Below are 57,671 nucleotides of genomic sequence, written 5' to 3'. Positions count from 1 at the left end.
GGTATATCTCTATACTTATGGCGGTCGCACCGTCGATATGTGGTGGAATCAGTGTCGCGGCAAGCTCGAAGGAACTAAAAATCTGACCGTATACAATCTGCCGCCGGAAGCCAGCTCGGCCATTGCCAGGCAAACGCAGCGTAATATGCGTTTGAATTGCACTATTCAGGAGCGGCAGATTTGGCTGTCCGATGGGAATGAATCGGCACTGGTTGAACTGATAACTCTGAAAAGCCTTCCACCGGCTTGAAAGTGGCGAGGGAGCCGGCATGCCACCTGCATCGCTACATCGGTGGAATAATCATACCGCCCCGCGCCCTGCCTCGTTTATCCTGAATTCCGGTCTATTGATCTCCGCCGTCCTGCATCGGAATTCTGAATCATTCTTTGGGTTTTCCGGGCTCGCCTATAAATAGCGACTTTAATCCGAGATAGCGTTCTGGCTCCTTCGGAACCGGTCTCGGAGCAAGCTTGTCAAGTTCGGCTTCCAATTCAGCGATTCGCTGCTCCAACGCTATCTTGTCCTGTTCCAGGCGCGAAACTTGAAGACGAAGGCGCGAACTTGTCCACCGGCTCTTTATCATGCTCGGCGATGATAGGAGTCCCGCAATGAGCACCCCAAGACCCATTGCGAGCAGCAGCACCAGGGCTAGAGAGCCATCAAAACTCCAAAAGGCTAAGGCTACCGTCACCGGCACATTATTCTGCAGGGCAAATCCCACAACGCCGATGGCGAGGGCGATACCAACTATTAAAAGCAGGTGCATGATCGGTTCCGCTAGTTGATTGCCATCATTTGCAAGATTCCCACGCCAACCGGCTCAAATGATGTCAGATGGGGAAAGAGCACTCGCTGAAATATATTCATCCTATCTTCAAATTTTCTCCAGGAGCGCCAAGTGCCAATTTACGATATCCTGTGCGAGGGTGTGCATCCTCATCGACAAGCAATTATAGGAAGCGATCCGGTCTTTAGAAAACAGAAAAAAACTTCCAGGGTATGACGCCTACTGATTGCAGAACCTCTCGTGAAGTGAGAATAGCAAGAATATGGCAGCGCTTCCAGCTATGACATACTCCTCAGGCGATTAAACTGGAAAACCTTCGATCATTGCGGGTTTCGCATCTTGTTAAAAAACTTCGATGAGGAGGAATCATGGATGGATGGTGGCAACAAGTTGTCGATACGGTAATATCAGAATTCTCCGACCTACCAAATATTACGGAAGTTACCCGTATTACCTTGCGTTTGCTGATGGCAGCAACGCTCGGTGGTATGCTGGGATTCGAGCGGGAGCAAAGAGGCAAGGCGGCTGGAATGCGAACACACATGCTCGTTGCGCTCGGCGCCGCGCTCTTCGTGCTCATTCCTCAACAAGCGGGGATATCGGATGCGGACCTGACGCGCATAATCCAGGGCGTGGTTGTCGGCGTGGGGTTTCTCGGGGCAGGAACGATTCTTAAAAGCACTAACGAAGAAACGATCAAAGGGCTCACGACAGCGGCAGGTTTATGGTTGACTGCGGCGATAGGTATCGCTGCCGGGCTTGGGCGAGAAGCTTCCGCCGTACTGAGCACTGTCCTGGCCTTGATTATATTTTATCTAATGCCCAAATTTTCCGGTGGATCAGATCGCACTTAACCGAGATATTTTTACTGTTTTGGTCCTTCAGGGGCCGCCCCCTCCGATCTGCTTGCTTGAGAGGCATTTTTTTCGTTTTCTTCCAGCACATGAAAAAATAGCTCATCCTGCTTGATCATACCCAGCTCGCTACGGGCACGCTCTTCAATGGCATCGGAGCCCTGTTTGAGATCGCGCACCTCCGCGTCGAGCGTCGCGTTGCGAACTTTCAACTTCTGGTTGATTTCGTGTTGCGTCATGACTTGCTGATCGAATTCCCATACCTTGAGCCAACTCCCCTTGCCCAGCCATAGCGGATACTGCAGCAGGGCAATCAAGGCAGCGAGTATAAGACTCAGCACTTTCACGTGGATATCTCTATCGATCACTATTCACACGAGCAATCTCTGCTTGCCTGGCCACCTGCCCTTCCGCTTTCGTCGCAGCTCGGCTCCTCAAACCCTTCCGCCATTCCGCTCATTGCAAGGAGTTGGCGGATCAGTTGACAAACGGTTGGGCGCGGAACAGTGAAAATCTATCGAACGCCACTATCTCAACTGATAGTAGGCGCCTCGTCCGGGGTAGCTTGCGGCATCACCCAGATCCTCCTCGATGCGCAGCAGCTGATTGTACTTGGCCAGGCGATCAGAGCGGGATAGCGAACCAGCCTTGATTTGCAACGCATTGGTCGCCACGGCAATATCAGCGATGGTGGTATCTTCCGTTTCACCTGATCGATGCGAAATTACCGCGGTATAGCCGGCACGCTTCGCGGTTTCGATGGCGAAAAAGGTTTCGGTAAGCGTACCGATTTGATTGACCTTGATCAATATGGAATTGGCGATACCTTGCGCAATGCCTTCTTTCAAGATGCTGGCATTGGTCGCGAAGATATCGTCACCGACCAGTTGCACCGATTTTCCGAGCTTGCTGGTGAGCAGTTTCCAGCCATCCCAGTCGTGTTCGCTCATCCCGTCCTCAATGCTGATGATCGGATACTTATCTACCCAGGTGGCGAGATAATCAGCAAATTGTGCGGAACTCAGGCTCAAACCATCCGACGCCAAGTGGTATTTGCCGTCACGAAAGAATTCCGAGCTCGCACAATCCAGCCCAATAGCGACATCCGGGCCCGGCAAGTAACCCGCCTGCTCGATCGCCTGCACGATCAATTGGAGTGCCGCTTCATTATTAGGCAGGCTGGGGGCAAATCCACCCTCGTCACCCACGGCGGTATGCATGCCCCGGCCATCCAGCAGGTCTTTTAAGGTATGAAAGATTTCGGCACCGTAGCGCAGGGCTTCACGAAAGCTCTGCGCCCCCAGTGGGATAATCACGAATTCCTGCATGTCAATCTTGTTATTGGCATGCGCCCCGCCATTAATGACGTTCATCATGGGCACCGGCATCGACATTGGCGCCGCGCCGCCCAGATAGCGATATAACGGTAGTCCGGATTCCTCCGCCGCGGCTTTTGCCACCGCCAGCGACACCGCGAGAATTGCATTGGCCCCAAGCCTTGATTTGTTATCGCTGCCGTCGAGATCAATCAAAGTCCGATCAATAAAACTCTGCTCCATCGCGTCAAGCCCCATGATGGCCTCCGCAATCTCGGTATTGACGTTCTCCACCGCTTTCAATACGCCCTTTCCGGAATAGCGTTGCGCGTCTCCATCGCGTAATTCGACCACCTCCCTGGTGCCAACGGATGCGCCGGAAGGCACCGCCGCCCGCCCCAGCACTCCGGATTCGAGCAATACATCCGCTTCCACGGTCGGGTTGCCACGCGAATCAAGAATTTCACGGGCGATAACATCTACAATTGCACTCATACTATTTTTCCCTGAATCATTATTTGTCAATCTTCTTATCAATTCTCAGTAAGGTGAGTGGGAGTGAGGCGCAACCAATCGGCGCGCCTATTTCACACCTCACCGGCTACTGTCGCTTGCTTCACCACTTCCGGCTCAAATCTTGAGGCATAGGATCGACTCCAGCGTAATCGCGAAACGTGGCATGCGGTCGATCGGCAGCGCCGTGTGGTGGTGGCGGATTATGCCATGCCTTACCCGCCCTGCATAAGTGCTAAACCGGGAATGATTCATAGGCAAATTTATAAATTTTGTTAAGAAACTGTTTAGCGAAAACGGTTCGGCGCTCAGGCGATATTTTGCAGCTTGCCCGTGGCGACCGCTTCGGATGCAAGACGCTTTGCCGCAAAATCGATGGATGCTTCGATAAACGCGGTGAACAGCGGATGCCCCGTTTTGGGCGTGGAGGTAAATTCGGGATGAAACTGGCATGCAACAAACCAAGGATGCTCGGCTTCAGGCAACTCGACCATCTCACATAAAGCTTCCCCAGCTGAAACTGCGCTCACGCGTAGTCCCGCTTGTTCCAGCCGGGGAATATATTCATTGTTGACTTCATAACGATGGCGATGCCGCTCGATAATTTTTTCCGCCCCATAGATTTTCCGGACAAGCGAGACATCTTTCAGCAAGCATTCCTGCCCTCCGAGGCGCATGCTGCCGCCGAGATCCGACTGGGTATTCCGGACTTCCAGCTGACCTTCGCGCGTACGCCATTCCGTGGTCAAGGCAATTACGGGATAGGGTGTATCAGGATTAAATTCGGTGCTGTGCGCGCCTTCCATGCCAGCCTTGTCGCGGGCGTATTCAATCACCGCGAGCTGCATGCCAAGGCAGATGCCGAGATAAGGTAGACGATTCTCGCGTGCATAGCGGATAGCCATGATCTTGCCTTCCACCCCGCGCTTACCGAATCCGCCAGGAACGAGTATCGCATCCATCGCGGCAAGGCAATCAGTTCCCCGTTTCTCAATATTTTCCGAATCCGTGTAATGGATTTTGATTCTGCTGCGGGTATGAATTCCGGCATGGATCAACGCTTCCGACAGAGATTTATAGGATTCCGTCAGATCCACATATTTTCCCACCAGCGCGATTTCTATCGTGCGCTCAGGGTGTTCCAATGCATACACAAGATTCTTCCACGCGCTCAGATCCGCCGGTTTGGCAAGAAGATTCAGCTTGTGGCAAACGATTTCATCCAGCATCTGCTCATGCAGCAACGCGGGAATTTTGTAAATGCTGTCCACATCCACCGCCAGGATCACCGCCTCTTCCCGCACATTGGTGAACAACGCAATTTTCCGGCGCTCGTCCGCCGGTAATTCACGGTCTGCGCGGCACAGCACCACATCCGGCTGGATGCCGATCTCGCGCAATTCCTTTACCGAATGCTGGGTGGGTTTGGTCTTCAGCTCGCCGGCGGATGCGATGTACGGCAGCAACGTGAGGTGGATGAAACAGGTATCCTCCCGCGGAAGTTGCACCGCCATCTGCCGAATGGCTTCCAGGAACGGCAGCGACTCAATGTCCCCAACCGTTCCGCCGATCTCGACGATTGCCAACTGTGCGTCCCCGGCCCCGGCCTTGATATGCAGCTTGATTTCGTCGGTGATATGCGGAATGACCTGCACCGTACCACCCAGATAGTCGCCGCGCCGTTCCTTTTTGATCACGCTCTCGTAAATCTGTCCGGTGGTGAAATTGTTGCGCCTGCTCATCCTGCCGCTGATGAAGCGCTCATAATGCCCCAGGTCGAGATCGGTCTCCGCTCCGTCCTCGGTGACAAACACTTCGCCATGCTGGAAAGGGCTCATAGTGCCGGGATCAACGTTGATATAGGGATCTAGCTTCAGCAGGGTAACCTTGATGCCCCGAGTCTCGAGGATTGCCGCAAGGGAAGCGCCGGCGATGCCCTTCCCCAGAGAAGATACTACGCCACCAGTCACAAATACATACTTTGTCATGGCTGCTTATGATACGCGAAAAGGCCTGTCCGAACAAATTGACCGGAATAGGAATGCGGTTTTCCGGAAACAATGCGGTTTTTCCAGAAACATCCTGGCGACGTTCGCTGCCTCCTAAATTCATCCTTATACTCGCCCTTTATTACAAAGAGTACAACAAGGATTCGTTACTCGGGGGCGCCCGAAATCACGAAAAAAATCCCTTCCTCAAAACAGGGTGGGCTGCGAGGTCAGTTGTGAATATCAACCTCTGTTCCGGCGCTCACCAGGTCGAACAATTCCAGCAAATCATCGTTACGCATGCGGATGCAGCCGATGGAACCTAGTTTACCCATTTCCACGCTATCCGGGCTGCCATGGATATAGATATACCGGCGCATGGTATCTACCGCACCAAGCCGGTTAAAGCCCGGCTCACAGCCGGAGAGCCATAGAATACGCGTGAGAATCCAGTCACGGCCCGGAAAGCTTGCGCCCAGCTCCGGCGTGTAAATTTCACCTGTGGGCCGGCGCCTCACGAATACCGTGTTGGCTGGCTGGCCGGCGCCGATTTTGGCGCGAATGATGTGCCTCCCCAAGGGCGTGCAGAAGCTGCCGTTCACCTGCCCTACTCCATTTTTGGCCGAGGAAATACGGTACTGTCTGATGACATTCTCGTTATCATCATACAAATCCAGCTTTTGAGAAGGAATATTAATTACGGCCCGCATCAGCGCCCTGCTCCGTTATCGATCTTGCGGCGTTCCGCAAAAAACTGCTTCAATCTTCTGCTCCCTTCTTCCGCCAGAACGTTTCCGGTCACCTGCATGTGGTGATTAAGCCGAATCTCCTGCGGCAGATCGATCACGCTCCCGCACGCGCCGGTTTTTGGGTCCGGCGCACCGAAAACCAGCCGCGCGACACGCGCATGAAAAATTGCTCCGACGCACATCGCGCACGGCTCCAGCGTGACATAAAGCGTGCAGTCCGCCAGCCGGTAATTACGCAGATGCTGTGCCGCATCCCGCAATGCCATGACTTCCGCATGGGCGGTGGGATCTGCCGCCGAGATGGGGCAATTGTAACCCCGTCCGATGATCGCTCCATTCTTTACCACTACGGCGCCAACCGGCACCTCGCCTGCTGCTTGCGCCTGCTCCGCGAGTTCAAGCGCCGAACGCATGAAGTCAATATCTCCGCTGTTCATAGCGGCTTTATATGGCAGCGACAAGAAAATAAGCGCTCAAATTACAATCCATGTAACAGGATAAAGGTATCGTGTTTCTTGCTATTTAGAATAATGTAGTCTAAGAAAAACAGTAGAAGGTGCTTTATACCACCTAGCGGTAATTCGTGCGAAGCGCATAAGAGATGTAATTGTTGTCCTTAATTCAGTCATGGGAAACAGCCGTGATAACCGGATATACCACTTACGAACAGAATGAATGGCCCAGACTGCCGCCACTGGAAGAGTGGCAGCAAACCTGCGACACACTCCATATGTGGGCACAAGTGGTCGGGAAAATCCGGTTGACGCTTTCCCCGGACATCAATCACAGTTGGGGTTCTACGCTCTACGTGACCACGCGCGGCCTCACTACTTCCCCTATTCCCTACGGGATGCTTACGTTTGCCATCGACTTTGATTTTATCGCCCACACGCTTAATATCACCACCTCGCGTGGCACTAGCTGTTCATTCGCTCTGGAGCCCATGCCGGTTTCGGGGTTCTACCGCAAGATTATGCAAGCACTCCGCGAGCTCGGCATCGAAATCAGGATTTTCGCCCGGCCGGTTGAGGTGGAAGTGGCAATACCATTCGAAAAAGACGATCAGCATGCAAGCTACGATGCTGATGCGGCTTTCCGTTTTTGGCACGCGCTCGTACAGGCTGATCGTGTCTTCAAGGAGTTTCGCGCCCATTTTATCGGCAAGGTAAGCCCAGTGCACTTCTTCTGGGGGGCGTTTGATCTGGCCGTCACCCGGTTTTCGGGACGAACCGCGCCGAAGCATCCCGGCGGGGCTCCTAATGTCGCTCCGCGGATAATGGAAGAAGCGTATTCGCATGAGGTATCGAGTGCCGGTTTCTGGCCGGGGGCGGGTTTGGGCGAGGCGGCCTTCTATTCCTATGCTTATCCCAGTCCTACGGGTTTCGATAAATACCCGGTTCAGCCAGAGGCTGCGTATTTCCACGCCGGCTTGGGTGAGTTCATCCTTCCCTACGAAGCCGTACGAATAGCCGATAATCCGCCGCACACGCTGCTCCAGTTTCTCCAGTCTACTTATGAGGCTGCCGCTACACTGGCGACTTGGGACAGACCCGCACTGGAACAAAAAATCCCAGGTGTGACAGTGCCACAGCCCATCTGATTGGCTCGGCGAGAAATGAAGCGCAGGAATGTCATCCGATTCCAAACTGGCAGTTCGACAAAGTCATTACGAAAGGAGCACAAATATGACAATTAAATCCGTACCAGACGGTTATCACGTCGTCACGCCATACCTGATGATCAAGGGAGCGGCCGAAGCCATTGAATTCTATAAGCGGGCGTTTGGCGCGACGGAACTATTCAAGATGATTACCCCTGGCGACAGGATCGGACACGCCGAAATTAAAATCGGCGATTCCCGCATTATGCTGACCGATGATTGCGGCACGGAAGGTACATTCCGTAACCCCCAATCATCGGGCGGTTCATCAGTTGGCATGCATGTGTATGTGGAGAACGTTGACGCCCTGTTTGCCCAGGCCATTGAAGCGGGTGCAAAGGCTGTCAGGCCGGTGCAGGATCAGTTTTACGGTGACCGGACAGGCACACTGGAAGATCCTTTCGGACATATCTGGTTCCTCGCTACGCACAAGGAAGATCTTTCGCCGGATGAAATCAAGCAGCGTGCCGAGGCGATGTTTAAGCAGGGCGGCGCCGACACCTAGCGCTTTCGGCTCCTCGCCAAACAGCTGCAACGAGCAAGCAGCCTGCTGATCGGGCGTTGGATTTGCTCGTGAAGCGGCGCGAAATAGCGATAACTTCCTCTCTTCACCTCCATGGCTGGATGCTGTTGCCAAGCATGACGTCCCGCCTTACCGCCTCAATACGCTATAATGCCGGTCTTTTCGGCCTCGACAAATACCCATGCTGCAAGGATGCAATCTTGAATGCGTGCGCGGCGACCGCAGATTATTCCGTGACGTTAATTTTTCCCTTGAAGCAGGCGGATTGATGCAGGTTCAGGGCCCCAATGGCAGTGGTAAAACCAGTCTTCTGCGGATGCTGTGCGGGTTGGCAGCGCCCGCTCATGGAGAAATTCTTTGGAACGGTGCTGAAATTCGTTCGCTTGGCGGGGACTATTACGCCGTAATGACTTATCTCGGCCATTTAGGTGGCGTGAAGGACGATTTGACCGCGATCGAGAACCTGCGTATTTCCAGTGCGCTGGGAGGTATTGAAATTGACGAAAACAAGGCGCATGAGGCCTTGCAGCACATGGGGTTGGGAGGACGCGAGCTATTGCCGGCCAAGGTATTGTCGCAAGGGCAGCGGCGTAGAGTGACATTGGCGCGCCTATTGGTATGCGGTACCGTATTATGGATATTGGATGAACCATTGACGGCTCTGGACACCGCCGCCGTGAAGCTGGTACAAGGCTTGATGGAACGGCACCTGGAACATGGCGGCATGATAGTGATGACAACCCATCAGGAGATCGAGATAACCGCCATCGCAACCCAGCGGTTGCAACTCGCCTGATATGTTTTTCTGGATAATCCGGCGCGACCTCCTGCTCGCGATGCGACGGCGGGCAGATGTCTTGACGACGCTGTTTTTTTTCATCATCGTGGTGAGCCTTTTCCCCCTCGGCGTGGGACCGGAGATGAACATGCTGCGAACCATGGCGCCGGGCGTGGTGTGGGTGGCCGCACTGCTGGCTGCGATGTTGTCGCTCGGCCGCATGTTTGCCAGCGACCATCTGGATGGCACGCTGGAACAGATGCTTCTCTCGCCTCAGTCGCTACCCCTGCTGGTATTGGGCAAGGCGCTGGCTCACTGGCTGGTAACAGGCGTGCCGCTGGTGCTGATGGCCCCCGTGCTGGGCATCCAGTATGACTTGCCGGTCGATGCATTGCTGGTGCTGACCATCTCGTTGCTGCTGGGTACACCTGTTTTAAGCCTGATTGGCGCCATCGGTGCAGCGCTCACGCTGGGATTGCGGGGCGGCGGAGTACTGGTTTCGTTGCTGGTTCTGCCGTTGTATATCCCGGTATTGATTTTTGGCGCGGGTGCGGTAGAAGCTAGCGCAGCCGGTTTGGGCGCTGGCGCGCATATGTCGCTGCTGGGCGCTTTTCTGCTCGCATCGCTGGTGCTGGCACCCTGGACGACGGCAATATCGTTACGAATTTCGATGGAGTGATTTCTGCGGAATAAAGAAAGCGATTCTGAATTTAAGGTTTTTAGTTTAAAATCGGGAGTTACTCACTTACAGTGTAAAACCCGAGATACAGGATTCATTATTTTTTAACATGGCCATTAACTGGTTCAAATATTCTTCCCCGGCAAGCTTTTATTTTCTTGCCGGTAAAATGATCCCGCTGTTTTCCATTGCCGCAATTGTATTGTGTGCGGTGGGGCTTTATATCGGATTCTTTGTAGCACCCACCGATTTTCAGCAGGGTGAAGCCTACCGCATTATTTTTATCCATGTTCCAGCTGCCTGGATGTCCATGTTCCTTTACGTGGTAATGGCGATGTGGTCCGGCATTGGCCTTGCATTCAATACGCGCCTTTCTTCCATGATAGCCACGGCCATTGCGCCGACAGGAGCAATGTTCACGTTTCTTGCCTTATGGACCGGCGCGCTGTGGGGCAAACCCATGTGGGGTACGTGGTGGGTATGGGATGCGCGCCTCACCTCCGAACTGATCCTGCTGTTCCTCTATATCGGCTTCATGTCGCTGCAGGCGGCAATAGATGACCCCCGCCGGGCCGACAAAGCCGGCGCAATGATCGCCCTGGTGGGCGTGGTGAACATACCGATCATCTATTTCTCGGTAAAATGGTGGAATACCCTGCATCAGGGAGCTTCCGTCAGCCTTACGCAATCGCCCAAGATGGCCACGACCATGCTGACCGGTATGCTGATTATGTCGCTTGCATGCTGGATGTATGCCATCGCCGTGGTGTTGATACGGACGCGGGCCATTATTCTGGAACGCGAACGCCATACGGCGTGGGTAGGAGAGCTGCAGGGGGCAACGCCGTGAACTGGGCCGGTTTGGCCGACTTTCTTGACATGGGCGGATACGGATTTTACGTTTGGGGGTCCTACCTGGTGGCGTTTATCTGCGTAGCCGGAGAGATTATTCTCGTTTTTAACCGAAAGCGAACTTTGCTCAGACATTTAAGTCTGATTCATCAGTCAACTAAACAAGAGAAGGGAAATGAAACCACGTCATAAAAAACTGGCGATCATCGCTTCGAGCGTGACTGCGTTAGGCGTTGCTTCCATACTGGTGTTGAATGCATTCCAGAGCAATCTGGTATTTTTCTTCAGCCCCAGCCAGGTTGCAGCCAATGAAGCTCCCGTAGGCAAGAGCTTCCGTATCGGCGGCCTGGTGGAAGAAGGCAGCGTCAAGCGACAGAGTGATGGCGTGACGGTGAATTTTGTTGTAACCGATACCGCAAAAGTTATCCCTGTGGTATATACAGGCATTCTTCCCGACCTGTTCAAGGAGGGCAAGGGCGTGGTGGCCCAGGGAAAACTGGCGAATGATGGCATTTTCCGCGCAGACGAGGTGCTTGCCAAGCACGATGAAAATTACATGCCTCCGGAAGCGGCAAGCGCTCTGGAACAAGCGGATAAGGCGCGGCAAACAGTATTGGTACAATAGCGCAGAGCCTTGGCGGAGTCAGGAAAACCTCCTCTAAACTCAACTGTGGCTTCCCGGCCATATTTTAATCCATAACCCTAGCCCCTTAAATCATGATCCCAGAACTCGGTAATTTCGCTCTCATCCTCGCGTTGCTGCTGGCACTTATACAAGGCACATTGCCCATTATCGGCGCAGCCCGCGGCATCTCCTCATGGACGGCGCTGGCCCGGCCGGTGGTTCAAGGGCAATTTGTATTTATTGCCATTGCGTTCTTTTGCCTTGCCTATTCATTCATCAATAATGATTTCTCGGTAATAAACGTCGCCCAAAACTCCAATTCAAGATTACCGGTGGAATATCGTTTTGCGGCAACCTGGGGATCGCACGAGGGATCGCTGCTATTATGGGTATTGATGCTGGCGTCGTGGTCGGTCGCCGTCAGCGTATTCAGCCGCCGCTTGCCGGATGATATGGTAGCGCGCGTGTTGGGCGTGATGGGACTGGTAAGCGTAGGTTTCCTGCTGTTCATGCTGTTTACCTCCAACCCCTTCGACCGCATGCTGCCAGGGGCGATGGAGGGAAGCGATCTTAATCCCCTGCTGCAAGATCCCGGCATGGTATTTCATCCGCCCATGCTTTATATGGGTTATGTAGGATTTTCGGTGGCGTTTGCTTTCGCCATCGCCGCACTCCTCAGCGGGCAGTTGGATGCGACTTGGGCGCGCTGGTCGCGCCCATGGACCACTATCGCATGGTCGTTCCTTACGATCGGCATCATGCTTGGCAGCTGGTGGGCGTATTATGAGCTGGGCTGGGGCGGCTGGTGGTTCTGGGATCCGGTGGAGAACGCGTCCTTCATGCCATGGCTGGTGGGAACCGCGCTGGTTCACTCACTGGCGGTAACCGAAAAACGCGGCAGCTTCAAAAGCTGGACCGTATTGCTGGCAATTTGTGCCTTCTCATTAAGTTTGCTGGGCACATTCCTCGTTCGTTCCGGCGTGCTGACATCCGTGCACGCTTTCGCCACCGACCCCAAGCGGGGCATATTTATCCTGGCATTCCTGGTCGTCGTCATCGGCGCTTCGTTACTGCTGTTTGCATGGCGGGCACCCAAGATTGGATTGGGCGGCAAGTTTGAACTGCTGTCGAGAGAATCGTTGTTGCTTGGCAATAATTTATTGATGATGGTAGCGGCCGGCAGCGTCCTGCTGGGCACCCTTTACCCGCTGATCATCGATGCGCTTGACCTTGGTAAATTATCGGTTGGCCCGCCCTACTTCGAAGCTGTATTCGTGCCATTGATGACGCCGGCAATTTTTCTGATAGGGGTAGGCCCGCTTGCACGCTGGAAACAGGCTAGCCTGCCAGACCTGGTGGTGCGTTTGCGCTGGGCCTTCGCCGTGAGCGTGGTAACCGCGCTGGTCATGCCGTTCCTCATGGGCGAGTGGAAACCGTTTGTCAGCTTTGGCTTGCTGCTGGCTTTCTGGGTCATTGCCAGCATGGCCGTCAACCTGCGGCATCGGCTGCTGAGCAGTGGCAAGAAGGGGCTGTTCGCGAAACTTTCCTCGCAATCGCGCAGCTATTACGGCATGCATCTTGCGCATCTGGGTATAGCGGTATTCATTATTGGCGTAACGCTGGTAGGTGGTTACGAAACCGAAAAAGACGTACGCATGGAAGTCGGCAATACAGTCGAAGTGGGCGGCTATACATTCCGTTTCAATGGCGTGAAAAAAGCACCGGGGCCGAACTATATGGCCGATATTGGCGAGCTGGAGGTGCTACGTAACGGCGAGAAAATCCGTACCATGGAGCCTGAAAAACGAACTTACACCGCTTCCGGCATGGCCATGACCGAAGCCGCGATAGACACGGGCGTGCTTCGCGACCTCTATGTTGCCTTGGGTGAACCACTGGAAAACGGAGCATGGGTGGTAAGGGTTTATCACAAACCCTTTGTGGACTGGATCTGGTTTGGATGCATATTGATGGCGGTGGGAGGTTTTCTGGCTGTATCCGATCGGCGTTATCGCCTGGCCGTACGCGAAAAACGCCAGGCTGTCGATGACAAGAGAATCAGGGGCACGACGGTTGCAGGCGCGGTCTCCGTACCGTCCGTACCTCCATTGATTGCCCGGAGTAAAAAGGCGTGACCCGTTTTCTGCTGCCGCTGGTAGCGTTCCTTGTGCTTGTTGCTTTTCTGCTGATTGGCCTTAATCTCAATCCGCGCGAGGTTCCATCGCCATTAATTGGAAAACCGGCTCCTGATTTCCAGTTGCAGCAATTGCACGAAACAGAAAAAACACTTACGTCAAAGGATAATCTGGGCAAGGTATGGCTGCTGAATGTGTGGGCTTCATGGTGCGTTTCCTGCCGCGAAGAACATCCGTTGCTGGTCGAATTAGCGAGATCCGGCATCGTTCCGGTCTACGGCCTCAACTATAAGGACGAGCGGGACCTGGCGTTGCAATGGCTGAAACAATTCGGCGACCCTTACACCGTCAGCATCAGGGATCCGGAAGGTAGAACAGGCATAGACTATGGCGTCTACGGCGTGCCGGAAACTTATGTCATCGATAAGAATGGTGTGATCCGGTACAAACAAATCGGCCCTGTAACGGTGGAAGCGCTGGAAACAAAAATTCTTCCGCTGGTGAGGGAACTGCAAGGATGAGTCTGTCGTCTTTATTCGGATCGTCAATCTCCCGCTATCGCCAAAAGCGCTCCGGTTTACAGAAAGGTTCTTTCGGCATAAAAAGATTTACCCTCTTGCTCATGTTGATGCTTGTGCTGCCTTCAAGCTGGGCCAGAGAAGCCGCACCGGTCGCCGAGGACCCGGAGATCGAGAGGCGCATGATTGAGCTATCTGAAGATTTGCGTTGCCTCGTGTGCCAGAACGAATCACTGGCGGGTTCCCGGGCGGACTTTGCCAACGATCTGCGACGCGAAATCCGCGAGCAGATGAAAGACAACAAAAGCGACAAGGAGATTGTCGATTTTCTGGTAGCACGTTATGGCGAGTTTGTGCTCTATCGCCCGCCGGTTAAACCCACAACCATGTTATTGTGGTTCGGTCCGTTCATTTTTCTTGCCGCAGGGGCGGTATTCCTGATTTTCTACCTCAAGCGCCGCCGCCGTAGACAGATCGAAGAACCGGCGCTATCCGAGAAGCAACGCCAGCAGGCCGAAGCCTTGCTAAAGGAAGGCAAGGGTAACAACGCATGACGTCATTTTGGGTTGTTGTCGGCATTTTTATTGTCGGCGCTCTGCTGTTTGTCCTTCCGACGTTGCTGAGAAAAAAGGATCATCAAGCTGGTGTTGCGCGTGACACGACCAACGTCAATATTTATCGCGATCAGTTAGCCGAACTTGACGCCGATTTGCACAGCGATATTCTAACGCATGAGCAATATGAACAAAGCAAGCGGGAACTGCAGCAACGAATGCTGGAAGATATTCCCGAGGGGGAGTCTATGACAGGCACTTTGGCGGCTGGGGGCAACCGCAATGTTGTAACCATAGCGCTCGTGGCGCTGGCGCTGCCGCTTCTGGCGGTTTCGCTTTATCTCTGGCTGGGCAATACACGGGCGCTGGCACCGCAGCCGGCTGTCGAACAGATGCCGATGTCCGGCATGCCGGACGAGGGGGGGCATCAGAATTTCTCGTCGGTACTGGACAATCTCACCGCGCGTCTCAGGGATCAGCCGGACGACGTGGAAGGCTGGATCATGCTTGGGAGAACCTATGCCATCATGCAGCGCTTCAATGAAGCGAAGGAAGCGTACGAGAAGGTACTTGCTTTAGTGCCGGAAAACGCGGAATTACTAACCGATTATGCTGACATTGTGGCGATGACGAATAATGGCAGCCTGATGGGGAAACCCCTGGAATTGATCAATAAGGCGTTGCGTCTCGATCCTAAAAATCCCAAGGCGCTGGCATTGGCGGGCACAGCCGAGTTTGAACAGAACAGGTTCACCCAGGCGGCAGCGTACTGGGAGCAGTTGCTGGCGCTTATTCCGGCAGAGTCCGAGTTGGGACGATCCGTCAGCAGCAGCATTGCCGAAGCGAAATCGCTGGCTTCAGGAAAAGGCAGCACGTTGGCAAGGACGCAGGATCAGGCGCCAAGCGGCCAGAATCCTCCGCCCACCGGGAATAAACCGGAATCAGTGGCGGCTGCAGGGGCTGCTGCGGCATCGGGCGACGGCACACTTTCCGGAAAAGTGACGTTAAGCCCTGCCCTGGCTGGCAAAGCGTCCCCCAATGATAGCTTGTATGTTTTTGCTCGCGCCAAAACGGGTCCTAAAGCTCCGCTCGCGACTCTGCGCCTGCAGGTTAAGGACTTACCGGCAACTTTCTCGCTGAACGACTCCATGGCCAGGTCGGGGATACAGCTATCCAATTTTTCAAATGAAGTGGTGGTCGGTGCCAGAATCTCCAAATCGGGATCTCCCATGCCACAAAGCGGCGACCTGCAGGGCCTCAGTGAACCAACCAGGGTGGGCAGCAAGGGCATTAACGTCGTCATTGATCAGCAACTACCCTAGCAGCCTGTCGGACTTAAAGGAAACCGGCTGCAAAAGCGCTTGGCCGGTCCATATTTCGCGCTTTTTCGGCCAATAGAGTAGCTATTGGCCTTCAAAATCGCCAGAATCTGTCCTCTCCCGATCATTTTTTCGCTTCGATTCTTCAAGCCGGCAGGCTGCTAGCAAAAATGTAGGGCGCCAATAAGCGAAGCGCATTGCGCCGCATAGGCCCCTCAATACCGTGACGATTGTTATTATGCTTAATCGTTACACTTTGCTCGTGAAACAAATATCTTTTTGCCTGCTGTGAGCGTTTAATGACCCGCTGCCCCCCAGCTTAACGGTCATCTCATGCGCGCAATTCGCTTTGCTTATTGACGCCCTACCCCTATATGGACCATCAAAAACGACGAGATTGTCATCAGGCAAGGCGTGGGGAGGCGCATAGTTATTCTATGCAACGACGAGCAGCGGCATGGCGGCTATCTTGTCGTTTTTAATCAGCGTAGCTGGTGATTTACCCAAATAGCAGCGGTAAACAACAGCACCGCGCCCGCTTGGTGAGATGCCGCCAGCGGCAGAGGGACGACCAGCAGCAATGTGGCGATCCCCAGACCTATCTGCACGGCCAGCATGAGCAACAGCAGGCTGCACGCAAGATGCGCCGAGCCGGGAAGAGGCAGGTCCCTGGATTTAACCCAGAAAATCGGAACCAGGATTGCCAGCGTCCAGGCAATCATGCGGTGATCGAATTGCACCGTCGCCATATTATCGAAAAAATTGCGATACCATGGTTCCAGCATGAATATTTCCGGCGGGATGAAGTGACCGTTCATCAACGGAAAAGTATTGTAAGCCAGGCCTGCCCGAATGCCCGCCACAAAACCGCCCGATAAAATCATGACGAATATCAGGGCGGTAAGAGCAATGGAAAAACGGTGCAGGCTTCGTAATCTGCTGTTCCCGTGCGATATGCCGCCAGGGAAAAGTAAACCCAGCGCCACCCACAGCATTGCGCCATAAATCACGATGGCAAGTCCTAAATGGGCTGTAAGCCGATACTGGCTAACGTGAGGGTTATCCACCAGCCCGCTTTTTACCATGTACCATCCCATGGCACCCTGCAAGCCACCCAGCACGAAAATTCCCGCCAGTTTCAGGCCCAGCGGCCGGTTGATTTCTTTTCTAACAATAAAATATAAAAACGGAATAAAAAAAGCCAATCCAATGACACGCCCCAGCAGCCGGTGAAAATACTCCCACCAGAAAATGGCTTTGAATTCCTCCAGGCTCATGCCCAGGTTAATTTTTTTGTATTGCGGCGTCTGGTGGTATTTTTCGAAAACTTCTTCCCAATCACTTTGACTGAGCGGCGGAATGGTGCCGATAATGGGTTGCCATTCGACGATGGAAAGCCCGGAATTGGTAAGCCGCGTGACGCCGCCCACAACCACTATGGCAAACACCAGGGCGCAGCAAACCAGCAACCAGACAGCAATTGATCTTTGCATGATAAAAATAGGCGGTTATAAACAAAAATTAACGATATACGATAAACCTATACGATTGGGCCGGCGAGAAATACCATGAAATCCGTTATTCCGGCTTGACCCGGAATCCAGATCAAACCAGCAAGGCCATGTTGTGAACCCGCTGCCTGCCAGTTCCGGCGGTATGAACGGTACTGCTTGCTACACCCAGATAATCCATTCGGGTAGGCCGCAGAGCCGCCTATAGATTATCTGGGTTTATTTCACGCGCATCAGACGTTGCTTGTCGCGCATCCATTCTTTCTGCTTCTCGGATTCGCGTTTGTCATGCTGCTTCTTACCTTTGGCCAAACCGATTTCGAGCTTGATTTTTCCTGCCTTGTAGTGCATATCCAGCGGCACCAAGGTGTAGCCGGCGCGCTCCGACTTACCAATGAGCCGTTTAATTTCATCGGAATGTAACAGCAACTTGCGCGTGCGGACCGGATCTGGATTGATATGGGTGGATGCCGCCAGCAAGGGACTGATATGGCAGCCGATGAGAAACAGTTCACCATTTCGGATGATGACGTAAGCTTCTTTTATCTGTACCCGCCCAGCGCGAATCGCTTTGACCTCCCAACCTTCGAAAACCACGCCGGTTTCGTATCTCTCTTCGATGAAATAATCGTGAAAGGCTTTCTTATTCTGAACGATACTCATGTAAGGGAAGAAAAAAGGTGAGTTCCATGGCGGTTTCGTGTATTTTAACAGCTTTAACCTGAATCCGCCCCGTGGCGAACCCATTGGAAAGACGAAGATCGAGTGATGACAGAAGTCCTTTTGGATCATTGCATTAAACTGAAAAATGAGCGGTCAGCTGCTGGATTAAGATTCAAATGCTGTCTCTGCGGATCAGGCAATTTATCTCATGGCTGAAATAGAAAAATCAGTACTGGTTGGCTATTCCGCGAAACAGATGTTCGCCCTCGTGGATGCGGTCGAAGATTATCCCGAATTTCTGCCATGGTGTGGTGGTTCATCAGTGAGCCCACAGGACGCATCCGTCACTCATGCGACTATCATGATCGACTATCATCACATCAAACACAGTTTCACTACCGAAAATACCCGGCGGCCGCCGGAATTGATTGAAATAACATTGCTGGACGGCCCGTTTCAGAATCTCGATGGTCACTGGCGTTTTATTCCCCTCGCGGAAGACGCCTGCAAGATAGAGTTTCGTTTGCACTACACGTTCTCCCACATATTTCTGGAAAAACTGGTCGGTCCGGTATTTTTCATTATCGCCAACAGCTTTGTGGAAGCATTCATCAAACGTGCGGAAGAAGTTTATGGGCATTCATGAACGGACAATCGAGATCGAAGTCGTCTATGCACTGCCGGACAATCAGATGGTGCTGCCATTAAGCTTGCCGGAGGGAACAACAGCGCAGCAAGCTGTAGAGGCTTGCGGAATCCTCAGCACCTTTCCGGAAATTGATCTTTCACGAAATAAGCTGGGCATATTCGGTAGACTGGTTAAACCTGGCACGATCCTGCGCAGTCGTGATCGCGTGGAAATTTACCGGCCTTTAACTGTCGACCCTAAAGAGAGTCGTAGAAGACGGGCAAAAGAATCGGGCGGGATGAAGAAAAATGAAAATCCAGCAATCTGCCGGACTTGAAGAATCAAAGCGAGAAAACAAATAATATCTGGATGATTATTGCGTGAGCCGCGATCCTGTCCCATGACGTGCTGGTCGTACGGCCATTTTCCGTTTTCCGCAATCCCTGGGTTTCGCTATAATACCGCTTTGTGAGGATCAACACATGGGACTGGTGGAAAAAGCTCTGACTTTCGACGACGTTTTGCTACTTCCCGCACACTCCGTCGTTTTGCCGCGCAATGTTAATTTAACTACTCGGCTAACTCGCACAATCTCCCTTAATATCCCGCTGGTTTCCGCCGCCATGGATACCGTTACCGACGCACGGCTTGCCATTGCCATTGCTCAGGAAGGAGGCATCGGCATCATCCACAAGAATATGCCGGTCGAGTCTCAGGCGGCGCATGTCGCCAAGGTCAAACGGTTTGAAAGCGGCGTAGTAAAGGAGCCCATCACCATTCCCCCAAGCATGACGGTGCGGGAAGTGCTTAATCTCATCCACAAATACAAGATATCGGGTTTGCCGGTGGTGGAAGGTTCAAAAGTCGTGGGCATCGTCACCAACCGGGACCTACGCTTCGAAACCAATCTTGATCAACCGATCGAAAATATCATGACGCTGAAAGAGCGGCTCGTGACCGTCAACGAAGGCACCACGCGTGAAGAAGCGATGGCGCTGTTGCATAAACACCGGCTGGAAAGAGTACTGGTAGTGAACAGCGATTTCGAGTTACGCGGATTAATCACAGTGAAAGATATTATCAAGACGTCAGAGCATCCGAATGCGTGCAAGGATGATCTGGGGCGTTTACGCGTCGGCGCAGCGATAGGCGTCGGGGATGGCAGTGAGGAACGCGCGGAAGCGTTGGCCGAAGCGGGCGTGGATGTGATCGTTGTGGATACCGCCCACGGCCATTCGCAGAGTGTGCTGGACCGGGTGCAATGGGTAAAGAAGCGCTTTCCCGAAATCCAGGTGATTGGCGGCAATATTGCCACCGCTGCCGCCGCCAGGGCGCTGGTAGACCAGGGAGCTGATGGCGTAAAGGTCGGCATCGGCCCCGGTTCAATTTGCACCACGCGCATTGTCGCCGGCGTAGGTGTGCCGCAGATTACCGCAATCAGGAATGTGTCTGACGCATTGAATAAAACCGGCGTGCCCCTGATTGCCGATGGTGGCATCCGCTATTCGGGAGATATCGCCAAAGCAATCGCTGCGGGAGCCAACTCGGTAATGTTGGGTGGACTTTTTGCAGGCACGGAGGAATCACCTGGAGAAATCGAGCTTTTCCAGGGACGTTCCTACAAAACCTATCGTGGCATGGGATCGCTTTCCGCAATGCAGCAAGGTTCGAGCGACCGTTATTTCCAGCAGGCCGAGCAAGACGCCGAGAAACTGGTGCCGGAAGGCGTGGAAGGCCGGGTTCCTTTCAAGGGTAGCGTTATCGCCGTCATCCATCAGCTGATGGGGGGGGTACGCTCAGGCATGGGTTATCTCGGCTGCGAAACAATCGAGGAGATGCACGCCAAGGCCGAGTTCATCGAAATCACCTCCGCCGGCGTTCGCGAATCCCATGTTCATAATGTGCAGATCACCAAGGAGGCGCCAAACTATCACCTGGAATAGGCGGCGCAAGGATTTGTTATTATCAAGTATCAATCTCCGACACTGCCGCTTCACTTCTGAATCCGGCAGTTGATTGCTCATTATTCAGTAAAGGCTTTGACTTCTACAACTTCTGATTCCCTGATCTTTATGTTTTTTGGTGAGATCGCTACAGGCCGGATTTAGGATCATGCATCAAAAAATACTCATCCTCGACTTTGGTTCCCAATATACACAGCTGATCGCCCGCCGAGTCAGGGAAACGAACGTTTATTGCGAGGTTCATCCATATGACATGAGCCCGCAATTAATTAAAGAACTTGCGCCGGAAGGCATCATTCTTTCCGGCGGCCCCGCTTCTGTTGCAGAAGACGAAACCCCGCGCGCCCCGCAGATTGTGTTCGAGCTGGGTGTTCCCGTACTGGGTATCTGCTACGGCATGCAGGCCATGGCCGCCCAACTGGGTGGCGGGGTTGAAATTTCCAAAGTGCGTGAATTCGGCTATGCCGAAGTGCAGGCGGAAGGCCAGACCGTGCTGCTTCGGGATATTCACGACCGCACCGGTGCGGAAGGTCAACAGGTTCTGGATGTATGGATGAGCCATGGCGACAAGGTCACCAGGCTCCCCCCCGGTTTCAAAGTCATGACAAGCAATGCCGCCACACCTAACGCTGCCATAGCCGATGAGACGCGCAAATTCTATGGCATGCAATTCCACCCGGAGGTCACCCACACCCTGCAGGGCAAGGCCATTATCGCGCGGTTCGTACATGAAATTTGCGGCACAGGCCATGACTGGAACATGCCCGATTACATGGAGGAAGCGATCGGCAGGATTCGTTCGGAAGTGGGAGCAGATGAAGTTATCCTCGGTCTGTCCGGTGGCGTTGATTCATCGGTAGCGGCAGCGCTCATTCATCGCGCCATCGGAAAACAACTCACTTGCGTATTCGTGGACAACGGCCTGTTGCGCCTAAACGAGGCGAAGCAGGTAATGGAAACCTTTACCAGAAATCTGGGAGTAAAAGTCATCCATGTCGATGCCAGCGGGGAGTTTCTCAAGCACCTGCACGGTGTCGCCGACCCCGAACAAAAGCGCCGTATTATCGGGCGGGAATTTGTCGAAGTATTTCAGCATGAAGCCATCAAGATCTCTAATGCCCGTTGGCTTGCGCAAGGAACGATTTACCCGGACGTGATTGAATCCGCCGGCGGTAAAGCGAAAAATGCCCATACCATCAAATCGCACCATAATGTCGGGGGTTTACCGGATACGCTACATTTGAAATTGCTGGAGCCTCTGCGTGAATTATTCAAGGATGAAGTGCGTGAGCTTGGGTTGGCGCTGGGCTTGCCGCACGACATGGTATTTCGTCATCCTTTTCCGGGTCCCGGTCTGGGGGTGCGCATTCTTGGCGAAGTGAAGCATGAATATGCCGAATTGCTGCGGCGCGCCGACGCGATTTTTATTGAAGAATTACGCATTTCCGGCTGGTATGAAAAGACCTCGCAAGCCTTTGCCGTCTTCCTGCCGGTAAAATCAGTGGGAGTAATGGGAGACGGGCGCACCTACGACTATGTGATAGCATTAAGGGCGGTCCAAACAGAAGACTTTATGACTGCGCACTGGGTGGAGCTCCCGTATACGCTGCTGGCAAAGGTCTCCAATCGGATCGTTAACGAAATACGCGGCATCAATCGGGTGGTCTACGATATCTCGGGCAAGCCACCGGCGACCATCGAGTGGGAATGAACTTTATCACTGCCAGGTTTTCAGAAGTACCGAGAATAGCCATTAGATATTGAATTCGGTGTTTATGCGATCAACCTCTTGCACCGCTTTTTTATGCATGGTCTAACCCAAAAACCATTCTACGTTTTGATGAAGATAATTCTTGCCACGTCCGCCGCTCTTCTGCCAATACTGTTTCTCGGTAAGCCAGTACTGGCCGAAGGGGGAAAACCATCCGGGAACGAGAAAGCCCCGACCGTAAATTCAGCTGCACAAATCGTCGAGCACTACAATACCGACATTCAGGTTAAAGTAAAAAACGACGGTGAACAGATCACTGTGGACGCCACGTTTACCGTTCCGGTTCTGCCCCAGCAGGCGTGGGCAGTATTGACGGACTTCGATAACATACCCAACTTTATTTCCAGCATCCAGTCCAGTAAAGTTATCGACCGGTCAGGGAATAGCGTCCACGTGGCACAAAATGGGATAGAAAAATATGGATTTCTTACTATTTCACTTGAATCAGTAAGAAAAGTTAATCTATCTCCTTTTAAGAAAATTCAGGAGTATATGATCAGCGGCAGCATGCGCAAAATGGAAGAGACGACGCAATTGCTGCCGGAGGGCAACCACACACGCATTATCTACCATGCGGATATCGTCCCTGGTGCATGGATCATCAGACTTGCAGGATCGGCTTTCATCGAGAGCGAAGCGCGCAAGCAATTTCAGGAAATAGTAAATGAGATAATCAGAAGGAAGCGGCTGATAATTACCAGCGGATGATAAACTGCTCAACTCAGTGAAGGGGCTCTTTGATTCAGAGGTTGATACGATTACCCAGGGTAAGAGAACCCGTGATGGGGAACATCGGTGGTCGCAAAGTTACTGATGTTCCCCGTTTTTCATAATGCCGATAGATGGAGAGCAGTAATCCCCAAGCAGTCACAATGGCTTGCGTCCGCTTATGATTCTCAGCAGGACAACCACGATGGCGATCACCAGAAGAATGTGTATAAAGCCCCCCATGGTATATGAGCTCACCAGTCCAAGCAGCCACAGGATGACCAAAACAACAGCGATAGTGTAGAGCATGATATTTACCTTTTATGGTTATCGGCGATCAAAGCCGCCAACATTAACTTGCCACGGCCACCACTTAAACGCGCTCCTTGTGCCATGTAATTTTAAAATTCGGACAGCCTGCAATCGTTGCAGCCGCACATCCTAGGCCTCCCTCGTTTTCCACGCGGCACATCTTTCGCCGCGAAGCGCTTTAGCTGCTTCAATTCGCTCTCTTGGCATTCGCCCTTGCAGCGGCTTCCGCAGCTTTTGCTTCTTCCAGACAAATATCTTTTGCATTACCTGCCTGATCGTCACACCTTTCTTTAGCCACCGCGTAGTCAGCCTCCGCTTTTGCAGCGCGCGCCTTGTAGCGGTTTTCCTTTGAGGGTTCATACTTGGCTTCAAGCTCGGCCTTTGCGACTTCCTCCCTGCCCTTCACTTCAGCCAGGCAAATATCCTTTGCATTTTCAGCAAGCGAATCGCAGCGCTCCTTTTCCGCCTTGTGTTCACGTTCTATGCGGTCCTTCTCAGCTTCATACACATCCTTCGGCATATGCTGGCCTGCCATCGTCCCGGAACTGAAGGCAAAGCCAGCCGCGAACACGATGACACTGAATTTGCCCATGGTTTCCCTCGATCTTTTGCGCTTGTGTATGCTTATCGTATTGACCGGCGATATTTCGCGGCATGTCGCATCTGCAACATGCCGCTCCGCTTTAAACCGGAGGATACACATCCTTCTGGTTTCTTTCCCAATCGGAAATTTGCTCCTCCGCCTCTTCCTTGCTGATTCCATACGACTCCTGAATTTTCCCTGAGAGCTGGTCGCGTTTGCCCGCAATCGTATCAAGATGATCGTCAGTCAGCTGTCCCCATTGCTCCTTGACTTTACCTTTGAATTGTTTCCAGTTACCTTCCACTTGATCCCAGTTCATTTTTTTACTCCTCGGGTTATGATTAATTGATCGAATACCAGCAACTGTGTTTTACTTCTTGATGCTCATTTCGTTGATGACATTCTTTACACCCTCGACTCCTCGCGCCACGTCGGCCGCCCGGTCAATCTGAGTCTGGTTCTCCACAAAGCCGCTGAGCTGAACTTCGCCATCGCGTGTCACTACACTGATATCAGTGCTCTTGATGCTCCCCTCGGCGAGCAACGCGGCTTTGACCTTGGTGGTGATGATTCCGTCATCGATTTTTTCACCTGCGGAGGTGGTGGCAGCCTTTAACGTCATATTATTAATGACATTTTTAACACCATCGACCCCTCTCGCAACCGCCGTCGCGCGATCTATCTGAATTTGGTTGTCCACGAAGCCACTAAGTTGGACTTCACCCTTGTTTGTCTCGACTTTGATATCCAGACCCTTGACAACATCATCCGCGAGCAATGCGGATTTCACTTTGGTGGTAATGGCGCTATCATCAATCGTTGTACCCACCGTCGTTTCAGCCTCGGGTTTGGGCGCTCCGGGTGTAGCCGCCTTCTCCTCGGTTTTTCCGCAAGCTGCAATGGAGAGCGCGCTGATGAGCGTTACGGTCAAAACAAGTAATTTATTGTGCATATTCATGCTGTTTTTCTCCATGTAGAAGTGAAATAAAATCCGCCGTGGTTCGCCCCAGAGCTGGGCTCACGCTCTGCTCGGTACCAGTATCCACAGTTATGATAATCTTCCTTTTTCCGGTAACTGTTCAGTGCGCTGGCGTACATAATTAGAAAAAAGGTGGTACCGTTGAATTGCCTGGCTGCGGCCCGATGCAGGCCATAGGACGCCAGTTCCGGACGTTTGAGCAGCTCCGTGGAACGCTTTGTTGGCTAAATGGGAATAAAAGGCTCGCAGGCCGTAGCTTGGTCTGCGAGCTACCGAAACGCGGACGCCTTGATTAGAATTTGCAGGGCATGGAATTTACGAAAGCACTTTGGATTTGCGGCGTTTCGCACCCCTTCTATCAGCCCGCGCTGAGAGTATCGGGCCTATTTAAGCACGAGTTGCGCCTGAATCTGGTCGAAAACTCCGCCATTGGAAAAATGCACCTTCCGCGCTTCCTTCCAACCGCCAAAGACCCCGTCAATAGTGAAGAGATCGAGGGGTGGAAACTGCATTGCATATTTCACCGCAATCTTCTCATCACGCGGGCGATAATAATGTTTGCCCGCGATATCCTGCGCTTTCGTGGTGTAGAGGTAATCGAGATAAGCGTTAGCGACCTCGCTCGCACCGCCCTGATCGGTTGCATTGTCAACCACGCTGACTGTGGGCTCGGCCAGGATTGACAGGGACGGGGTAACTATCTCAAACTTATCCCCATCCGGTCCTCTGACAACCAGGTGGGCCTCGTTTTCCCACGTCAACAGTACATCGCCGATGCCACGCTCGATGAAGGTCGTCATCGCGCTGCGGGTCTCGGAATCCAGCACCTTGACGTTGGCAAACAATTTCTTGACGAATTCGAGTGCGCTCGCTTGACTGCCCCCGGGTTGATTGAGCGCATAGCCCCATGCCGCCAGATAATTCCAACGGGCGTTATCTGAAGTCTTTGGATTGGGGGTGATCAATTCGACACCGGGCCGTGCGAGGTCATGCCAATCTCTCACCTTCTTCGGGTTACCTTTGCGTACCAGAAATACAACGGTCGAAGTATAGGGCGAGTTCTGCGGGATAGGCTCCTGCCAATCAGGCAGTGCGAACCTGCTATTTTCTTTTAGCGCATTTCGATCATAGAACAAGGCAAGGGTAACCACATCAAGTCCGTCTATGGCAGCATGAATGGGCACGCCCGATTTGCTCTGTGCCTGCTTGACTGTAACGTCAATTCCGGATCGTGCTTTCCAGTGTCTGGCAAATGCCTTATTGAAGTCCTCGTACATTTCCCAGGCAGGATCGGGATGATTGCTGTAAGAGATATGCAGGGCTGCGGCCGCCGCACCCAAACTAAGCAGAATTACGAAAACCGCAAACACAAGACGGGAGCGATATGAATGCATTTCATTTCCTCCTACGTTAAAGTAATAACCAGGATGGGAATTTAGCTTTTTTTTGTTTCAGCAGCATTGCATGAAAATGAAGAAATTGCGTAAATTTCATGCCTTTCTGGGACAATCCCCGTGCGGCGTGCGCTGGGACAGAGTATGTAACCCACTCTTTATAACGGCATCCTAAAGAAAAGAAGGTCAAGTGGCGTAAGAAGCCTTGCAGGTCAGGCGCCGGGCTGAAAACGAAGGTCAGACGCCGGGTCAGACCCAGGCCTGTTGGAAAAATGCCAATTCAAGACCCGCCATGTATAGAATTTAGCTGTAATACGAAATTGTCCGGTAAAGGGAGAACGATACGGGTGAATATAAAAAGCTTTACCAAATTTTCCAACGTGGCCCTCGCGCTCCTGCTGACAAGCATCGGAATGCTGGTATTTCATTCGCTGAGCATTCGAGACAACATTAACAGCAATGAACACCGGCGATTCCGTGCAATCCTGCTTGCCGATGAGCTACTTCAAAGCTCCGAGGATCTTACCAATATGGCGCGCAATTACGTGATCACCGGAGATCCGCTCTATAAGGATTATTTTTTTTACATACTCGATATCCGCGAGGGCAAACGGCCACGCCCGCTGAATTATTCCGCCACCTATTGGCACCTTGCCGCCGCGGGAAAAGTTCCTACCGTCGACCGGGGCGATACGGTTCCTTTACTGGAAATGCTGCGCAGGGAAAATTTTAAGGAGGAAGAATTTGCACTGTTGCAGGAAGCAAAGATAAATTCGGACAGGCTGGTCGAAGTGGAAAGAGAAGCATTCGCGGCCCTGAAAGGCCTATATGACGACGGGCGAGGAAATTTTACGGTACGCCGCGCGCCCAACCGGGGATTCGCCATAAGCTTATTGTTTGGCGAGGGCTATAGCGCCAAAAAAGCCAGCATCATGGCGCCAATCCAGAAATTCAGGGATTTGTTCAATGAACGCATGCAAGCGGAATCAAACATCGGGCTGGCCCGACTTGAGCGCCTCCTCATGTCCGAGATGGTGCTCATTTTCATCGCCCTCCTTGCTACGGTGGTTATCGTTTTGTATACCCGTCTCGGAATACTGCTGCCTCTGGCCGAACTCGGACGTCAGGTGGCCGGCATCACCCGCGGCATCCGACCCAGCCGTTACGGCAAAGCCACGAACAATGAAGTGGCGGAACTCGGTGAAGCATTAGTTCTGGCAGATGCGGAAAAGAGGCAGCTGCTTGAAAAGGAACGCATCGCCAGGAATGAGGCGGAGCGGGCCAGTCAACTTAAGGACGAGTTTCTGGCAACGCTCTCCCATGAACTTCGCACACCGCTGAATGCAATCCTGGGGTGGGCACAGCTCATCTTGAGCGGAACCATGAAGAACGAGGACGTTCGCCGGGGCCTGGAAACCATCGAGCGAAATGCTCGGGCACAAAATAAGCTCATCGAGGACTTGCTTGAAATGAGCAGCATCATCTCCGGAAAAGTCAGGCTCGATATGCAGCGATTGGACATTGCCAGCCTGGTCGAAGCAGCAGTTGAGTCAGTGAACCCCACCGCTCAAGCCAAAGGCATTATCCTGCAAAAATCAATTGACCGGCGGGTGAGTCCGATATCGGGTGACTCCAACCGGCTGCAGCAGGTCTTCTGGAATCTCCTCTCCAATGCGATAAAATTTACCCCCAAGGGTGGCAGAATAGAAGTTGTCGTTGAGCAGATAGGCTCGTACCTCGAAATCAAGATCAACGACTCGGGCATGGGTATTTCACCGGAGTTCATGCCCTATGTTTTCGATCGCTTTCGGCAGGCCGATCCTTCGCTGACTCGACAGTATGGCGGGCTGGGTCTGGGCCTCGCCATCGTCAAGCAACTGGTGGAACTGCATGGCGGAACAGTTCGCGCGGAAAGCGCTGGGATGGGTAAAGGAGCATCATTCACCGTCAACCTGCCGCTTGCCGCCGTGAGTTTGAGTACTAATGGAAAAAAGGAGCCTTTATCCCTGAAGCGGAGTCCCTTCGACAGAGCGAATCTTCTGCTCCCCGGGATAAAAGTGTTAGTGCTTGATGACGAGCCAGACGCCCGTGATCTTATCAAACAAATATTGATTCACTGTCAAGCGAGCGTAATCGCTGTCGGAACTGCAAGGGAAGGATTGGAACTTTTAGGGACCGAAAAGCCGGACGTCATTATCAGCGATATCGGAATGCCGGAGAAGAACGGATATCAATTCATTCGAGAGGTGAGGAGCCTTCCTGCCGAACGCGGCGGCAAGATCCCGGCGATCGCGCTCACGGCATTTGCGCGCCTGGAAGACAGAATCACCGCAATGGCTGCCGGCTATCAGGAGTATCTTACCAAGCCGGTCGAGCCGCAGGAACTGGTTGCCGCAATTGACAAACTGCTGGAACAAGAGGAAGAACCTGCCAAGCCTTAGCCGGGGCATTCCTGAATCGCCAATTCACCGTAAAGTATATTGTCATTACTTCGTTTACTCGAACGCATGTGTATTACGACGACATAAACTCGGGCGACAGCTGCCAAGCCCAGGCATGCAGCCATTACTCTACCTGGTACGGCACAACTCTCCATTCCTGATTCAGCAAAAGCGCGCCCTTATTCCTGGTATTTCTCCTATTGATCTAATGTTTCGTCATTAGATCTCAATCTGAAAGCGTATTTTTCCACCATAGGCGTAACGCGTTCCGGCATCGATCCTGCGACAATATGACACATGTGACAATATGCCACATTGATTTAATGATATGAATAATAAATACTCGGACGCATCGGTATTGCTGTTGAATATGCCGATAGCGATGTTTTTATTTTCTTATCTTTAACGTTAATGGGGAAACTTCCATATGAAAAAAACACTTGGATACGCATTTCTTCTGGCCGGCACGATCTCCTTGCCCGCAAACGCCCACGTTGGCTACAGCAGCCGTAATTTCGGCACCTTTAGTGATATCCACGCCATATCCACCGTCTCGGACCAGGCAACGACCGGTAACTATGGCTGGATCGATGGAACCGATTCCGATTTCGGCGACAGCCACAATTTGCGCGCCTATCGCTTCACCCTGGATGAGCCTGCCACTGTTTCGCTCACGTTCAAACAGGCGACTTCTCCAGTCACGGACCATCACGGCAACGTTTCCACTTCGCAACTGGGACTGATACCCGCATTTTCGCTCTACCAGGGCCTTGCGCATATCGCTCCGCAACCTGCGGATTATGATGGTGCGAATATATCGCTAGCTAGCCGTCCTGGCCATACCGAGGGCGCATTCAGAGCGTTGAACGACTGGTCGATTGGCAACGATCCCGGCAATCTTAATGGCATGTCCATGCCAGCCAGCTTGAGTTTTTTCAGGTATATCGGACATGCCTCCGATGGCACGAGCTTCGACTCCGATGGGACGCTTGATCACGTGGTTTCAAAAACCTTCTCAAACCTGGCAGCGGGTGATTATTCGGTGTTCGTAGGCGGCGCCGACTATCTTGCTCAGAATACAGCCAATCCCGATCTTATGACCAGATATGGCGTTACGGGCACCCTGGTGACGGGCGTCGTACCCGAACCGGAAACCTATGCCATGCTCCTGGCCGGCCTGGGTTTGATGGGCGCAATCGTCAAGAGGCGCAATGGCAAAGCCCTAGCAAATAATCACACCGTATTCTGACGCTTTTTCCGCCGGTTTCTTTAGCGTAAGCTTTCGTCCGTGAAACCGCGTTCAGGCATAAGGGAAAGATGAAAGAAGAAAGTCCGGAGCGATGCTATCGCTACCGGACCGGGGCGCCTTTCAAGGGGAGGGAAAGAACGACACCCAGAGGCAGTATTCGTTATTCCAGAGAGACGCTCTGTTCGGTGAACCACATAAAAATAATGCAAATTGCAAATTGTTTTCCGTACGCTTACCTGGGTACACAGTCATCTTATCCTTCATGTGCAAGTACTGGCGCCACTTCCACCGTATCCCCGGAAACGAGTCTGGCGCTAGCCGCGTGCAGCCATGGACCTACTTTTGTCTCCACATCACATCACAATTTTTTTTGGCGGCTGCCTCGAGTAATTCAATTAAAGGCAAAGCGCGATATGCCAGACTCACAGTTTGATCATTGATATCCTTGTCCTGGATATTTCCGGATGGGTCGGCCGCCGCCGATTTTTCTATCTCAATAGCGCGCTTTAAACTGTCACGCGCCGCCGGGACATCCTCGGCCAGTATCGCGCTGGGTACTGTTCCGCTGTGCCCCATCATTTTCAGCAGCCGTTGCCCGACATCGCCAAACATCGTTATGTCGGCATGGGCGTCGCATGTGAATGTTATGAGCATATGAATGTCCTCAAGAGGCCATTTCCTTTCCGTGTAAACCGGCGGGAACGTTGACGGTAAAAAATTACCCCCAAGTGTGATCCGACGTTATGCGATTTGTCCGACGAGATTGCAAGGTTGCTCAACCTCTCGCCGTCTGCTGGCGGCAATACCAAGGACGAACAGACCGCCAATGAACATGGCGAAGATCCCAGGCTCAGGCACGGCAGCGGCGAGACCCGACGCAATGACAGAATGCGCATAGGTGGTAGGGTGGAAGTCGTCCCAATAAAGGAAACTGCCAGGATCGGTGCAAGATACTGCCAGACACGCATTTTGCACATCCGTAAACCCGTAACTGAGGGGATCTGCAATGACTCCATTCAGGAAAGAGTAGGTATCGAACTGAAAAATGTCGGTAGTGGGAAACTGTGCGCTCAAAGTTCCCAACTGGCTCGCTAATTCCTCGTTGAAACTGAGAGAAAAGGCCTGGGCCTGAGTCTGTACGGCATCTCCCTGGGTTCTGGCAAAGGGCGTCTGGCCCAAGTCCCCGAGATTCGGCACAAGTATATGCTTTGCACCCGCCGCCGCCAGCTCACCCACATATCCACTGACATTCCGGGCAGCCATAATGGGAGAATCGTTTGTCAGATAGTCATTCCCACCCCCCCATACAAAATACAACGCATTGGAGTCGGCGTGCCCGCCGGAGTCCTCCATATATTGTTCCAATTCCCCCTTCATGCCCGGCAGGGGAAATATGCCCGGGACGGGAATCGGAAGCAGGTCTCCCGGCTCAGTCGCAGTGCCTCCATCGCCAATGTTTCCAATACCTGTCGTGGAGCCCCCTACCGCATAGCTGTGAAAATTTGCGCTAGTCACTCCTCCCGGAAAAAGAGAGCCTGCCAGATACTCCGTGGCGACTGGCCCGTTGGAAATGCGTCCTTCGAAGTAGGGAGGACAGGAATGAGAAGGATCGCAATTATTAGCCAATATCTTATAGATACTCATCTCGGCGGAAGGGCTGCTTCCCACGTCGGACAGACTATCGCCGAAAGCATACAGGCTGCCGAAGGGTGCCGCCGAAACGCTACCTCCTGTCAGTAGCGCAAAAAGCGCGACGAAAAGCACTCGTGTTTTCATGATCGATCTCCTAGATTTATTTGACTTATTTGGACGACAGAAACCGAATTCCTTGATAACTATTCTTTGCGTCAGCGCGGTAATGGCAAATGAAACTGGCTTTTCACACTCTGATATAAGATATATCGTTGCTCGCTGCTCGCGGGCCGATGCCGCTCCTCACCGGTATCTTTTATAGGGGATTACCCACGCTGAAAATCTATCGATCATCATGGTTCCTGATCAATAGGCCAATCAAGACCCCAAGTCCAATTGCAATTCCAACGGTGCGCCAGGCATTTTCATGGACGTAATCGTCGGTTATTCGCGCCGCGTTCCTGGACTTGTCGACTACGGAATTCTCGAAATCCTGAAGGTAATCCTTGGCGAGATTTAAGTTCTGCTCGATCTTCTCGCGCAAAACCTGGGCCTTGTTTCCACTCTCACCGCTCACGGATTTCATCAATTCCTCGGTATCGGTAATAACCGAGTGAAAATCTTTGATAAGCTTTTCCTTGCTCTCTCTCGCGGCAGATCTGGTCATCGTTTCCTCCATATCAATACAAATAAATAATATACATCCACGCGTATAGCGCCCGCTCAGCTTCGGTTTTCAACTTCTGTTATTTATCTTCCCGGTCTTTCGGAGGATCGTCTGTCTGGCAACGCACATACGCGGCATCAACTTCACCGTATGCTTTACTCGTCTGCACGCCGTCGGTCAAAGCTATTTACTTGTCAGCGATTATAGATCGTCAATCGGAATTGGAAAAAGCGAGGACGCAATGCCATATCTTCACACCCCTAAACAAAACCTTTTTTTGGCTGCTCTCCCTGAAGAGGTTTACGAGCGCCTGAAACTATGCCTTGAACTTGTATCCCTGCCGCAAGGATGGGCAGTGTACGAAAATGGCGGCGAAATAGACCTCGTATATTTCCCAACTACCAGTATTATTTCCCTGCTTTCCATCTCGGATGGCGGAGAGTCGGCGAAGATTGCCGTTATCGGTAATGAAGGATTGTTCGGCATTGCCATGCTTATGGGGAGAAAAACCACCCCAAACCGTGCAGTGGTGCAATGTGGCGGTTATGGTTACCGTCTTAAAGCAGCGAATTTAAGAAAAGAATTCGAGCTTGGCAGTCCGCTACGTTACTTGCTTCAGCGTTACACTCAAAGCCTGACTGCCAAGATTGCTCACACGACAATGTGCAACCTATCCCCGACTCTTGGCGCCGGCATCTCGATAATCGGCACTTCTCCGTCCCCGATAAATACCGTATAACCGCATAAGCATCGACCTCATCGGGATCAACTGGGTCGACCTAAATCTCCACTCATGCGCTGACCGGAAACATCGGCAATTAACCGTGGGATTTCAAATTCTCTTTCAGTATGAAGTTGCCATCACTTGGAGGAATTCCTTAGCCGAGCTTCAACAGCGTGCTGGACTCTGTCATCGACCAAGGGAATGACAGAATCATGTTGTTCGACTCCGTCGATAGTGAGGCTTTCCTTGTCATCTTCTGTCTGGATGACAGTAATGCGATAGGCTGTTTCCCGATAGCGATAGTTCACAGTGAACGTCTTCCAATCCGCGGGCAGGCAGGGCTTGAAGTACAATTTGTCTTCCTTCAACGTCAACCCCAGCAGGGTTTCCAGCATCATGCGGTACAACCAGCCGGCAGAACCCGTATACCACGACCATCCTCCACGTCCGGTATGCGGAGAAAGCGCATAAACGTCCGCGGCAACAACGTATGGCTCGATCTTATAGACCGCAACCGCTTCCGGCGTCTGCGCATGATTCACCGGATTGATCATACCCAGCAACTCCCATGCCCGCGCACAATCTCCCAATGCGGCAAAGGCCATCGTCGCCCAGATGGCCGCATGCGTGTATTGGCCTCCATTCTCGCGCACACCCGGGACGTAGCCTTTTATATAACCGGGATTCAACGATGATTGGTCAAAGGGCGGGTCGAGAAGTTGAACCAGACCTGCGTCCCGCCGCACAAGGTACTGATTCACCGCTTTCATTGCCTGCTTTTGGCGCTCGCCCGCGCCAGCTCCAGACAATACCGACCAGCTCTGGGCAATCGAATCGATTCTGCACTCCGGATTGGTGGAAGATCCCAGTGGAGAACCGTCATCGAAGAAGGCACGGAGATACCATTCACCATCCCAGCCGTGCCGTTCAATATTCTTTCGCAACAGGCTAGCCTCCTTTTTGCAGCGTTCGGCAAAGGCCATATCGCCACGCCGTTGCGCAAGATCGGAAAATTGAATGAGCACGTCATACAAAAAGAAAGCCAGCCAGATACTTTCTCCGTGTCCGTGGAACCCAACCAGATTCATCCCGTCGTTCCAGTCACCGCTGCCCATTAGCGGAAGGCCATGCTCACCGAATCGAAGGCCATGCACGACCGCGCGCACGCAGTGCTCGTATAAATCCGCAGACTGCTCGGAGCGAACCGGCAAATCGTAGTACGAATCCTCATCGGCGCCGACCTGGCGCCCTTCAAGGAAAGAAATGGATTCGTCCAGCACGCCGGTATCGCCGGTAGCGGCAATATAACGGCAGGCCGCCAGGGGCAGCCAGAGATAATCATCCGAACAGCGCGTCCTTACGCCGCGACCCCCTGGCGGGTGCCACCAGTGCTGAACATCCCCCTCGATAAACTGACGCCCCGCTGATCGCAGCAGATGCTCGCGAACAAGGATGGGTTCAGCGTGAATCAGGGACATCACATCCTGCAACTGATCACGGAATCCGAAAGCCCCCCCGCTTTGATAGTAGCCGCTACGCCCCCACAGACGGCAAGCCATTACCTGGTATACGAGCCAGCCGTTGACCATCACGTTGAGGGAAGGATCGGGCGTCTCCACCTGTACGGTGCCGAGCGTACGTCCCCAGTAGCGATGTATTCTTTCCAGGACTTCATGCGCCACCCCCGGTCCACGGAAGCGCTGCATGAGCTTGAGAGTATCTTCCACGTGAAAACCGACGCCCAAACGGAAGACAATTTCCCGTGTTTGGCCATCCAGCAACTCAAACGGAACCCGGATAGCGCCGCAGGGGTCGAGACCAGGCCCTACTCGCCCTGAAAGCTCTCCCGAAGCCATTGCTGCCGGATTGTTGAAACTACCATTGCGGCCGATAAATTCGGTGCGGTCGCCGGTCACACTATGCGTCGTATCATCGACATCAAAAAAAGCGACGCGGCCGGGGAATTCGTTATTATAGGGATTGCGTGCAAGCAAGGCTCCGCTTGGCGGATCGATTTCAGTGACAATATGCATTCTGCTCTTCTCCGGCAGATCACCCAATACCCATTCGACGCATCCTGTTGCCGAAAGCTTGCGCAGCCGCCCCGATTCATTACGCACTTTCAATACCGCAAACTTCACTGCCGCATCCAGTGCCACATAGACCCAGAGCTCGGAATGAATGCCGTCCTCCGCATGCTCAAAAACACTGTAACCGAATCCATGCCGGGTAACATAGCGCGTCGCTCCCCGTTTTGGCAGGGGCGTGGGCGACCAGAAATAACCGCTTTCTTCATCGCGCAGATAATAAACCTCCCCGCCGGGATCACAAACGGGATCATTGTTCCAGGGCGTCAAGCGGAACTCATGCGCGTTTTCCCCCCAGCTATACGCCTGGCCACTTTCGGAGAGAACGGTTCCGAACTGCGAGTTTGCCAGGACATTTGACCACGGTGCCGGAGTTGTCAAATCCTGCCCGGTGGTTATGATATATTCGCGTCCATCGGGAGTGAATCCTCCTAGCCCGTTGTCGAAAAGCAGCGCACGGTGCGGCAATTCATCGATTTGAGCAGGATCGGGCTGACGAACCGGCTCCAACCTGATCGCCGGAACCGGCAAGTCTGCGGGAATTCGACGCGTGATCTGCTCCGCCAGATCACCTTTGCTGTCAAAAATAATGACCCGTGCAACGGTTTGCAACAGGATACGGTCCTCGGAAGCAATCTGTTCGGCGCGGCGAATGAAAACACCGCCTGGACGGTCAAGCACATGGGCTTCAGCACTGCCGATGACCAACCCCATGATGTGATCGTGCAGGAGCTGCCGATAGCTGGAGTGGTCTTCGTTCCAGATGATCAAATCAACCGCCAACCCTTTCACGCGCCAGTAGGCATGCGCTTGCACCAATTGCCGCACAAGATCAATATTCGCTGCGTCGCTGATCTGCAGCAGCACAATCGGCAAATCGCCGGAAATGGCATATCCCCATAGTCCCGACTGGCCGCGCTGATTCTTGCTCAGCACAACGTCATCGGCACGCAGATACGCATTCGCATAGAGCACCGAGCCGGCCAAGCGGCCAAACAGTTGGGCATCGGTCTCGGTGGCGTTGAGCTGCCGCAATACGACCAGACTATGCGTCCAGGCGAGGTCAAAAACACGGTCCGACAAATGCTGATCCTGATATTTATCGACCAGGCTCATGGCGGCGTGACGCGAATCGCCCGCCCCGGTAACGATATCGATTGTCGCAGACTCGCCTGGTTCGATGGTAACCCGCTGTCGAATCGCCACAATCGGGTCAAGAACCGAGCCGGAGCTCCCGGAAAGCGGCGCCGGATCGACCATCGCCAGTGGTGCCGACACATCCCTTCCACGTCCGATGAATGCCATCCGGTCTGTCTCGTAGGAGATTGATTCGGTCGCGATTCCACGTATCGCCATTAAATGAAACATCCAGGGTACCGAGTCGCTCTGGGAGCGTGGCCGCCGGCTGCAAAGAATCGCGTGCCGGTCGGAGAGTATTTCCGTCTGCACAAAAAGATTACCAAAAGCCGGTGCTTGCGCATCCGCTACCGGCGCTGCAAGTACCACCTCGGCATATGACGTGACTTCGATGGTGCGATGCGTCCAGGCACGGTTGGTGATTCGAACCCGTCGCAACTCGATGTCATCTTCGGGCGACACCGAGATCTCCGTGTGCGTGTCGAAATCGAGATCGCGGCGACGGAATTCGACACGTCCTTCGGAAAAAAGAACTCCATAACGCTTTGCTTCTTTTAACGTAGGCTGGTGAGTATTTGACCAGAACTCGCCACTCGCCACGTCGCGCAAATAACAGAAACTGCCCCAGTTGTCGCAAGTGCTGTCTTCTCGCCAGCGGGTGACGGCAAGATCCTTCCAGCGGCTACTTCCACCTCCGCTATTGGTAACCATGACGTGATACCGGCCATTCGATAGAAGTTGTACCTCTGGAATCGGTGTGTTCGCGGTTGTCAGCATGCGCATCGGCATGTCTGGAAGCTCCTTGGTCACGCGAACATCGGGGAGCTCGGCAGCTTGAGAACGGAAAAGCGTAGGCTTCGGAATCCGCTCCTGAAGCAACAGCATTGTCGCCTGAAATGACGGCTCGGATTCGAACCGCCGTTGCATCGGGCGATTTCGCAACAGGTATACCAAGGAGAGCAGGCTCATACCCTGGTGATGGGCCATAAACGAGCGCACCACGGCGCGTGTTTCGCCGCGCCGCAGCCGTGTCGGCGTATAGTCGACCGCCTCATAAAAACCAAATTTGCCAGCCAGGTCTTCCCCAGCAAGCCGTTGAAGGTTACGGCAAGCAGCCTCCGGCGCGATCATTAAAGCCAGCACCGAAGCATACGGGGCGATGACGAGATCTTCCCCGAGACCGCGTTTGAGTCCAAGACCAGGGACGCCAAATGCGCGATACTGATAATTGAATTGAACGTCGACAGCATTGTAGCCAGATTCTGAAATACCCCAAGGTACTCCACGTTCCTCGCCGTATGCGATTTGCCGATCCACCGCGGCCTTGCAGGTCTGATCGAGAAGCGTGTTGTCAAACGTCGGCATCACCAGTAGCGGCATGAGATACTCGAACATCGAACCGCTCCAGGATAACAAAACGGGTTCTCCGCCGTAGGTGGTAAGCATCCGGCCCAGCGCAAACCAGCTTTCCTGCGGCAGTTCCCCCTGTGCAATCGCGACGAAATTGCAAAGTCTCGCCTCCGAGGCGAGCAAATCGTAGTAGCTGGCATCCAGCCGACGTTCACCGACGTTGTATCCAATTGAAAGTTGCCGCTGCGCGTGATTGAACAGGAAGCCATATGCCATCTGCGCCATTTCACCTGCCTGAAGCGCAAGATGTTCGAGCGCGGCCAGCTGCTCGCGCGCACGCTCGTTATCCTGGCAGGCGAGTTGCCGCAAGGAAGGAATCTCGCCGGTACGCGCTGAGTTATTTCCACCTCCCTCCGCGGGGGCAAGGCTGATCAGGTCAGCGAGCGCTCCTTCGCATTGCCTGTTCAATACCTGCGCCCATTCATACGCTTCACTGGAGGAAGCTGTCTGCGGATCTTCCGCCATCTCCTGGACCAGTATCCTTGAGCAGGCAACCAACCGGTCGAGATCAACGCGTGCGCTCTCAACGGTAAGGGGACGAGTTCCGGCCGCGGCCATGAGTACCTTTTCGAACTGTGCCAGAGCACTTGCGGAGGGAGTTCCCGCTATCTTTTCAAGAATCTGCAGGGTATCGGTTAATGCCAGAAATACTTGTTCGCCGATAACTGGTGCGTCGGCGAGCTCCAACAGTCCCGCGCGCAATATTAAAAGATGGCCCGCAAGGTTACCGCTGTCCACTGTTGAGATATAGCGCGTTAATGGTGCTTTCGTTTCTGTGTCGTACCAGTTGTAAAAATGGCCGTCGTGCCGTTCCAGCGTTTCCATTGATTCCAGCGTATTTGCCGTGCGCTCAATGAGTTGTCCAATACCGATGTAGCCAAAATCATGGGCGGCAACGTTCGCGAGCAGGGCCATGCCCATATTGGTCGGGGATGTGCGATGCGCGAGCACCGCGACAGGGTGCTCCTGAAAATTATCTGGCGGCAGCCAGTGATCCTTTGGCCCGACGAAGGTCTCGAAGAAGAACCAGGTCCGCCGTGCAAGCTGGCGCAAAAAATGTATTTGTCCAGCGGTTAGCTCCGCGCTCTTGGGAGGAAGCGGTTGACTTATCCACCAGGCAATCGCGGGAGCACCGGCCCATAACAACAGTATCGGCAATGCGGCGATCAATGCGAACGGTGACGTCATTGCGACTCCGCTCACAGCCGCGACTGCGGTTGTGGGGGCAATCCACATCGATCGAAAGGAAGCGCCGAGGCTGGTACGTTCCTTTTTAGCAACTGCCGAATCGGACTCGCGCTCGACTTCCCGCGACGGATTCCATTCGAGAAGCCGACGACGTGTGATCAAAAGCCGCACGTGGGTGCGAATGATCGCGTCGAGGCTGAAATATGCTTCGTAGGGAAGGCAGGCCAATGTAAATAATATTTGCCCGAAGTGTCGTCCCCCGCCACGCACCGAAGCAAGGATATGCTGTCGCAACGGCACGTCGAACGGCTTGTTCAGAAGATCGGAAATGATGGCTATTACCGCGGGAATAGCCAGTGTGCCAAGCACCGCCAACGTCCACAACCACGCATCGGGCAATGTCATCCATGCCAACAGCAGAAGCAGCGTCAAGGCCATCGGAACGAGGCTGCGCCGGAGATTGTCCATCAGCTTCCACCGCGACAATGCCGATAGCGGATTGGGGTGATAGCTCGCATCCATCCCCGGCACGCGTGATAGTAACCAGGTTGCCAGTTGCCAGTCCCCTCGAATCCACCGGTGGCGCCGACTCACATCTGCGCTATAGCGCGAAGGGAACCCCTCATACAACTGCACATCGCTCAATAATCCTGCCCGGGCATAGCATCCCTCCAGGAGATCGTGGCTTAGAATTCGATTCTCGGGAAGACGGAGGCAAAGCGCCTGTTCGAATGCATCAACGTCATAGATACCCTTGCCGACGAAGGAGCCTTCATGGAACAAATCTTGATAAACGTCGGAGACAATCCGCGTGTACGGATCAATCCCGGCTTCGCCGCCGAAAAGCCATGCGTATCGAGAGTAGTTTGTACTCGATAGGCTTACAGCGACACGAGGTTGCAGAATTCCATAGCCCTCCGTTATGAGGATGTTGTTTCCATCCGTGCCGGTCATGTCAAGCCGCGCACGATTCAACGGATGAGCCATTGCACCGACAAACTGATGAGCCGACTCCCGCGGCAATTGCGTGTCGGTGTCGAGGGTGATCACATATTTCACCTCGGGCAGCACATCGGTGTTGCCGATGATCAGCATGAATGCGTCGCTTCCCCCACCACGCAGCAGTGCATTCAAATCCGCAAGTTTCCCGCGTTTGCGTTCATGGCCCATCCAGAGCCGTTCACGCGGGTTCCACCGGCGCGGGCGATGAAACAGAAAGAACGGTCCCTTAGCGCCTACCGCCGAGCGGGCCGCTTCAATCGAATCATTGCCGGCCGGGCCGGGATACTTTTTGTTTAACTCTTCGATACTTTCACGTGCAAGCCGCAGCAAAGTTTCGTCTTCCGGAAGCGTTTGCCGGTCCGCGTCTTGAAAATCGGTTAATAAACCGAAATAAAGATTGTCGTCACGGTTGGCCAAAAATCGAACTTCAAGCGCTTCGGCAAGATTGGGAATATCAGAATTGCTGGTCAGCATTGTTGGAACCACTACCAACGTACGAAACGCCGAAGGTATTTCCACGGAAAAATTCATCCGTGGCAGCGAATGCGGCTTCACCAGCAATTGCGCTCCCCAGTTCACCAGCGCTATGGCCAGTTGGCTCGCCGCAAAGAGCGATAGAACGCCTATCACCCCCAGCAACCATTCGTTCGCGCCGTCGGCGTACGCCTTGAACAAGAGGCTGCCCGTGAGGCCCGTCGTTATTAGCACGATCGCACCGACGTAATAGAACAAGGGATGCCGACGGCCGGCCCGGCCAAGTTTTTCCGGGATTGACAGGCGTACCTGCGCTGCCTCCTCCAGGTCGGGCAAGCCTTTGTCAATCAGGTAAAAACCAACGTGGGCTCTGGCATTGCCGCCATCCGTTGCCGCCCTGTTACGCGCCAGCTTAAGCGCCCTCCGCGCAACTTCCACTTCCGATACAGGGCTTGCCTTGGCCAGGCGCTCCACCACATGCCGATAATGATCACGGGTAGCAAAATCCATCCGGCCGTAGACACCGCCCGGATCTTCCCGCAGTGTCTGCTCGACAATGCTGGTCGTTTCGACAAAATCGCGCCAGTCGATAGCGCCAAGCACGCGCAGGCTATTGATGCTGTTCGAGATCGAAACCTGGTCGGCCGCCTGTTGCTGATTTCCCGTCTGCACCATCTGGTCAATCGTTTGATTGGACTCAGCGAGCCGCTGCTCAATCCAGTTCAGCGGGAGCGTCAGCGCGGGCCCCTGCCCCTGTAATCGCCGCACCAATTCGGAAATGAAAGGCGTAGTCATCGGCGGATCAGAGCGCGCCATATCCGCGATGACAAGAACCAGACTCTTGGGATCTTTTTCGGCAATCTTTGTAATTTCGTCAGCCCAGGCATCCGCGAGGTTCCGGTCTGTACGGCCAGCGGCTACATGCACCCCAACGCGGCGGAGATTTTCGATCAACGCCAGCCGGAGCATAATGGGAACCGCCCATAATTCTCCCAACTGCAGATTGGTAACAGCCTGATACGCCGTGACAAAACGCCGGAGACTCTCCGTATCGACCCTGCCATCACCATGCGAGATAGCCTGCAGAGCAATGTCGTACACACGTGGAAGATTAGCCGATGTTCCCCGCGCAAGCAGGGGCAGTTCCCGGCTATAACCTTTGGGAAGATGACGCCGGGCAGTGCGGATCTGCTCTTCGATCAAATAGAAATTATCAAAAAGCCATTCGCCGGCTGGCGTTAGCGGCCGATCGGCTGTTACTGCTTCAGTCAGCACGTTACAAATACTGAACAACGTGCTTTCGTTCTCATCCAGCCGCGCCAGAAGCTGATCCGTGCCGCGACTCGAGGATAATTCGTGAGAGGCCGCAAGAATCCCGCCATAGAGCTCCATCTGGTCGGCGCTGAATAGCTCAGACCGCAGCGGCAGTTCCTTGCTGAGCGGAACACGTGGCCTTCCAATTTTGCGAAGCCGGGTCGTAATGGGGAGTAAAAGCTCAGAAACCATCGTGTCTCTAGCTTTCAATTCGAATATTCTCCAAGTTGTCGCGGTCCGTGAGGAACGCGATCAATGCTGGCCTTACGCGATGGTAATGGCGCTTCAAGCCCGCAGGTTGCGAAGCAAAAAGCGAGAGGAAATCCGAGAGAGGATGTCAGCCCTCTCTCACAATCATCACACCATTGAAAAAGGGAGATGACACCGCAATTGCAGGCGCACCGTTATTTGACCTGCATGGAATTCTTCACGGCTTTCACGCCCTCCACGGTCTTCGCAACCTCCACCGCTCTGGATATGTCGGCCCGATCGGAAACAAAACCACTCAACTGGACGGTGCCTTTGAACGTTTCGACGTTAATTTCGGCGGATTTCAGCGTAGGCTCGTTAAAAATCGCCGCTTTAACCTTGGTTGTAATAACGCTGTCATCGATGTATTCCCCCGTGCCTGTTGTTTTCGATGTCGATGCGCAACCCAGCATTGACATGAATAAGAGGGCAGCCATAATAGTATAAATATTTTTTAGTTGAGTCATAGTCGAACTCCGGTGATTGGAAGGGGGAAGTGAATTTATCAATCGATTTCTTTAATCAGGCAGTCACCTGGAAATTCCGCGGTGAAAACCTGTGACTCATAGTAGAACTCAGCTCATCCATAGTATGTACGGTATCGCACAAAATGGATGCGCGATAAGGGATAGTATGCCCGGATAAATGCTATTATGATTTTGTATGAGGCAGCGTGGCAGAAAGAAGTAGGAGAACCCGGCGTCGGCCGACACCTCTTGGTTCCATTTTATTCTCCCTGGGTTGCGCTTGCTTTTACAGTTCGCTGTCGTTAACAGCCTCCCGGACTTGAAGAAAATCGCTGCAAAAGGCATCTGGCCGGTTCGCATTTCGCTGCTTTTTCGGGCAATAGAAAAACTGTTGGCCTTCAAAATCCTCAAAACCTGCCCTTAACCAGTCACTTTTTCGCTTCGATTCTTCAAATCCGACAGACTGCTAGTGAATGCTTAACTCTCCCCAACATCAACCCAACCAGAACCACCTCCTCGCCGCTCTGCCGGCGACTGAACTTGAACGTTTGAAGCCTCATCTGGAACTGATTCATATGCCGCTCGGCGATGTTCTTTGTGAATCTGGCGGTCGCCTTCATTACGTCTATTTTCCTACCTCGGCTATCGTGTCACTGCACTATATTCTTGAAAACGGCGCATCCTCTGAAATCGCAGGGGTAGGTAACGAGGGGATGCTTGGAGTTTCGCTCTTCATGGGCGGCGAAACCACGCTCAGTCGAGCCACCGTACAAACGGCCGGCTACGCCTACCGGCTGAAAGCCGCGTTAATGTTGCAGGAATTCAATCATGCCGGACCGATACAGCGCTTGCTGCTGCGTTATACCCAGGCGTTGATTATGCAGATATCGCAGACCGCGGTTTGCAACCGGCACCATACAATCGAGCAACAACTGTGCCGGTGGCTATTATTGACACTGGATCGGCTGAGTTCCCAGGAATTGACCATGACCCAGGAATTGATCGCAAGCATGCTTGGCGTACGCCGCGAGGGCATTACAGAGGCCGCCGGTAGATTACAGAACGCAGGAATTATTCGCTATCGTCGTGGACACATTATGGTGCTCGACCGAGCCGGACTCGAAACGCACGTTTGCGAGTGCTACAGCGTTGTCAAGAAGGAATTTGAACGCATGTTTTGCGATGTACGAAAATATTAATGTAATACGCTGGAATATTGCCACATAACATGGCTGACAACTATCTGGCGCGACAATGACGGATCTTGATTTTGAAGGCAATAGCGGTTCAAAGCGAAAGATGGACAAGCGTTTTGCGGTTAATTTCCTTTCAATCCTGCAGGCGTGAGCTTGCTGTCAAGTCTTCTCCATTTTTTACTGCGTAAAATACGTTCCGCATAAATTGACAAGTATCGTATACGACACTCCATAGTCTAAAGCGAACCTGGTCCATTCCCGTTTGCGCTTCCCGCCGCAAAGGGATCAGCAAGACATCAGGACATCCTCACGCCTCACGATACCGTACCCGAATGCATCAGTAGCTGGTTCATCCAGACGCAGTTGCCAGCGTGAGGGGTCTACCTTTAAGGGTGGCGCGTTGATTTCGCCTGTAATGACAAGCAAATGCTTGTCAGGATGGAAAGCAAGCCTGGTTTTGGCAATGACAATAAATATGTGCGCTGACGTACTGACGGACCCCTTCGCGAATCGTATTTTATACAGGTCAATCCGCTCGAATCCCATCAGCCATGAGAACGCGTTCCAAGAGAGTATTATTTATCTTCAGTTTGCTGGTCGCGCTTGCGGTAATAGTATTCAGCGTCTGGTTCGACTGGAACATGGTGAAGCCATATATAGAACGGCAGGTCACCGAGAAAACCGGTCGGGAATTCGTCATCAAAGGCGATCTCGATGTGAATTTATCCCTCAACCCACTGATCAGTACCAGAGGGCTTTCGCTGGCTAACGCCGATTGGGGCACAGAGCAGCCGATGCTCAATATCGATAAGCTCTCGTTCCGTGTCAGCCTGTGGGACCTGTTGTTGGGTGATATTGTCCTGCCGCAAGTATCTATATCCCAACCACGAATCATCCTTGAAAAAAGCGTGGATGGAAGGCGCAACTGGGACCTCAAGAAAGAGGAGAAAAAACCACCGGAATTACCAAAAATAGGAAAACTCACCCTGGACCGCGGCACGCTCCTCTTTCGTGACCCGAAGACCGAAACCGATGTAACGGTGAGAATATTCACTGATTCAGCGTCCGACGACGCACGCGAAACGCCAATCAATATCGCGGCGGAGGGCAAGTTCACGAGTTTGAAGTTTACTGCTCAGATCCACGGTGGAGAGATTGTCTCGCTCATGGACAAGACTTTTCCCTATCCCGTCAGGGGGAAAGTTCAAGTCGGCAACAGCCACGCCGCGTTTGACGGCACAATCACCGGGCTTCAAGCGTTGGCAGCGATGGACTTGAAACTGGAGTTGCATGGCGATGACCTATCGGCACTTTATCCAATTGTAGGAATTGTGATTTTTCCTTCGCCGCCGTATCGGATATCGGGCAGACTTCGGCATCAGCAAACCGAGTGGTCGTTGAAGGGATTCTCCGGGCAGGTAGGCAAGAGCGACCTTGGCGGGGACGTTCTTATTGATACCGCCGGCGAACGGCCGATGTTGCGCGCGGACGTCGTGTCGCAAGTTCTTGATCTGGAGGATTTGAGCGGCTTTATCGGGGCAAGACGCGCGCCCCAGCCGCAAGATAGCGCGGCGGAAAAGCAGGAAAAGAAGGCGTCGATCGCAGCCCAACGCCATCGCATTCTGCCCGACCAGGAGTTCAGGGTGGACCGATTGCGCGCCATGGACGCGGACGTCAAATTCACCGGAAAATCAATCCGTAATAAGGACCTGCCGGTCGAACATCTGGTCACGCACCTCAAAATTGACAATGGGCTGATGACCATGGACCCTGTCAATTTCGCGGTGGCGGAAGGAAACATTGTTGCCAGTGTCACAGTGGACGCCCGCGGCGAGATGCCAACCGGACAAGCGAAGGTTGATGTCAAGAAACTCCGCTTATCAAAACTGCTTCCCAAGAGCGATCTCACCAAAGAAGGGTCCGGTCTGATCGGCGGCATGGCGCAGATAAAAAGCCATGGGAAATCTGTCGGCGCCCTTTTAGGCGCGGCAGATGGCCACTTTGGATTGATCATGTCGGGCGGGCAAATCAGCAACATGCTGCTTGAGGTGGTAGGACTCGACGGGGCCGAAATCATCAAGTTTCTATTTGCCGGTGATAAAAATGTGAAAGTGCGTTGTGGTGTGGCCGATTTCGACATCAAAAATGGCCTGATGACGAGCAAGGCTTTTATCATCGACACAACGGATACCAATATCCTGGGCGAGGGACAGATCAGTCTTGCCGAGGAAACCATTGATATGAAGCTTTCCCCGGAACCCAAAGATTTCAGCATCGTGAGTCTCCGTACGCCCATCCACATTTCCGGCACCTTCAAGGACCCGACCATATATCCAGACAAGATGCTTGCCATACGCATTGGCGCAGCAGTATTGCTGGGTGTGTTTGCAACCCCGTTTGCCGCGTTAATACCGCTGATTGAAACCGGCCCCGGCGAAGATGCCAATTGCAGGGCATTGATCGCCTCGGTTAAAAAGTCGGCGCAAAAGAACGACGCCAAGTCTGGCAAGCATTGAGCGCACACCGGGAATGGGGACTTCAGTCTGCGGTTTGCTGTAGGAGTTTCGGTTGGCCCTACCCGATTATGTGTGGCAGCGCACGGATTAAAGCAGGACGATCGTAAAAAATGCTACTCGGTTTAACCCCGCGCGGGCCCGTGTTTTATTCTCCAAGGAGGCTTCATTATGCCAAGAGGTGACAAATCATCCTATACAGATAAACAGAAACGCCAGGCAAAACATATCGAAGAAGGATACGAAAAGCGTGGCGTTTCGGAAGATGAGGCGAAGCGGCGCGCCTGGGCAACCGAGAACAAAATATCCGGCGGAGGCAAAAAATCGGATTCAGGCAACGGCTCCAGGAAGCCGTGATACGCGTTACTGTTGAATGCCGGCTCGCTATTTAAGAATAACAGCCGGATTTGAATAGCTGATACAGCCGTCAGCGATTATCGTCGCAGTTGAACATCCAATTCAATGAGGTCTTCGTGATGGAAAATAGTAAAATTCCCCCCCAGCATCAACCGCAGCAGCCAGGAATAGAAGCAGAGATGAAACCGCAGCCGGATTCAACTGTTGAGGGCTACAAGGGAAGCGGCAAGCTGGAATCCAAAGTTGCGATTGTTACCGGAGGGGACAGCGGCATCGGACGGGCGGTAGCGGTTGCTTTTGCGAAAGAAGGCGCGGATATTGTCGTTACCTACCTCAATGAGCACGGAGATGCAAACGACACAAAAAAGGAAATCGAGCAACAGGGAAGAAAATGTGCGCTAATTAACGGTGATATCGGGGATGAGAAATTTTGCACCGAAGTAGTGATGAAAGCTATTTCTACTTTTGGACACATCGAGATTCTGGTAAATAATGCGGCTGAGCAACACGTCCGCACAAGTATTGAGGATATCACTAGCGCGCAGCTCGAAAGAACCTTCCGCACAAACATTTTTTCCATGTTCCATATGGTAAAAGCCGCCCTTCCCCATCTGAAAAAAGGATCACGCATTATTAATACCACCTCCGTAACAGCATACAAGGGAAGCCCGCATCTGCTGGATTACTCGTCGACGAAAGGTGCGATTGTGGCATTTACACGATCGTTATCACTACAACTGGTTGAAAAAGGAATAAATGTCAACGCCGTGGCTCCCGGTCCCATCTGGACGCCGTTGATTCCCTCGACCTTTCCTCCTGATGAAGTCGCCGATTTTGGAAAAAAGGTTCCGATGAAAAGGCCTGGGCAGCCTGATGAAGTAGCGCCATGCTATGTTTTTCTCGCCTCTCAGGATAGCTCGTATATGGCCGGGCAGGTGCTGCATCCAAACGGGGGAAATATCGTAAACGGTTAAGGAATTGAAATGCTCATGCGATAAAACCCATGACGCTCACTGCATTACGCCCGATTGGCATTTTGTCACCCCGTCCCCAGCCTCAGCCCACGTCCTGCTACGTTTCCAAAATCATGGGGTGTCGGGGACAAGTAGTAAAGCCCTGTAATGTGGGATAAGCTATGATTTATCCCGACAGCAAAAATATGGCATGCTTCCGTTTTCGTCCTGACAGCTATAAATCGGCCCGCCAGCAGTAACCTATATTTAATCCGGAAGTATAATCCTTGGCCCGCAGGACGAAAAAGCAGGAGCATGAAGTATGTTCAATTTAGGCTCCAAAGAACCTGTGATAGCGAAGGCGAGGACATTAATCGAGTGTCCTCCTGACCAGATATTCAGGTATCTGGGCGACGGATTCTTTGAAAATTATCCGAAGTGGTCTCCCGAGGTCGTTGAACTCGAAAGCATCACCGATGGACCCTTGAAGCTGGGCACCATCGCAAGGCAGGTGCGTATTGACCAGGGGCGGCGCACGGAAACCAAGTTTACGATTGATGTTTATGAGCCGAACAAACGTTTGGGCTTTGTGGGGGTTTCCGATCCCTTTCGCTGCACCTATGAGTTACGGGATATTAATTCGGGAAGATCGGCTGAGTTGATTTTTACTTTCGAGTTGAGTGAAATCCAGATGTTTATGCGCCCCTTTGAAAAGTTGATCCGCATAGTAGTCCAGGAAGGTGCCGAGCGTACGGTGAGAAACCTAAAACAATTAACAGAAGCTGCCAAATGTGTGGCGACTTCATCAACTCCTTAGCTCTGTTAAATTATCCAGGAGAAAAGAATGACCTTTGTGGTTGAAAAAGACCCCGGATTAATCCCCCAGATTCTATCCCAAATACTGGATGGCTCCGTTAACGGTATCACGTTGGTGGATCCAGATCAGGAAGATTTGCCCATTATTTATGCCAATAGGCAATTTGTGGCTATGACCGGATATTCCCCGGAGGAGATTCTCGGGCGCAACTGCCGTTTTCTCCAGGGAAGAGATCGGGAACAGGAGGCCCGCTTCGCGATGAAGCAGGCTATCGAAAATCGCCAGCCTGCTGAAGTGACTATTCGCAACTATCGAAAGAATGGAGAGCTTTTTTTTAACCATCTGACGCTCACTCCACTTTTCGACGGTGCGGGAAAGCTTCTCTATTATTTAGGTGTTCAGTACGACGTGAACCGGAACAGGGACATGATCTCGAAGTTCAGTATGCAGCAGGAAGCGGATACCCGGCGATTCCTGGCGTCGTTGCTACCGAGGCCTTGAATAGCAACACCGAGGGACAAGAATCAATCATCCCTCCGACGCGTACGTTGTCTAGCCAAGTTAATCAATTTAGGTAAAGAGGATTTACATGACCCCCCAAGCGCCTGTAAACATTCAGCGGCCCCGATCGGATGACCGGGCCTTATGGGACGTTGCGTTCGCGGTTTACGGGTACCCGGCGTTACTGATAGCCCACCGGTTAAAGGTCTTTTCGTTGCTTGGAGACGGCGCGCGCACTCTTCCCGATATCTGTGAGAAGCTAAACATTCAGCGACGTCCGGCCGAGGCAATCTTGACAGCTGCCACGGCGTTGGGTTTTCTTTCGCTGCAAGAGGAACGTTATTCTCTTACCGCCCGTTCAGAAGACTACCTCCTCGAAAAGAGTCCCAGCTACTTCGGTTTCTTCTGGGATATGATGATCGACAATTCCGAGGTATTCTCCTACTCGAACCTGGAGCGTGCGGTACTCACAAATTCCCCTCAGGCGTACGGAGGGGGTGATATTTACAAATCCCATGAAGAGCAAGCGGAGCTGGCAAGAAGATTTACCCGGGGAATGCACAGTATCAGCATGACGTTGGCCACTGCCTGGCCAAATACCATGAATCTTGATGATTACCGGATAATGCTCGACATTGGCGGAGGCTCAGGAGCACATTCAATCGGCGCGGCGTTGAAATGGCCAAATTTACATGCACTGATTCTGGACCTGGAGCCAATATGCGAGGTAGCCCAGGAGTTCATCACCCGGCACAACTTGCAGGACCGTATAAGAACCCATGTTGCCGACATGTGGAATGACCCCTTCCCTAAAGCCGACCTCCATTTTTATTCCAATATCTATCACGATTGGCCGAGAGAGAGAGGCCGGTTTCTCACAGAGAAAAGTTTCAAGAACCTTGAGCCAGGTGGACGCATTATTATTCACGACGTGCTCTATAACGATGAAAAAACCGGACCTTTCGCACCTGCCGCGTATAGCATGCTAATGATGGGATGGACCGAGGGAGAGTCTTACTCGGCTCTCGAATTGTCGAAGATGCTGCAGGATGTGGGATTTCAGGACATTCAAGCATATTCCGCTTTTGGATACTACAGCATCGTTACCGGTATCAAATATTAGCATCTGTCCCCGACAAGCCGGCAGAAGCGATGACGATTCGCTGTAATCCAAATGCGGGGTCTGCGCAACCTGGAGGCGTCGCCGTGTCTCATGAGATGGAAAACGATTCTTGAAAACGGTTGTCCAATGTTGAACACTGGTCTTAATCATCACATCATGAGCAATTCAATAAAAATATGGGCTTGCGGCCTGTTAGCAGGCCTCATTTCCCTTGCTGCAAGCACCGCGCTTGTTCACGCGGAAGAAGATCATGGCAAAAAGGCCAGCGAACATCTGAACGAGGCGATCAAAAGTGGAAAATCAGGCAGCGCTGCGGGGGTTATCAGCCATACCGAGCAAGCCAAGAAAGAACTGATCGAACAGAATAAGGATCACCCTTACACCCATATTCAAAAGCCCATATATGGGGAACACCAGAAGGCGGAGCACGATGAGGAGGTCTTTGAAGAAATGGACGAAGCCATCGACGAAGCCAAGGACGGCCACATCCAGGAAGCGGTTGAAGCGGTAGAGAGAGCGTCCGTGCATTTGCGGGAAAAAGAGCAATCCAGATAGAAAGGTCTGATGAGGAAGGGCTCGATCAGGCCAATCGACTGTTGTCATGGCGGTTTTTACGGTGTTTTTTTATCAGGTTTGAATCCCAACGTCTTCATTGCCGGGAGGATCGACCGCCTGCCAGCCTCATAGTCTGACCAGGGATCATTGCCCTTATCCAGCCGGTCGTGAATATTCGAGGCCGACCAGCGGCTGGCGCTCGTCAGCGACTCCAGTTCCTCCCATGCCAGAGGCACGGACACGCCCAGACCGGGGCGAGCGCGAACTGACCAGGCGGAGACGGTAGTTGCGCCAAAACCATTGCGTAAATAATCAATAAAGATTTTCCCAATACGATTACGCGGTCCGCTTTTCGCTACAAAACGCTGCGGTATGGTCGCAGCCAGATGCTGAACGATTGCTTGCGAGAAATCTTTGACGGTGTCCCAATCCCGCAGCCTTTTAAGCGGAACGATAACGTGCAAACCCTTTCCCCCGCTGGTCTTGAGAAAAGATTTCAGCCCCAACTCATGGAGAAACACACGGACAAGCTGCGCCGATTCCTGCATGGCTGCCCACTGCACCCCTTCTCCAGGATCCAGATCGAAAGTCATTCGATCAGGCTTGCCGATGGCATTCTTTGTAGCGTTCCAGGTGTGAATCTCGACGACATTCATTTGCGCGGCGGACAGAAGTCCTTCAGCGGTTGAAATTTCAATCAGCGGTTCATGCTCCGGGTCCAATGCGGGGTCGAGCTGGGCAACTCCTGGCATATTCTCCTTTTCCCAATGTTTTTGAAAAAACAGCTGTCCCTCAATCCCATCAGGTGCGCGTACCAGCGATACCGGCCTTCCTTTGATATGTTCCAGCATCAAAGGAGCCACCAGCGAGTAATAGCGTATGAGGTCCATTTTGGTGAATCCACTGGACGGGTCGATCACGCGTTCAGGATGGGTCACGCGCAAGGAAGAGGGAATCGAAGTCATTCTTGAAGGATTTATGTCACTTGGATGCACCGGCTTCTCGCGCCTGATAAGCTCGGCTTTCTTGTCAGTGCGCAAACCGTGAAAAACCGAATGACGAATATGGCCATCCCGCGTCCATTCGCCGAAGGAAACTTCAGCCACCAATGTGGGCCGAACCCAATGCGCCTTTTTGCCGATACCACTGGCATTGATAAAAGGACTATGGATAGCCGCGACTTTGTCCAACTTCGCCTTCAATTCGTGAAGCGTTTTATCGCTAAATCCCGTGCCCACATTACCAGCGTACCGAAGCTTTTGGTCATCATCGTAAAAGCCGAGCAGAAGCGAGCCTATACCAATACGGGACCCCTGCGGGTCCGTATAACCGCCGATAACGAATTCCTGCCGCTGGCTGCACTTGAGTTTTATCCAATCCGGCGAGCGGCGTGAAACGTACGTTGCGCTCTTGCGTTTGCCGATCACCCCTTCCAGCCCCATGCGACATACTGATGCAACAATATCGCGGGCCGGTGCATCAAAGGCCTCGCTGAAGCGCACCTGCTCCGGAGGTGGTGTTTTAAAGAGTGTTCTCAGAAATTCCCGTCGTTCGGTAAGGGGAGCAGCTCTTAAGTCATGGCCATCATAGAAAGGGATATCAAATAAATAGTAAACAATGTTCTGCGTCCGGGAATTGTCAAAGGCGTTCTGCAGGGCCTGAAAGTCCGGAATGCCGTTCTCGTTCGGCACGACGATTTCGCCGTCTAGCCAACCGGGTCTCAGACGCATTCTGCCTATTGCTTTCACGAGATCGGGCAACTTGTGCGACCAGTCGTTCCCATTACGAGTGAACAACTGTATTTTCCTGCCGTCTATTCTGGCCAGTATTCGATAGCCATCGAACTTGATTTCATAAATCCAGTCAGCGGGCTGATTCGGAAGCGCGTCGACGAGAGTTGCAAGCTGGGGTTGCATGATACGGGGAAGATCAGCTTCAGCCGCACCGCTGGGCAAACCGGAAAGTTTTTTTTTGGATGGCCGTACGTCATTGACGAGCGCGGCACGTTTTGAAATCCCCTCGGATTCCAGTTTGGCCACGCTATCAGGCATTTCATCCACAACACTATATTCGCTCGCGGGCCGGACGTACTCATCCTTCTCTTTAATTAACAGCCAGGGCTCCTTCTTTTTCTCCTCTGTATTTTTCATGCGAACCAGCGCCCAATGACCCCTTAACTTGTGGCCGCGCAGTTCGAATTTCAGCTTGCCCTCACGATAACCTTTATGCGGATCCTCAAGGGGAATCCAGGTTCCCTTGTCCCAAACAATCACTTTACCCGCGCCATACTGCCCCGTTGGAATCTGGCCCTCGAAGCGATTATATGAAATGGGATGGTCCTCGACATGGACGGCCATGCGTTTGTCGTGAGGATCGAAGCTGGGCCCTTTCGGCACCGCCCAACTCTTCATTGTTCCATCGAGCTCAAGCCTGAAATCATAATGCAAGCGGGTCGCCCAATGCTTCTGGACGACAAACGACAGCACCGCTCCGGTACTTTTACCCCGCTTGGCGATTCCAGATGGTTCGGATGTGATGGAAAAATTGCGTTTGGCGCGGTAGGCCTTTAATAAATCCGGCTTTGCCATATCTTAGATTACCCGACGCTTGCGTGACCCTCCGGCCGCGGTCGACGTATTTTCTGTATCCGCCTTGGGTGATCTTCTGGCTGGCGCCTTCGCCTGATCATCCTTCTCCCCGGTCTTCTTCAGGCTGCGCTGGAGCAATTCGGTGAGATCAAGAATCTGGGCTCCGCCACGAGGTGTTTCTGTTTGTTCGGGCTGAACCACAAATTGAATATCGCCAGTTTCGGCTTTTTGTTGCACGAGCTTCATGATCTCGTCCTTGAAGGAATCCCGATAGTTTTCTGGATTCCATGTCGAACTCATGTCATTGATCAATTGCTCTGCCATTTTCAACTCTTTTTCCGTAATACCCGCGGCTGTGACACCTTCGGCGGGAAGATCCAGATTCTCCCAAGCCCGAATCTCGTTTCCCCAGCGCAGGAGGTTCAACACCAGTACCGGTCCGGATGGCACGAGAACTGCGAGATGCTGTTTGGTCTGGATGACGACACGAGCAATCCCGACACGCTGTGTCTTGCGAAGGGCTTCGCGCAGCAAGGCGTAAACCTTGGCTCCCTTATTGATTGGAGCAATATAATAGGGCCGTTCCAGGTAAAAAAAAGGAATGTCAGTATTTGATACAAACGTTTCGATCTCGATCGTCTGGGTGGTCTTGGGATACGCGGCAGCGATCTCCTCCTGGCTCAAGATGACATATTGGCCATCTTCATATTCAATTCCCTTGACGATATTTTCCCTGTCAATCTCTTTGCCGGTTTTTTTATTAATACGTTTATAACCGACGGGATCCATAGTGCGTTTGTCCAGCCAGTCAAAATTCAACCCTTCCTCAGAAGTCGCGGAATGAAGCGCTACCGGTATATGGACTAGCCCAAAACTGATGGCGCCTTTCCATAGCGCCCGACTGCTAGAAGTAGCCATAATTGATCCAGTAAGATTTTGACGTTACACGTTGCGTAAGCAACCTGAAAAGATCGAGTTGTTGTAATGTCGCGAAAGTTAAGCGAAAAATACTGCGGGATCTCATATCATTTATCGTAACTTATGCGCTACATCTGATCCTTTGTCTGTGCGATTGCGCACGAAAGCAACCCGAAGCTCATCTGTGGATACAAAATGCGCGTCAATCAGCCTGGGCATGACTCTTGCCCCTCCTAATAGCCTTCGACGCGCGACAAAGGTCTTTTATAATGGCGAACCCTCGCGCATGAGTGAATTCCATTAGGACGCGAGATGATGGCGAGGCGGGTTGCCAGACAGGTTTTGCCGGATGGGAGAAGCCCACAGCCTGTCTCTGGACGCCGGGCAAGCGGCGAAAATGGCCGTGAACTGACCGCCAGCACTCGGGTAGGCTCGCAGGGCCGCCTAATGGATTATCTGGGTTAAAGCAATCGAGAAGCATCGGCCGTATAGATCATTTCGCAAATCGTTTCCGTGAGGGGTTTAAACTGTATGGATTATTTTTCGTTGCTACAATGGCCTGCAATGGTCGTTAATATACTCTCGGTCTGGTTATTGACATCCTCATCCACCGGCAAGCGTCATTGGGGATTTTTGCTGTCTCTCGTCAGCAATCTTCTATGGGTGATCTGGGGATGGCACGCTCAGGCGTTCGCAGTGATTGGTCTCCAGCTGGCTCTGGCTTCGCTAAATGTGCGCGGTGTCCGCAAAACCGAAAGTGAAGCGTGAGTGGCAGTCCTCGGATAACCCGCAGTCGTATATTGAATAGATAGCGTAAAAGAAGCTGGGCTCTACCGCAACCTGCAAGGTTCTATGCGAAGTGAAGCTTGAGAAATGAAAAAATCTCTATGGATCCGAGCCAGCAAGATTCTTTTGGTATCAGGTATCGGCTGTCTCGCGTTTGTCATCGCTTTTAATAACGTCGTTGATTATCAAACAAACTTCTTGTTTGTTCAGCACGTGATGTCGATGGATACCGTTTATCCGGGGAATGCTCTGAAACATCGAGCCATTACGGAACCTCTTCTGCATTCCACAGCGTATGCTTTTATCATCTTGTGCGAGTTTGTAACTGCCGCACTGTGTCTTTTAGGATCGTTGCAATTACTGAAGCATATCAACAGTAATGCCGAGATGTTCAACGAAGCAAAATTGTTGCCTGTCCTCGGTTTGTCTTCTGGTTTTGCGCTATGGTTTTTTGGCTTTCTGGTGATTGGCGCGGAATGGTTCTGCATGTGGCAATCTGCAGAATGGAACGGCCAGGAATCGGCTTTTCGATTCGTGGTCTGTATTGTCCTGGTGCTAATTTACATTGGGCTGGATGATAAAGATTGACTGAAGCAAGAGGTAAACCTCTCTATACGGTCTTCAGTGTCTGAGTGGTTTACGCGCTTTATCCATCCTGCCTAAGCGCTAAACCGGGGATACCAGCTGCATAAAGGGAAATGGGAAGTTGGCGCTAATGCAGGATTATAGAACGACTTTCTACATATTGCCTTGCTGATTGCAGGATATTAGAAATGAAACACAAACTAAATCCTTTCAAATATAAAACAGGTTTCCCCCCAGTTCCTGGTGGTCTTGAACTTCACGCCAAAGCCCGCCTGTTCCATTAGTTTTACCGCTTCCTGCTGCTCTTCACTCGTCCCGAGTTCGACAATAACAGACTTGAGTTGGGGATTTTTAAGGGTATTCGCAGCTCCCTTGATAATGGAAATCTCGATGCCGTCGACATCGATCTTGATGTAATTCGGACACGGCAATCCCCATTTATCACATAAATCATCTAACGTTACACCAAACATGCCTTGAATATGACTGGCCGGGATTTTCATTGTATTCAGGTCCTCCTTGCCAAACTGAGAACGGTTTCCACCGGCAATAAATTTAGGAATATACAGTTTGGAAAAGCCGCTTTGTCCGGATATGGCGACGCAATAGGCCGTAATGTTTTTCTCGAGCTTATTGAGATGTATGTTCCTGTTGAGCAAGTAATAATTGATGCACTGCGGCTCAAACGCATAGACCTGGATTTTATTGCCGAATTTCTTGGCGGGGTATAAAGAATATTGGCCAATATTCGAACCCAAATCAAAAAAACATGAGCCGGGTTCGAAACTGTCAAGCCAATCCAAAGTATCCGGTTCTTTAATTGAATACGTCTTTGCGCGTTGAAGAGTCCGCAAATTATCCACGGCGATACGTATCGACTGGCCCTTGACGTTTACTTTTGTATAGCCGCCTTTCATCCCGTAAAGCGCCGCAAAAAGCCCTGACAGAATATTCATGAAAAATGAAGACATGTTGGAAATCCTGAATTCGCCAATGGAACAGGTGGATTAATGCGGAGAATAACCGTTAACTATTGAGGTATGTTTTTGCCGGTAGGGGACAGCTAAAAGCAGTATTCAAATCCGTTTATTTTCACGCCGATTGTTAAGGGCGGAGTTATCCCACCACGGATCCGGACCCGCAACTGATTTTTTTAAAGCGGGCCCAGAACTTCGCTTATGCGTATTCATGTTATAGGGCGGGGCAATCCAATCAGCCAGAATATTGACGTTGTAAGTAGAACCACTCTCCGCAAGCGTCGCGGAAATTTCTTCCATGCTTACACCTCTCCTTGTCAGGAGGCTTTTTTTAAGGAACGGGAATTTCAATTCGGTAATGAGAGGCTTCCATAAATGGGAAGTCGGCTCTGTCCAATTCTTCGGCCGATCGCCAGGCTGGAAACGATTCATGGCGCTGTCCAAATCATAAAGTGCCGAGAGTTTAAACCGGCGACCAAGTAAGCGGGAGAAACCAACTTCATATCTCCTTATTATCGCCATCTTGAATTCCAGGACCTCGACTCGGTTAAAAAAATCAATGAACTCTTTGGAAACAATGACAGCCTTTTTACAATAAAGAAAATACGATTGCAGATGCGGATAGAAAAGGAGGCAGTTCGTCATTCCGACTATATCGCCCTCATGGTTTTCCAGTCTCGCGATGATATCCTTGATGCTGAAAAGTGGTCCCAAGACGCTGTCGTTAGCTAGGAGTAGCCCCGTATGGGCGCTATATTGAGAATAGCTCTCTAATCCTGTTTTCCAGCTATAAAAATCGTATCCTTTATTCTCCCGGTTTATTATTCTTATACACCATTCCGACAGTTTCTTCAGATCCACATTCGAGATGGCATCGCTCGAACTGATGAATACGATGTCAAATCCCGCCAACGCAAGCTGCTTAAGATAATAGTAGACGTTCTCCCTTACGACGCTTTCCTGATCGAAACTGCAAAAAAAACATACCGGTCTATCGTAATCTGCCGATATGCGCCCTTCTTTATGATATCTAACCCGAGGCTCTCCGTTTACCCTCTTTTTTTTGAGTAAGTAAAAGGACAAATCGCGAAAATACCTCACGTTATTCACTACTGCCTTAACAGGCCATTTTATGTGTTTTTTCATTCGTAATTTAAATGCGGCGCCTCAGCGTCGGGCTACCCCTTATGCTTGCTGTGCCAATCCGGTAAAGTTCTACTAACTCCGATTCGCGACACCTCGCGTACATTTTATCAACACTATTGAAGAAAGTTTGGAGGGTTTGTGGCCGCCAAGCCCGCTATCACCCAAAAGCGAGAGTCGGGGCGCGGTCGTCAGGCTGCATCCGGTCCAGGCTGGCCTCAGGCTGTGCTTGCGCCTCCAGCAATGCCACGTAG

53 protein-coding genes (1 of these 53 running past the window's edge) are annotated in these 57,671 nt (G+C 52.4%); 31 read left to right on the top strand and 22 right to left on the bottom strand.

Features of this window, described 5'->3' with window-relative positions; genetic code table 11:
• Positions 1-250: the final stretch of a YaeQ family protein gene (locus BLP45_RS02610; RefSeq protein WP_090369531.1), read on the top strand. Its footprint begins 302 nt before the window's first position; only the last 250 of its 552 coding nucleotides appear in the window; its start codon lies beyond the left edge, outside the window; its stop codon occupies positions 248-250.
• Positions 251-380: 130 nt separating this feature from the next.
• Here BLP45_RS02610 and BLP45_RS02605 read toward each other — a convergent pair whose 3' ends face one another.
• Complete coding sequence (locus tag BLP45_RS02605; RefSeq protein ID WP_090369529.1) at positions 381-767, bottom strand: LapA family protein; 387 nt, start codon at positions 765-767, stop codon at positions 381-383.
• Positions 768-1,156: 389 nt separating this feature from the next.
• On the opposite strand from BLP45_RS02605, the gene BLP45_RS02600 reads away from it, so the two are divergent.
• Complete coding sequence (locus BLP45_RS02600) at positions 1,157-1,642, top strand: MgtC/SapB family protein (RefSeq protein ID WP_090369527.1); 486 nt, start codon at positions 1,157-1,159, stop codon at positions 1,640-1,642.
• Between the two features lie 11 nt (positions 1,643-1,653).
• Here the strand turns inward: BLP45_RS02600 and ftsB are convergent, their stop codons facing one another.
• The 5 genes from ftsB to tadA all read right to left on the bottom strand — a co-directional run bounded on the left by ftsB (position 1,654) and on the right by tadA (position 6,645).
• Positions 1,654-1,989: a cell division protein FtsB gene (gene ftsB, locus BLP45_RS02595; protein ID WP_090370005.1), complete on the bottom strand. Its 336-nt coding sequence runs from the start codon at positions 1,987-1,989 to the stop codon at positions 1,654-1,656.
• A gap of 180 nt (positions 1,990-2,169) precedes the next feature.
• Entirely contained in the window at positions 2,170-3,453 is a 1,284-nt protein-coding gene (gene eno / locus BLP45_RS02590; protein ID WP_090369525.1) for a phosphopyruvate hydratase, read from the bottom strand.
• Between the two features lie 326 nt (positions 3,454-3,779).
• Entirely contained in the window at positions 3,780-5,459 is a 1,680-nt protein-coding gene (locus BLP45_RS02585) for a CTP synthase (protein WP_090369523.1), read from the bottom strand.
• Between the two features lie 230 nt (positions 5,460-5,689).
• Positions 5,690-6,169: a L,D-transpeptidase gene (locus BLP45_RS02580; RefSeq protein ID WP_090369521.1), complete on the bottom strand. Its 480-nt coding sequence runs from the start codon at positions 6,167-6,169 to the stop codon at positions 5,690-5,692.
• The gene (gene tadA / locus BLP45_RS02575) at positions 6,169-6,645 is read right to left on the bottom strand and encodes a tRNA adenosine(34) deaminase TadA (RefSeq protein ID WP_090369519.1); all 477 of its coding nucleotides are present in this window, start codon (positions 6,643-6,645) and stop codon (positions 6,169-6,171) included. Before tadA ends, BLP45_RS02580 begins: the two co-directional genes overlap by 1 nt.
• A gap of 203 nt (positions 6,646-6,848) precedes the next feature.
• Here tadA and BLP45_RS02570 point away from each other — a divergent pair, with 203 nt between their 5' ends.
• The 11 genes from BLP45_RS02570 (at position 6,849) to ccmI (ending at position 15,854) form a co-directional block, all read left to right on the top strand.
• A complete protein-coding gene (locus tag BLP45_RS02570; protein WP_256327641.1) occupies positions 6,849-7,808 on the top strand; it encodes a DUF5996 family protein in 960 nt (319 codons plus the stop codon).
• Positions 7,809-7,893: 85 nt separating this feature from the next.
• Complete coding sequence (locus tag BLP45_RS02565; protein WP_090369517.1) at positions 7,894-8,373, top strand: VOC family protein; 480 nt, start codon at positions 7,894-7,896, stop codon at positions 8,371-8,373.
• Between the two features lie 199 nt (positions 8,374-8,572).
• A complete protein-coding gene (ccmA, locus tag BLP45_RS02560) occupies positions 8,573-9,187 on the top strand; it encodes a cytochrome c biogenesis heme-transporting ATPase CcmA (RefSeq protein WP_090369515.1) in 615 nt (204 codons plus the stop codon).
• Between the two features lies 1 nt (position 9,188).
• Positions 9,189-9,848 (top strand): heme exporter protein CcmB, encoded by a 660-nt coding sequence (gene ccmB / locus BLP45_RS02555; RefSeq protein WP_090369513.1) that lies wholly within the window; start codon positions 9,189-9,191, stop codon positions 9,846-9,848.
• A 109-nt stretch (positions 9,849-9,957) separates the two neighbouring features.
• Positions 9,958-10,698, top strand: a complete 741-nt coding sequence (gene ccmC, locus BLP45_RS02550; RefSeq protein WP_090369510.1) for a heme ABC transporter permease CcmC — start codon at positions 9,958-9,960, stop codon at positions 10,696-10,698.
• Entirely contained in the window at positions 10,590-10,892 is a 303-nt protein-coding gene (ccmD, locus tag BLP45_RS02545) for a heme exporter protein CcmD (protein ID WP_371128726.1), read from the top strand. The genes ccmC and ccmD overlap by 109 nt, the downstream gene beginning before the upstream one ends.
• Complete coding sequence (gene ccmE, locus BLP45_RS02540; protein ID WP_090369508.1) at positions 10,876-11,325, top strand: cytochrome c maturation protein CcmE; 450 nt, start codon at positions 10,876-10,878, stop codon at positions 11,323-11,325. Before ccmD ends, ccmE begins: the two co-directional genes overlap by 17 nt.
• Before the next feature lie 92 nt (positions 11,326-11,417).
• Positions 11,418-13,460: a heme lyase CcmF/NrfE family subunit gene (locus BLP45_RS02535; protein WP_090369506.1), complete on the top strand. Its 2,043-nt coding sequence runs from the start codon at positions 11,418-11,420 to the stop codon at positions 13,458-13,460.
• Positions 13,457-13,981, top strand: coding sequence for a DsbE family thiol:disulfide interchange protein (locus BLP45_RS02530; RefSeq protein WP_090369504.1), 525 nt, complete (start codon positions 13,457-13,459; stop codon positions 13,979-13,981). Before BLP45_RS02535 ends, BLP45_RS02530 begins: the two co-directional genes overlap by 4 nt.
• A gap of 101 nt (positions 13,982-14,082) precedes the next feature.
• Positions 14,083-14,532, top strand: coding sequence for a cytochrome c-type biogenesis protein (locus tag BLP45_RS02525; protein ID WP_256327669.1), 450 nt, complete (start codon positions 14,083-14,085; stop codon positions 14,530-14,532).
• A complete protein-coding gene (ccmI, locus tag BLP45_RS02520; RefSeq protein ID WP_090369501.1) occupies positions 14,529-15,854 on the top strand; it encodes a c-type cytochrome biogenesis protein CcmI in 1,326 nt (441 codons plus the stop codon). Before BLP45_RS02525 ends, ccmI begins: the two co-directional genes overlap by 4 nt.
• 479 nt (positions 15,855-16,333) lie before the next feature.
• Here ccmI and BLP45_RS02515 read toward each other — a convergent pair whose 3' ends face one another.
• Positions 16,334-17,344 carry a COX15/CtaA family protein gene (locus BLP45_RS02515; RefSeq protein ID WP_090369499.1) on the bottom strand — a complete coding sequence of 337 codons (1,011 nt, stop codon included), beginning with the start codon at positions 17,342-17,344 and terminating at the stop codon, positions 16,334-16,336.
• A 237-nt stretch (positions 17,345-17,581) separates the two neighbouring features.
• On the bottom strand, positions 17,582-18,025 hold the full coding sequence (smpB, locus tag BLP45_RS02510; RefSeq protein WP_090369497.1) for an SsrA-binding protein SmpB: 444 nt from the start codon (positions 18,023-18,025) through the stop codon (positions 17,582-17,584).
• Between the two features lie 208 nt (positions 18,026-18,233).
• Between smpB and BLP45_RS02505 the strand changes: the two genes are divergently transcribed.
• The 5 genes from BLP45_RS02505 (at position 18,234) to BLP45_RS02485 (ending at position 23,096) form a co-directional block, all read left to right on the top strand.
• The gene (locus BLP45_RS02505; RefSeq protein WP_090369496.1) at positions 18,234-18,671 is read left to right on the top strand and encodes a type II toxin-antitoxin system RatA family toxin; all 438 of its coding nucleotides are present in this window, start codon (positions 18,234-18,236) and stop codon (positions 18,669-18,671) included.
• Positions 18,658-18,990, top strand: coding sequence for an RnfH family protein (locus tag BLP45_RS02500; RefSeq protein ID WP_090369494.1), 333 nt, complete (start codon positions 18,658-18,660; stop codon positions 18,988-18,990). Before BLP45_RS02505 ends, BLP45_RS02500 begins: the two co-directional genes overlap by 14 nt.
• A 145-nt stretch (positions 18,991-19,135) precedes the next feature.
• A complete protein-coding gene (gene guaB / locus BLP45_RS02495; RefSeq protein WP_090369492.1) occupies positions 19,136-20,596 on the top strand; it encodes an IMP dehydrogenase in 1,461 nt (486 codons plus the stop codon).
• Positions 20,597-20,765: 169 nt separating this feature from the next.
• Positions 20,766-22,328, top strand: coding sequence for a glutamine-hydrolyzing GMP synthase (guaA, locus tag BLP45_RS02490; protein WP_090369490.1), 1,563 nt, complete (start codon positions 20,766-20,768; stop codon positions 22,326-22,328).
• Positions 22,329-22,457: 129 nt separating this feature from the next.
• The gene (locus BLP45_RS02485) at positions 22,458-23,096 is read left to right on the top strand and encodes an SRPBCC family protein (protein WP_256327667.1); all 639 of its coding nucleotides are present in this window, start codon (positions 22,458-22,460) and stop codon (positions 23,094-23,096) included.
• A 159-nt stretch (positions 23,097-23,255) separates the two neighbouring features.
• Here BLP45_RS02485 and BLP45_RS14290 read toward each other — a convergent pair whose 3' ends face one another.
• From BLP45_RS14290 to BLP45_RS02465, 5 genes are all read right to left on the bottom strand, one after another.
• Positions 23,256-23,405: a lmo0937 family membrane protein gene (locus BLP45_RS14290; RefSeq protein ID WP_143002376.1), complete on the bottom strand. Its 150-nt coding sequence runs from the start codon at positions 23,403-23,405 to the stop codon at positions 23,256-23,258.
• A 190-nt stretch (positions 23,406-23,595) separates the two neighbouring features.
• Positions 23,596-24,000, bottom strand: a complete 405-nt coding sequence (locus tag BLP45_RS02480; protein ID WP_090370000.1) for a hypothetical protein — start codon at positions 23,998-24,000, stop codon at positions 23,596-23,598.
• A gap of 91 nt (positions 24,001-24,091) precedes the next feature.
• Complete coding sequence (locus tag BLP45_RS02475; protein ID WP_090369487.1) at positions 24,092-24,310, bottom strand: CsbD family protein; 219 nt, start codon at positions 24,308-24,310, stop codon at positions 24,092-24,094.
• 51 nt (positions 24,311-24,361) lie between these two features.
• A complete protein-coding gene (locus BLP45_RS02470; protein WP_090369998.1) occupies positions 24,362-24,949 on the bottom strand; it encodes a BON domain-containing protein in 588 nt (195 codons plus the stop codon).
• A gap of 404 nt (positions 24,950-25,353) precedes the next feature.
• Complete coding sequence (locus tag BLP45_RS02465; protein ID WP_090369484.1) at positions 25,354-26,364, bottom strand: sulfate ABC transporter substrate-binding protein; 1,011 nt, start codon at positions 26,362-26,364, stop codon at positions 25,354-25,356.
• Between the two features lie 347 nt (positions 26,365-26,711).
• Between BLP45_RS02465 and BLP45_RS02460 the strand changes: the two genes are divergently transcribed.
• Both BLP45_RS02460 and BLP45_RS02455 read left to right on the top strand, forming a co-directional pair.
• Positions 26,712-28,805, top strand: a complete 2,094-nt coding sequence (locus BLP45_RS02460; RefSeq protein ID WP_090369482.1) for a hybrid sensor histidine kinase/response regulator — start codon at positions 26,712-26,714, stop codon at positions 28,803-28,805.
• Positions 28,806-29,232: 427 nt separating this feature from the next.
• Positions 29,233-30,054: an FxDxF family PEP-CTERM protein gene (locus BLP45_RS02455; RefSeq protein WP_090369480.1), complete on the top strand. Its 822-nt coding sequence runs from the start codon at positions 29,233-29,235 to the stop codon at positions 30,052-30,054.
• Positions 30,055-30,390: 336 nt separating this feature from the next.
• Here the strand turns inward: BLP45_RS02455 and BLP45_RS02450 are convergent, their stop codons facing one another.
• From BLP45_RS02450 to BLP45_RS02440, 3 genes are all read right to left on the bottom strand, one after another.
• Positions 30,391-30,708 carry a DUF1840 domain-containing protein gene (locus BLP45_RS02450; RefSeq protein ID WP_090369478.1) on the bottom strand — a complete coding sequence of 106 codons (318 nt, stop codon included), beginning with the start codon at positions 30,706-30,708 and terminating at the stop codon, positions 30,391-30,393.
• Between the two features lie 87 nt (positions 30,709-30,795).
• Positions 30,796-31,830, bottom strand: a complete 1,035-nt coding sequence (locus BLP45_RS02445; RefSeq protein WP_090369476.1) for an SGNH/GDSL hydrolase family protein — start codon at positions 31,828-31,830, stop codon at positions 30,796-30,798.
• A 199-nt stretch (positions 31,831-32,029) separates the two neighbouring features.
• Positions 32,030-32,353, bottom strand: coding sequence for an ElaB/YgaM/YqjD family protein (locus BLP45_RS02440; protein ID WP_090369475.1), 324 nt, complete (start codon positions 32,351-32,353; stop codon positions 32,030-32,032).
• 277 nt (positions 32,354-32,630) lie between these two features.
• Here BLP45_RS02440 and BLP45_RS02435 point away from each other — a divergent pair, with 277 nt between their 5' ends.
• Positions 32,631-33,092 carry a cyclic nucleotide-binding domain-containing protein gene (locus BLP45_RS02435; protein ID WP_176754635.1) on the top strand — a complete coding sequence of 154 codons (462 nt, stop codon included), beginning with the start codon at positions 32,631-32,633 and terminating at the stop codon, positions 33,090-33,092.
• A 122-nt stretch (positions 33,093-33,214) separates the two neighbouring features.
• Here BLP45_RS02435 and BLP45_RS02430 read toward each other — a convergent pair whose 3' ends face one another.
• Together BLP45_RS02430 and BLP45_RS02425 are read right to left on the bottom strand one after the other, a co-directional pair.
• Positions 33,215-41,881: a glycoside hydrolase family 94 protein gene (locus BLP45_RS02430; RefSeq protein ID WP_090369473.1), complete on the bottom strand. Its 8,667-nt coding sequence runs from the start codon at positions 41,879-41,881 to the stop codon at positions 33,215-33,217.
• Positions 41,882-42,093: 212 nt separating this feature from the next.
• Entirely contained in the window at positions 42,094-42,405 is a 312-nt protein-coding gene (locus BLP45_RS02425) for a BON domain-containing protein (RefSeq protein WP_090369471.1), read from the bottom strand.
• Positions 42,406-42,878: 473 nt separating this feature from the next.
• Here BLP45_RS02425 and BLP45_RS02420 point away from each other — a divergent pair, with 473 nt between their 5' ends.
• The 8 genes from BLP45_RS02420 (at position 42,879) to smbP (ending at position 50,420) form a co-directional block, all read left to right on the top strand.
• A complete protein-coding gene (locus tag BLP45_RS02420; protein WP_090369469.1) occupies positions 42,879-43,604 on the top strand; it encodes a Crp/Fnr family transcriptional regulator in 726 nt (241 codons plus the stop codon).
• A gap of 548 nt (positions 43,605-44,152) precedes the next feature.
• Positions 44,153-46,117, top strand: coding sequence for an AsmA family protein (locus BLP45_RS02410; RefSeq protein WP_090369465.1), 1,965 nt, complete (start codon positions 44,153-44,155; stop codon positions 46,115-46,117).
• Positions 46,118-46,285: 168 nt separating this feature from the next.
• Entirely contained in the window at positions 46,286-46,471 is a 186-nt protein-coding gene (locus tag BLP45_RS02405; protein ID WP_090369463.1) for a hypothetical protein, read from the top strand.
• A gap of 119 nt (positions 46,472-46,590) precedes the next feature.
• Entirely contained in the window at positions 46,591-47,445 is an 855-nt protein-coding gene (locus BLP45_RS02400) for an SDR family oxidoreductase (RefSeq protein ID WP_090369462.1), read from the top strand.
• 301 nt (positions 47,446-47,746) lie between these two features.
• On the top strand, positions 47,747-48,241 hold the full coding sequence (locus BLP45_RS02395; RefSeq protein ID WP_090369460.1) for an SRPBCC family protein: 495 nt from the start codon (positions 47,747-47,749) through the stop codon (positions 48,239-48,241).
• A gap of 27 nt (positions 48,242-48,268) precedes the next feature.
• Positions 48,269-48,742 (top strand): PAS domain-containing protein, encoded by a 474-nt coding sequence (locus BLP45_RS02390; RefSeq protein ID WP_090369458.1) that lies wholly within the window; start codon positions 48,269-48,271, stop codon positions 48,740-48,742.
• A gap of 88 nt (positions 48,743-48,830) precedes the next feature.
• Positions 48,831-49,865 carry a methyltransferase gene (locus BLP45_RS02385; protein ID WP_090369456.1) on the top strand — a complete coding sequence of 345 codons (1,035 nt, stop codon included), beginning with the start codon at positions 48,831-48,833 and terminating at the stop codon, positions 49,863-49,865.
• A gap of 156 nt (positions 49,866-50,021) precedes the next feature.
• Positions 50,022-50,420, top strand: a complete 399-nt coding sequence (gene smbP / locus BLP45_RS02380; protein WP_176754634.1) for a small metal-binding protein SmbP — start codon at positions 50,022-50,024, stop codon at positions 50,418-50,420.
• A gap of 56 nt (positions 50,421-50,476) precedes the next feature.
• On the opposite strand, the gene ligD is transcribed toward smbP, so the two are convergent.
• Both ligD and BLP45_RS02370 read right to left on the bottom strand, forming a co-directional pair.
• On the bottom strand, positions 50,477-53,008 hold the full coding sequence (gene ligD / locus BLP45_RS02375; RefSeq protein ID WP_090369452.1) for a DNA ligase D: 2,532 nt from the start codon (positions 53,006-53,008) through the stop codon (positions 50,477-50,479).
• Between the two features lie 3 nt (positions 53,009-53,011).
• Complete coding sequence (locus BLP45_RS02370) at positions 53,012-53,926, bottom strand: non-homologous end joining protein Ku (protein WP_090369450.1); 915 nt, start codon at positions 53,924-53,926, stop codon at positions 53,012-53,014.
• A 531-nt stretch (positions 53,927-54,457) separates the two neighbouring features.
• Here BLP45_RS02370 and BLP45_RS02365 point away from each other — a divergent pair.
• Complete coding sequence (locus BLP45_RS02365; protein WP_090369448.1) at positions 54,458-54,694, top strand: hypothetical protein; 237 nt, start codon at positions 54,458-54,460, stop codon at positions 54,692-54,694.
• 105 nt (positions 54,695-54,799) lie between these two features.
• Positions 54,800-55,300, top strand: coding sequence for a DUF2165 family protein (locus tag BLP45_RS02360; protein WP_090369446.1), 501 nt, complete (start codon positions 54,800-54,802; stop codon positions 55,298-55,300).
• 197 nt (positions 55,301-55,497) lie between these two features.
• On the opposite strand, the gene BLP45_RS02355 is transcribed toward BLP45_RS02360, so the two are convergent.
• Together BLP45_RS02355 and BLP45_RS02350 are read right to left on the bottom strand one after the other, a co-directional pair.
• Positions 55,498-56,268 carry an FkbM family methyltransferase gene (locus BLP45_RS02355; RefSeq protein ID WP_090369444.1) on the bottom strand — a complete coding sequence of 257 codons (771 nt, stop codon included), beginning with the start codon at positions 56,266-56,268 and terminating at the stop codon, positions 55,498-55,500.
• Positions 56,269-56,373: 105 nt separating this feature from the next.
• Positions 56,374-57,186: a rhamnan synthesis F family protein gene (locus tag BLP45_RS02350; RefSeq protein ID WP_256327640.1), complete on the bottom strand. Its 813-nt coding sequence runs from the start codon at positions 57,184-57,186 to the stop codon at positions 56,374-56,376.
• Positions 57,187-57,671: the final 485 nt, after the last annotated feature.

This window comes from Nitrosospira sp. Nl5 (assembly GCF_900102495.1).
Classification (GTDB): Bacteria; Pseudomonadota; Gammaproteobacteria; order Burkholderiales; family Nitrosomonadaceae; genus Nitrosospira.
Note: the sequence above shows the minus strand (reverse complement) of the source record. Positions and strands in the feature narration are given on the sequence as shown.

What these genes read in the sequence shown, in the direction of transcription:
- BLP45_RS02605 (WP_090369529.1), bottom strand. Translation starts at nt 767, where the DNA reads ATGCACCTGCTTTTAATAGTTGGTATCGCCCTCGCCATCGGCGTTGTG.
- BLP45_RS02600 (WP_090369527.1), top strand. Translation starts at nt 1,157, where the DNA reads ATGGATGGATGGTGGCAACAAGTTGTCGATACGGTAATATCAGAATTC.
- eno (WP_090369525.1), bottom strand. Translation starts at nt 3,453, where the DNA reads ATGAGTGCAATTGTAGATGTTATCGCCCGTGAAATTCTTGATTCGCGT.
- BLP45_RS02585 (WP_090369523.1), bottom strand. Translation starts at nt 5,459, where the DNA reads ATGACAAAGTATGTATTTGTGACTGGTGGCGTAGTATCTTCTCTGGGG.
- BLP45_RS02580 (WP_090369521.1), bottom strand. Translation starts at nt 6,169, where the DNA reads ATGCGGGCCGTAATTAATATTCCTTCTCAAAAGCTGGATTTGTATGAT.
- tadA (WP_090369519.1), bottom strand. Translation starts at nt 6,645, where the DNA reads ATGAACAGCGGAGATATTGACTTCATGCGTTCGGCGCTTGAACTCGCG.
- BLP45_RS02565 (WP_090369517.1), top strand. Translation starts at nt 7,894, where the DNA reads ATGACAATTAAATCCGTACCAGACGGTTATCACGTCGTCACGCCATAC.
- ccmA (WP_090369515.1), top strand. Translation starts at nt 8,573, where the DNA reads ATGCTGCAAGGATGCAATCTTGAATGCGTGCGCGGCGACCGCAGATTA.
- ccmB (WP_090369513.1), top strand. Translation starts at nt 9,189, where the DNA reads ATGTTTTTCTGGATAATCCGGCGCGACCTCCTGCTCGCGATGCGACGG.
- ccmC (WP_090369510.1), top strand. Translation starts at nt 9,958, where the DNA reads ATGGCCATTAACTGGTTCAAATATTCTTCCCCGGCAAGCTTTTATTTT.
- ccmD (WP_371128726.1), top strand. Translation starts at nt 10,590, where the DNA reads ATGCTGGATGTATGCCATCGCCGTGGTGTTGATACGGACGCGGGCCAT.
- ccmE (WP_090369508.1), top strand. Translation starts at nt 10,876, where the DNA reads ATGAAACCACGTCATAAAAAACTGGCGATCATCGCTTCGAGCGTGACT.
- BLP45_RS02535 (WP_090369506.1), top strand. Translation starts at nt 11,418, where the DNA reads ATGATCCCAGAACTCGGTAATTTCGCTCTCATCCTCGCGTTGCTGCTG.
- BLP45_RS02525 (WP_256327669.1), top strand. Translation starts at nt 14,083, where the DNA reads ATGTTGATGCTTGTGCTGCCTTCAAGCTGGGCCAGAGAAGCCGCACCG.
- ccmI (WP_090369501.1), top strand. Translation starts at nt 14,529, where the DNA reads ATGACGTCATTTTGGGTTGTTGTCGGCATTTTTATTGTCGGCGCTCTG.
- BLP45_RS02515 (WP_090369499.1), bottom strand. Translation starts at nt 17,344, where the DNA reads ATGCAAAGATCAATTGCTGTCTGGTTGCTGGTTTGCTGCGCCCTGGTG.
- smpB (WP_090369497.1), bottom strand. Translation starts at nt 18,025, where the DNA reads ATGAGTATCGTTCAGAATAAGAAAGCCTTTCACGATTATTTCATCGAA.
- BLP45_RS02505 (WP_090369496.1), top strand. Translation starts at nt 18,234, where the DNA reads ATGGCTGAAATAGAAAAATCAGTACTGGTTGGCTATTCCGCGAAACAG.
- BLP45_RS02500 (WP_090369494.1), top strand. Translation starts at nt 18,658, where the DNA reads ATGGGCATTCATGAACGGACAATCGAGATCGAAGTCGTCTATGCACTG.
- guaB (WP_090369492.1), top strand. Translation starts at nt 19,136, where the DNA reads ATGGGACTGGTGGAAAAAGCTCTGACTTTCGACGACGTTTTGCTACTT.
- guaA (WP_090369490.1), top strand. Translation starts at nt 20,766, where the DNA reads ATGCATCAAAAAATACTCATCCTCGACTTTGGTTCCCAATATACACAG.
- BLP45_RS02485 (WP_256327667.1), top strand. Translation starts at nt 22,458, where the DNA reads ATGAAGATAATTCTTGCCACGTCCGCCGCTCTTCTGCCAATACTGTTT.
- BLP45_RS14290 (WP_143002376.1), bottom strand. Translation starts at nt 23,405, where the DNA reads ATGCTCTACACTATCGCTGTTGTTTTGGTCATCCTGTGGCTGCTTGGA.
- BLP45_RS02480 (WP_090370000.1), bottom strand. Translation starts at nt 24,000, where the DNA reads ATGGGCAAATTCAGTGTCATCGTGTTCGCGGCTGGCTTTGCCTTCAGT.
- BLP45_RS02475 (WP_090369487.1), bottom strand. Translation starts at nt 24,310, where the DNA reads ATGAACTGGGATCAAGTGGAAGGTAACTGGAAACAATTCAAAGGTAAA.
- BLP45_RS02470 (WP_090369998.1), bottom strand. Translation starts at nt 24,949, where the DNA reads ATGAATATGCACAATAAATTACTTGTTTTGACCGTAACGCTCATCAGC.
- BLP45_RS02465 (WP_090369484.1), bottom strand. Translation starts at nt 26,364, where the DNA reads ATGCATTCATATCGCTCCCGTCTTGTGTTTGCGGTTTTCGTAATTCTG.
- BLP45_RS02455 (WP_090369480.1), top strand. Translation starts at nt 29,233, where the DNA reads ATGAAAAAAACACTTGGATACGCATTTCTTCTGGCCGGCACGATCTCC.
- BLP45_RS02450 (WP_090369478.1), bottom strand. Translation starts at nt 30,708, where the DNA reads ATGCTCATAACATTCACATGCGACGCCCATGCCGACATAACGATGTTT.
- BLP45_RS02445 (WP_090369476.1), bottom strand. Translation starts at nt 31,830, where the DNA reads ATGAAAACACGAGTGCTTTTCGTCGCGCTTTTTGCGCTACTGACAGGA.
- BLP45_RS02440 (WP_090369475.1), bottom strand. Translation starts at nt 32,353, where the DNA reads ATGACCAGATCTGCCGCGAGAGAGAGCAAGGAAAAGCTTATCAAAGAT.
- BLP45_RS02430 (WP_090369473.1), bottom strand. Translation starts at nt 41,881, where the DNA reads ATGGTTTCTGAGCTTTTACTCCCCATTACGACCCGGCTTCGCAAAATT.
- BLP45_RS02425 (WP_090369471.1), bottom strand. Translation starts at nt 42,405, where the DNA reads ATGACTCAACTAAAAAATATTTATACTATTATGGCTGCCCTCTTATTC.
- BLP45_RS02420 (WP_090369469.1), top strand. Translation starts at nt 42,879, where the DNA reads ATGCTTAACTCTCCCCAACATCAACCCAACCAGAACCACCTCCTCGCC.
- BLP45_RS02410 (WP_090369465.1), top strand. Translation starts at nt 44,153, where the DNA reads ATGAGAACGCGTTCCAAGAGAGTATTATTTATCTTCAGTTTGCTGGTC.
- BLP45_RS02405 (WP_090369463.1), top strand. Translation starts at nt 46,286, where the DNA reads ATGCCAAGAGGTGACAAATCATCCTATACAGATAAACAGAAACGCCAG.
- BLP45_RS02400 (WP_090369462.1), top strand. Translation starts at nt 46,591, where the DNA reads ATGGAAAATAGTAAAATTCCCCCCCAGCATCAACCGCAGCAGCCAGGA.
- BLP45_RS02395 (WP_090369460.1), top strand. Translation starts at nt 47,747, where the DNA reads ATGTTCAATTTAGGCTCCAAAGAACCTGTGATAGCGAAGGCGAGGACA.
- BLP45_RS02390 (WP_090369458.1), top strand. Translation starts at nt 48,269, where the DNA reads ATGACCTTTGTGGTTGAAAAAGACCCCGGATTAATCCCCCAGATTCTA.
- BLP45_RS02385 (WP_090369456.1), top strand. Translation starts at nt 48,831, where the DNA reads ATGACCCCCCAAGCGCCTGTAAACATTCAGCGGCCCCGATCGGATGAC.
- smbP (WP_176754634.1), top strand. Translation starts at nt 50,022, where the DNA reads ATGAGCAATTCAATAAAAATATGGGCTTGCGGCCTGTTAGCAGGCCTC.
- ligD (WP_090369452.1), bottom strand. Translation starts at nt 53,008, where the DNA reads ATGGCAAAGCCGGATTTATTAAAGGCCTACCGCGCCAAACGCAATTTT.
- BLP45_RS02370 (WP_090369450.1), bottom strand. Translation starts at nt 53,926, where the DNA reads ATGGCTACTTCTAGCAGTCGGGCGCTATGGAAAGGCGCCATCAGTTTT.
- BLP45_RS02365 (WP_090369448.1), top strand. Translation starts at nt 54,458, where the DNA reads ATGGATTATTTTTCGTTGCTACAATGGCCTGCAATGGTCGTTAATATA.
- BLP45_RS02360 (WP_090369446.1), top strand. Translation starts at nt 54,800, where the DNA reads ATGAAAAAATCTCTATGGATCCGAGCCAGCAAGATTCTTTTGGTATCA.
- BLP45_RS02355 (WP_090369444.1), bottom strand. Translation starts at nt 56,268, where the DNA reads ATGTCTTCATTTTTCATGAATATTCTGTCAGGGCTTTTTGCGGCGCTT.